The organism is Catenulispora sp. MAP12-49 (genome assembly GCF_041262705.1).
Taxonomy (GTDB): Bacteria; Actinomycetota; Actinomycetes; order Streptomycetales; family Catenulisporaceae; genus Catenulispora.
Genome location: NZ_JBGCCP010000050.1, coordinates 1 through 57,671, shown reverse-complemented (window position 1 = coordinate 57,671; position 57,671 = coordinate 1). Strand labels below are relative to the sequence as shown.

Sequence of the window (57,671 nt, the reverse complement as noted above, 5' to 3'; positions counted from 1 at the left end):
TTTCTGCGCACTGCCCCGCTGACCGAGGCCGTCGCCACCCTTGAGCGTACCTTGGAAGGTGCCGACCGGGCCGGTGTCACGCAGGCGGCGGCGTCAGCCGGAATCACCGCCGAACTGCTGGCCGCTGCCGTGATCGTGCGGGCGCGGCTGGGCCGCATCAACGACCTCGTGCATGCCGCCGGGATCGTGCTCGCGCTGCCGAGCCTGCTTGAGGACGGCGAGCGGATCATCACTCGGCCTTCGCTGGCTGCAGGAAACGACCCGACACGGCCCTACGATCTGCACACCGATCTGCGCGCCGCCGAGTTTAAGTTCTCCCAGTGGAAGGGCGCTGACTCGATGCGCAAACGGCAGACGTTCAAGGACTTCGTGCTGCTTGCCGCCTCCGATGCCCCACGCGCCGAGCTGCTGGTCATCGGACCCGGGCCGGGACATTTCCTTCGCTCGTGCACCTCAACCGCATCGTGGGGGCTCGATCGAGCCAAGGGCGCGCGGGCCGTGTTCGAAGACAAGTTCGGCACGCTGGACACCACAATCGCGCAGTTCACCGCAACCCACGGCGCCCACGTCACCATCACCGACATATGCACGCTGCTGCCCGGTCAAGTCGCGGCGCTACTTCTCCGGTGACGACAGCTGTCAATCACGCTCCGGTGACCTGCGTCTTTGACTGGGACATCGCGGCTGCACCCGGTCCGCGAAGAGCCGTCCAGGACCTCGCGGCTCAGGAGCAGAGGCGGTTCGCGCCAAGACGGATCAACGAATCCTCACCGCACGCTCGAGGGCCCGAGCACGCCTCGCGGGACGATGGGTGTCCCGCCACAGAGCGCAAGCCGCATGGCCGGACACACAGCGTAAGGTAATGATGTGCCTGCTCATCCCAAGAAGCATCACTTCGTGCCCCAGTTCCTTTTGGAACGGTTCAGCGGGCCGGGCGGCAAGCTGCTCGTTCACAAGTACATGGCCGATCGCCAATTCACCTCGAACGTCACCGACGTCGGGCACCGCAACCATGGCCACACGTTGTATTGGCCTGGCAAGGAGCCCGACCACGTCTCTCTGGAATCCGCGATGGCGTCGATCGAGGGAGAAGCCGCGACGGCGATCAGCGAACTATCAGTGAGTCGGCGCCGTGAGGTGCCCGCTGAACTTCGTGAGCCGCTTGCATGGCTGATGGCCTTGCAGTACCAGCGCAGCCGTTTCCTTATGCACATGATCGGCAACGAGGTGGCAGCGACAGATTCCAGCGACGGATGGTCCGCCGAGCAGCTCCAGACGAGCTTCCTCTCCCTCATCAGGATGCATGTACTCAGTCCATGGAACATCCGCAACGATCCGTATGAGCGCCCGAAGGATCGATGGAATCCAGTGGTCGCTTTTCTGCTCGCCGGCGATTCCTATTGGTCGTGCTATCGACCTCGACGAGAGGGGCTACTCATCGGCGATAGTGTCCCTTGCTTCTCTGGCGTCACCGCCGACCCTCCACCAGGAGTTCCTCCTGGCTTCCTCGACCACGGGGTCGGGGCGCCGCTTCACTACTTCCGGCGAGTAACGGCGCCGCTGGGCGACGACTTGGCCCTGGTTATCTCTCGGCATTCGCCACAGATGGAACGACTGGATGCTGCAGCCGTGAACCGATACACGGTTTTCAACAGCCGCGAGTTCGTTGCACACTCTCCGAATTGGGTCCAGGAGCACCCAAAGCTTGCCGCGGATCTCGAGAACTGCCTGAGAATTCAGCGGCTCATAGCTCCTGCCTTCCTGCAGGGTTATGGCGGGTGATCCGCCCTCAGCCGCCGCTGATGAATCCACTTCCGAGTGGACCGCAAACGATGCTCGCCGCCAATATCAATAGCTGTGTTCGCTGCCGTAGATCTCCTCACGGTACCCCGGAGTAATCCGCTCGGGGTCGATGTCGTCTCGATGCGCAATGAGGAAGCGGGTCATGGCCGGTCTGTATGGGTGGGCGATGAGGAACTGGCCGTACTCGTGCTCCAGTTCTGCCCAGTGCTGCCACAGTAGGCCCTGGCCACGCTCGTATGGGTGGAGCCACGCCTATGCCAACACCAGGCGGTCACCTTGATCAGCCCAATACTTCGAGCTGAATCCTGCGGCGCCGGCGACGATACTTCCGCAGGCCGCGAACCGCTGGCTTGTCAGTAGCGCCGCCTGGCACGACGGCTCGTCCGCCTGGAATTGCACGGAGTTGTAGTGGCTCTCGCGTTTGAAGCACTGGGCGTACGTCTCGGCGATACGTCGCAGCGGCAGCTTGACGGCAGGGATGATGCCGTGACGCGGGTAGCCCGCGGACTCGGGAAGGTAGTGCATCTGGATCAAGCTGCGGTCTCGCAGGAACGCCTTCTCCTGCTTCTCATAGTCCTCAAGAGGCACTCACTAATCATCGCCGCATCGGAGACCGCAGCGCTGGCTCCCAACGCCGCATCCGTGTACTGGCCGCATCCATAAGCCGCAGATGTTCCCCTGATCGCGCCCTCCCTGAACAGCCATCATCCGGAAGGTGCCGCCTCCAGCCCGTCCAGTACGGCAGACCGTGTCGCCAATAGACGGGCAGGCGCGAAACGCGTCGCCCGTGGAGAATAACGGCCGATGCTTGGTTGGTAGCCTGCACACCTCCCACCTCATGGAGAACGACTCCACCTTGGACCCCGATTGAACTCGAATGCCAGGTCATGTACACGGTCAGTAGCGCTCTGTATCGTATCCGTGTGCTGATTGCCTCCAACCCAGACGGCGACCGGATACTGGCTACTCGTGATCTTGAGTCGGGCTCGTATCAGTGCCCGATGTGTCAGAGCGATGTGGTTCTGAAGCGCGGCCGGAAGGTGGCCGCCCACTTCGCTCACCTGCCGAACGCAACATGCCGGTTCGCGGAGGCGGAGAGTTGGCGGCATCTCCTTGCGAAGCAGGTTCTGCTGGAGGAGTTCACCGTCCGCGGTTGGCGTGCCCAGCTCGAGGTCGCGAATGTCAAGGCCGGCCGGCGTGTAGATGTAGGGGTTGAGGTGCGGGCCGCGGATGGCACCGCCGTTTATGTTGCCGTCGAGGTCCAGGACTCTCCGATATCGGTCGAGATGATGAGGGCGCGGATGCGCGCAGATCGCCGGATCGGCTATCAGGCTACGGCGTGGCTGTTCACCAGCCATCGAGCGGTCGCGTTGACCATCGCACACGGTGGCGACCTTGAGACGCGGGTGCCGAACGAGATGCTCTACGTGGCAAACCGCTACGGCCTCGATGTCCCGATAATCGATCCCGAGCAGCGTCGCATCTTCCGGGCGCGGCTGTCGCGGGTAACACGGCCTGGCGAGTATCGCGAGTGGTACACACCGGAGGGCGACCATGAGTCGGTGGACTACCCGGATCGCGTCCTGCGGAATACCCGCAAGGTCCCTGCAGTCGTCGAAGGCGGCTTCAACATCAGTCTGCACCCTGGAAAGTTCGGCGACCTGTGGGCGGTGGAGTTCTGCCAGTGACAGAGGTGCAACAAGCACCGACGCCGCGACGGCCCAATGCTCTGCTACGACACACTGACGATCCCGAGCCGACTGAGCCACCGCCCCGTAGACATCCATGTTCCGTCCGAAGCGGGCCAGATCACGGGGGTACCCTGGCTTCGGGCCAGTTCCAACACGTCGCCTTCCGGACGGCTCGGCACGAGGATCGCCTGGGCCGGTTTGTCCAGGAAGCGCGTGTAGTCCAACAGTTGGCCAAGCGCCATCCGAACACTGTCCCGCGAAGCGCTTGATTTCGCCTCCACCAGGAGGTTCAGGCCACCAATCCATACATCGGTGTAGAGCGGGCTGCAGTCCGCGGTGTGCCTGATCTCGAACCTCCAGACAGGGAAGCCTTGCTTGATGACAAACCGGGAGAACAGCTTCTCCAGCAGGGCTTCGGGTCGAAGCCCCAGCTCATCCATCGCCACTCCTGCGGGCTCGGTCAGCAATGTGTGACGCTCAACCGTCACGAGCCGCACCTTGAGGTGGTCGCCGATGCAGCGCCACTGATCCGGGGAATGGGTTGCCGCGTTGACTGGTTTGAGAACGAAGTCGGTGGTTCGACCCCCTGACGGCGCTACTTCGTCGACGACGTCATCCAAGATGAAGGCGTCAACGTATCGGAGGGGCGCGCCCCAGGTGATGTACTCCATCACATGCAGCGGGCGCCCGTGCTCCCAGGCCGACAGCACGACGCTGTTCACCCGGTCCGCACGCCCAGAACGTGCTGCTCCAAAATCCGCCTGCGCGGCGGTGTACCGGTACATTCCGTTCCTGTCCCACCGCGCGTCCGCGTTGAACAGAACTATGTGGGAGCTGTTCTTCGACGGGGCGATACCGCTGTGAAGGGGTAGGCGATAGCGCTCGACCAGCTGGGATCTCTCGTAGAAGTCACCGCGCGACAAGAGCCACGCTTCAGGGTTCCCGTGCACGCTCGCCCCCAAGCCCGGAACTACAGCAACTCCACCAGACTACTGATCTCCTCTGACGCGTTCCGCGACCTGCGCCTCGCGAGGTCAGCTACCTGGTCGGCACCATTGAGAGGCCGGGTCGCCCAGGGGAGCCTCACCCCTGGGCGACCCGACCCTTCAATGCATCGACGCCGAGAAACGCGACGAACCCGAGAACAATCTGCCGTTCGCCGATCTCGACGCCGGACACCTTCGGCTCCAGGCTCGTCGCAACCGCTAGGACAACCAGAACCGCCGGCACAACGACGTCCGTCCGCAACGACCCACGCCAACGCCCCACCTGACGTTCCGTTCGGTCGCTACCAACCGGGCCGTGCCACGGTTACGCACCGTCTTCGGCAGTATATTGAGAGCGTCGGCAAGTGCCCACGCGCTTTTCACGTCGCAGCCTCGATGCCACAAGCCCCTGAGGCCTCCATGGAAGAGTCGATTCTGGAGTCAGGGTCGTCCCGTCGCACTACAGCTCGTCAATGCCCATCGGCTGCGGCAGACGTCGTTGTCCGAGTGGCCCAACCTGAAGATCACGGTACGCGGTGACTCGCGAGCATAGGAGGGGTGGTGGCTTTCACTGCGCTACACGATGAACGTGGAACATTGGACGCGACTCTGGCTGATCTGGGTTGCGGCTGGGACTGGAGGGCAGTCCATCGATCTCGGCCACGCGAGGTGTTATCGTGCCGGCATTGCGGGCACCGGCTGCATGCGAAGGTCTCCCCGAATGGTCTGCGCTTCTTCGCCCACGACGCTGGCGCGAACTGCGTGATCGGAGAGTCGCTGTCCCACCATCTGCTTAAACTCGAACTGGCCTTGTCAGTGCGGGCCGTAGGCTGGACGGCGCAGTTCGAGGTCCCGGCCGCCGACGGAAGCTGGCGGGCTGACGTCCTGGCTACCTCGCCGGATGGTTTGCTGCGTATGGCCTGGGAGGCCCAGCTATCGCAAATCACCCGCAGCGAGATAGCCGAGCGAACATCCCGGTTCGCCCGCGACCGAGTTCACGTCTGCTGGGTTAGCGCTGGTCGTCGCAGCAGCCCGTGGTGGTTCGGTACCGTCCCCTCGCTCCGGGTCGAGGCCGGTTCTGCCGGGGCTGAATGGACTGTCGTCGACGGCCTCGTCGCGTTCGTCGATGGAAGCTGGGTTCCCCGATCGGCGAGCCTTACGGAGTTCGTGGGGTGGGTTCTGGCCCGGCGTGTGCGCGTCTACGCGCCCACGTCCGATGCCGTCGTTTGGACGGCACCGGGATACATCGCGGCAGAACGCGCGGCTCTTGAGGATGCCCACCGCAGCCTGGCCGAGATCGAAGCCAAGCAGCTCGAGGATGAAGCCAGGTTCCGAATCAAAAGGCTCGCGCTGCGGGACGGTGGCACTGCCGAAGCGCTGCAACAGGCCGTCGAGGTGGAGGGCCGGGCCAGGGCGGCCCGCGTTGCCGCCCGTCCGCCCAGCGACCCCAAGCGGCTCAGCGGTACTGCCAAGGCCATCGACCATATGCTTGCGGCTCACAATGTCGCCGTGACTCCCGGCTGGAGTATCGGCGAGACGCACTGGGCCGAAGGCGTTCCACTTGTCGATGACAACGGCGTGCCGGTCGCGGTGTTCAACCCGCACCGTTCCAAGCTCTGTGAGGAGGCGGGTCTGGTGCTGTCTGAGCTGCTTCTGCTGTTCCCCGACTGGCAGTCGCTGGAGGGTTTCCGTCAATACCCCGGGCCCCGCACAATCTTGATGCATCAGCGAGTCGAGGTCGTCGGCACGAGCCCGGAGGCGTAGGCCGGCCGTGGCTGCCAGCACCGTAGTCTGTCCGCCAGCCTAGGAAAGCGACAACCGAGTGAGCGGCATCTTCGATCCTCAACCGCAGATGGCCAAGTACTGGGACAACCCTGCAGCGCTGTTCTACGACCCCCGCAAGAGGATCGTCCTGATAGGGATCACTTCAGGGACAATATCGACCGCTACCCTCCGGAGTCGCCACAACAGGCCCTCGCGTTCACGATGGCGGCAAAAGATGCGGCAGAACGACGTGTTCAGCGGAACTACAAAACCGCCATCCCCAGTATCATCGCGGCGAAATCCAGCTCCTGTTGCCCTTGTCGCTCGACGGATCAGGTCAAGCGCAACTGCCCTGGTAGTCAAGCGACACGTGAACGAGACGACAGGAGAACTCGTCGAACACACCGGCGAGACCCCATTGCCGTTGCGGACCGCCATGAACAACACCCGGCTGCTTGCCCGCACCGATCGAGACTGGCTCAACCCAATAGTCAGTGCCGATGCCGAAAGCAGGCCGCTGCACGTCCATAGGCGGGCGGTCGGCAAGACCAAAGAGAGCGATATTCTCCCAATCTGACCTGATGCCGGCCATGGCCAAGCCACTGCAGCCCGGTCACATAGGCTGGCTCAAGGCTTATCGCTTCCAGTCGCTTTGCTTGTTCGAGCGCGAGTTCTTCGGATCAGCAAGGATCTCCGCAATGATGGTGCCGCCACTGCCCGGCACCCAGCCACCCGGCGCAATAGGACTTGCTAGCCGTTCGGTACGGTCTGCGCACTTGCGACACATCGTCTGCCCCGGCAGCGCGCGCTTATCACACTTGGCGCACTTCGTCGGCTTGGCAGCCGACTTCTTGGACTTCTTGGCAGCAACCTTTACAACCGCACGCCCGGTGAAGCGCTTAATGCAGGGCCCGCATTTCTGCTTGCCTTTCATCGCCGTCCGCCCGCACTTGACGCACTTCGGGGATATCACGACAAACGCCCGGCGGCTTGGAGGTCCACGACGTGATGATAACGATCGCCGGGCACGTGTGGTAGAGCCATGACTCACGCCCTTCTCGCGTCCGATCATAGAGATGCTCATGACATGCTCTTCCGCAAGTTCGCGGATCAGTGGACGTGGAATCGCATGGGTTGCTGCAGCAGACCCCCGGCGCTGTCCAGGTCGGCAAGGCGCTCAGCAACGACGGCTGCGCCGAGGGCGGGTGGGAGCGCAGCGGAGAACTTGAGCCCCTTGACAGCGCGGGCATCGACATCGGGAAGGACAAGCCGGTCCGCGGCATCGGCGGTCGCCTCCCGCCACATCGCGGGGGTGAGGTCTTCGCGCAGCCGAACCCATGCGTCGGTGGGCCGCTGGACCGGGTCGGCGATGCTGGACAAGGTGGCGGCCAATGTAGCGTTGGCTCGGTATCCGCCCCAGGTCCACCAGCGCACGTCGGTCCCGACGCGAGTGATCAGCGTCCCGCCGGGGTGGACTGAGTCGGATGCATCGGCCTCGCGGAGTTCGGATAAGCAGGCGGTCGCGCGGCGAGTGAGTCGAACTGGCGGCTCCGCGCCGAGCATGACCTCACGCATCGCCTGGGTGAGGGTGAAGGAGAGTCCGGCGATGCCTCCGCTGGACCACTTCGCGATGCCACCGCCGTCGGCGGTCTCGACGAAGACGCGATGGCGTGTCCAGTCGATGTGGGTGACCTGCCAGCTACGGCCAGCCAGGAGTAGGCGGCGTGGGCCGGGGTTTTCTTCCGTGAGGATTGTGGGGTCGATGCGGCCGATCTCTGCGCGGCCGACGAGGACAGTGAATTGCGGCGGAGCGGTGAATGCCGCGGTAAGGCCCATGAAGTGCCGACGGCCGAAGTGCCGCTCGGCTTCGGGTCCGATGAAGAGCATCCCCCCGTCCTGGTCGAGGAAGCCGTTGTCGACCAGGTAGCGCAGGATCGGCTCGGCAGAGCGGTCGAAGGGGGCCAGTCCGTTCCACTGGTCGGCCCAGAGCTGGTCACCGACCTTGTGGTTCTGCAAGCACAGGGCAAGAAGTTGCTGGGCGACGAGGTGCCGTGGGTTGGGCGGTGCCTGGACCGGTTCGACCCACCGGCGGCTCCACAGTAGTAGCAGGCCCGCCGCCTGTAGCAGCGACACGGCGGATGTAGTGAGCAGGAGGCAGTTGCGCACGCTGTCGACGCGTCGGCCGGTGCGGCCGATCCGTTGAAGGAAGGAGGCAATGGTGGCCGGTGAGTCGATCTGGATGACCCGGTCCAGGTCGCCAACGTCGATCCCGAGCTCGAGGGTGGAGGTAGAGACAATAACGCAGTCGCGTGCCTCGGCGAATGCCTGCTCGGACCGGCTGCGCTCCTCCAGGGACAGGGACGCGTGAGACAGGAACGTGGTGATTTCGCGCTGCCTCAGCGCGGCGCCCAGTTGTTCGACCTGGCGTCGGGATTCGCAGAAGACCAGGCGTTTCTCGCCGCGGTGAAGCGCGGCGATGACCTTGGCCGCGTTGTCCAAGGAGCCGACGTAGTCGAGCTCAACGTCCCCCGGGGGTGGCCCAACACCGGCGGTCGGGGCCGTGGGAGCCTCCGGTGCCACAATGCGGGCTGGACGTGTACTCGCGCCAGAGCCCTGCAGCCAGGTGAGCAGGTGTTCCGGATTGCCGACCGTGGCTGACAGTCCAATCCGCTGGATCGGCCGCCCGGTGATCCGGGACAGTCGCTCCAGGACTGCCAGCAAGTGCCAGCCGCGGTCGTCGCCAGCGAAGGCGTGGACCTCGTCAACGACAACGGCGCGGACGGTGCCGAGCAGGTGGCCGTGATCCGTGGTGAGGCCAATCAGCATGGCTTCCAGCGACTCTGGGGTGGTGAGAAGGATGTCCGGCGGGTTGGTACGGATCCTGCGGCGCTGGGCCTCCCCGGTGTCGCCGTGCCAGAGCTCCGCGCGACGGCCGAGCCACTGCGCGTAGGTGTCGACCCGGTGGATGAGGTTGTTGAGCAGCGCTTTGAGCGGGCACAGGTAGAGCACCGAGACGCCGGTCCAGCGCTGCCGTTCCATGGCGGTCAGCAGCGGAAAACAGGCAGCCTCGGTCTTCCCGCCGGCTGTGGGGGCGAGTAGTACGGCGTCGTCTCCATCCAGCAGCGGCTGGATCGCGGCGCGTTGCAGGGGGCGTAGTTCGGGCCAGCCGAGGGTGTTGACGATGTGGTGCAGCAAGACCGGATGGAGCAGGTCGTCGGTCGCAGATGGTGCTGTCACGGGCTTTCCTGCCCTGTCGCCGGCGCCACGTCGGTGTCCAAGTCGAGGTCGATGTCGTCCGCGCCGACTGCTGAGTTCCGCTCGACGTCTGTAAGTTCATTCGTCGAGATGGTCAGTCGGTAGTCCCGACGGGGATCGAAATCGTGGAACTGGTCGACACGGTCCATGACATCGCCGACAAGCTTCTTAAGGTACAGCCGCGGGGCGACCCCGACTTTGCCGCCAAGTGAGCCGGTAACGGCCTGAGCAAGGTCCGAGATGTAGTTGTCATCGACAAGGGCCTTGATACGCTCGGGATCGCCGGCTCCGGCCGCGTACAGGTCGCGAATCGTACGGCCTAGTTCGCCGAGACTGTCGAGGGTGAAGCCGGGAAGTCGCAGCTGCACCGCGCGCGGGTTGTCGAAGCGCGCGTCGGTGCCGAAGTCGGTGGCCAGCCGCTGGGCCAGAGGCGCCAGGCGTTGGACGCCCTGCTGTCCGTCATAGAAGGCGGGTGTGCCGGTGATTATGAGGTACAGACCGGGGAAGCGCCCGGAGTGGACTTCGTCGATCAGCTGTCGCAGCGCGTTCAGCGCCTTGTCGCGGGCGTCAGATCGCACCCGCTGCAAGGTCTCCACCTCGTCGAGCACGACGAACAGGCCGGGGTGGCCGCCGTCGCGCAGCACTGTGAGCAGCCCTTGCAGGAATCCGAGTGCTCCGAAGTGGTCCAGGTCGCCTCGAACGCCGGCAGCACGTTTCGCCGCTGCGGCAACGTGCGGCTGGCCTCCCAGCCAGGCGAGGATTGCCGCGGCTGTCTTCTCATCGCCCGCGTCCAGTGCAGCGCGGTAGCCGCGCAGGGCTGCGGAGAAACTCGGCGCGTGGCGCGAGACCTCAGCCAGGCGCAGCACGAGGAGCTCCTCGACGGCCCCTGTAAGGTCCACGTCCGAGACGCCGGCGGCGAGGGCGTCCTCCTCCAGCGCGTAGAACCAGGCGTCGACCACCGGGCGCAGCGCGCTGGGGGGAAAGCTGGCGGTCGTCAGGCGCTCAGTGAGTCGGCGATAGACGGTTTCCAGCCGGTGCAAAGGCGTCTCGGTCTCAGACACCTGAATCTCTGCCACTGCGAAGTTGCGGCGCTTCGCCTGCTCTCCCAGCCACCGGGTGAAGAAGGTCTTGCCGGAACCGTACTCGCCGCGCACCGCCTTGAACACCGAAGCCCCTGCGGCGACGGCTTCGAGCTCGCTGTCCACTGCCGCCTGGAACCGGCCCAGCCCGACGGCCAGCTGGTCCAGGCCGGCCTCGGGCACGGCGCCGCGGCGCAGGGCGTCGACAATGCCGCGACGTCGCACCGCGCTTACCGACGGCGCGGCAGGGGGCGTGGTGTCCGTTCCAGTCACCGGTTCAGTTTCCCATTCGTTGATCTTCGCCGCTCGGTCCGTCCTGCCCTCCAAGCTGGCGTGAGCTACGGCAGCTCGAACTGCTCGCGCAGGAGCTGTTTGCTCAGCCGCAGCGTGCGGCCGTCAGGAAGGGTCTCCAGCACCTGGATTCCGTCGAAGTTGAGTAGCTGGCGCAGGACGGCCGCGAAACCGTCGGCGCGACTGACCGGGTATCCGATGCGCTGCGCCAGCGCCGTCGCTGGCAGCGTCCCGCCTGCGTCTAGGAGTGCCTGCACCGCGTTCGCGACCTTGTCCTTGGGGGGCTTGCGTGCCAGAAGTTCCAGTTGGGCCTCGAAGACAGCCGAAGCGAGCAGTGCCGCGAGTAGACCGTTTCCGGAGGCGGGGGCGACCGGTGTCGACGTCACGGCCGCGTCGTTGACCGTCTCAGCGGCGGCAGCTGTGGGTAGCACGTCGAACAGGGCATCGACTCCAGCCGGTTCCTTGGTTGACTGTGCCTGAGCCTTCGACGGCCGCGAAGGCTTCTTGTGCGCGTCATTGCCGGGCGTGGCGACCGGCGCGGCGCCCGCAAGGGCCGCGTCCCCGGCCAGCGACCACCACGCCGGGCGCTGATCGCCAAGCTCACGCCAGCCTTTGGGCGGCTCAGCCCCAAACGGCAGGAACGCCAGAACCGGAATGGTGAACTCGGCCAGCGCCGCGCCCCCGTGATAGCCAGCCTTGAGCGCGGTGTATCTGGAATCGGCGTCCCACAGTGCCACGATCGAGGCACCGGCCTGGGGCCACACCACCCGGGATCCTGTCAGCTCGATCTCGGTGTCGGCGATGTGGCCGCCCGGCAGGCGGTGGCGGGCCGAGCCGGGGTCTGCGGCCTCGACTTTGACGCCGTGGCGGTCCACGACGTGTCCGTGGTCGCTGGTGATCAGCACGGCCATGCCCTGTAGAGCGGCCATCCGCAGGAGATCCCGGAGCTTGCCGATCTCGTCGATGCGCCAGGTGCCGTCTCCGAGCTTCTGTTCCTTGGCGAGCCGGTCGTCGATGGTGTTCAGCACGACCGCCACATGCGTTCGGTCATCGGCAAGCGCTTCGGTCAGGGCCGGGCCGAACGTGTCACCTGGTGTGTCCGCGCGCAAGTCGTCCTTGTGGAAGACGATCGCTGGCTCGCCGCCCCAGAACCGGTGCCCGGGGAAGAGCCGCTTCTCGTCGCTCTGATCCCCCTTCATCAGCACTCCTGCGAACAGTGAGGTTCGCGAGACGGCGGTCAGAGTCGGCAGTGCAGCAGCCATTGCGCGACGCCGCGGCCGATGGTCGGTGTCCTTGGCCGGCACCGGGTCGTACTCGGCCCAGGAGTGGCGCAGCTCGTCAGCAAGCTCGGTGGCGATGGCCGCGCTCAACCCGTCCAGGATGAGCAACAGAACGCGCCGTCCGGCGCTGCCCTTGACGACCGGCTCCACGACCCGCCGCAGGAACGTCTCGACGGTCAGCATGGAGCCTGGGTCGGTGCCTGCGGCTGTCCACGTGGCGAGCGTGCTGGCGAAGGAGCGGTCGATTCCGCGGCGGCGCTCGCGCACCTGGGCGCCGAGGCTGTCGTAGGCGGCTTTCAGGACGGGGTCGGGGTCGCCCCCGGCCTCGATGTGCTCAAGCGCCCGGTCTACCCAGGCGATGTCGGTGACGTGCCGCTCTATTGCCCCGGCCACGGTGTCAGAGGCTGTCGACGGGTCTCCGGCCAGCCATTGGGTAAGGCGTTGGGCCATCCGGGCCCGCTCGATTCGCGCACGAGCGTGCGGGTCGGCGGCGAGCGCGTGTTCTCGCAGCGCTTGGACGGATGCCGCGATCCTCGTGACGTCCCCGGTTGCCAGGGTGCGGCCTACGGTGGTGAAGCGGGCTTCCATGCCTGCGGCCAGCAGTGGGCTGGCCTCGGTAGCTCGCTCGGCGCCGAACTGTCGGGCCAAGATCGCGGCGCGGTCCAGGACGGTTCCGGTGATCCGGCGTGCCTCGCGTGCGGTGTCTGTGTCGTCCAGGCTGCTGCGGCCGGCGACAAGCTGGGCGGCAACGTACTCTTCGCAGGCGCGTCCGAACGCCGAAATCAGGGCGTCGAGCTGTTCGCCGGCCGCTGGCGGTTTCTCACCAAACCACTGCTCGGCCCTGCCGCGAGCCCGGTAGGTCTCGGCGTCGGCTTCGGCATGCTGCCACAGCGCCGCGCAGACCAGGCCGAACGCCGCGGCTTCCGCTCCGTGCTCGGCCTGGACCAGCGCGAGCAGCCCGCGTCCGGCCAGGCCCGCCTGATCGTCTTCGCTGAGGAAGGAGATCAGCCCGGCTCGTTCCGGGCCGCGAAGCTCCAGCAGCCGTTCCGGGCCGCCAGCGGCGAGTGACCAGTGCAGCAGCAGGTGCATGTCGAGACGGTCGTTCGCTGGGGCACCGGTGGTGGCGCGATCCTCGTCGAATCGGCCCACTCGCAGTCGCCGCAGCGCCAACGCGGTGAGCGCGCCACGCCTCGATAGAAGGCCGCCGGCCAGCGCCGGCCAGCCGCCTGGCGGGGTGGCGTCGAGCAGTGCCTCAGCGGCCCAGTTCGCGTCTTTCAAACGTGGGTCGAGCTGCGCGGCGCCGAAGGCTTCGCGGACCACGTCCCAACTGTCGACGATCTCGATGCGCTGCTTATGCGCGCGTGCCAGAATCGCCGGGTCGAGCTCGGTCTGTTCCCGGTCCGTCAGCACGACCAGCACCGCGGGTCCCGGCGTCTGATCGACTAAGTGCCCGAGAACGAGTTCGTGCACTGCCAACGGCGAGGGCGCTGCGGCGATTCGAGCACGCAGTCCGTCGCCCCAAGCAGGTTCGGTCGGGCCGTCCCACTGGGTTGTCGACCGCAGCAGCACCGCGCGCCGCTTCCCGGCGCCGCGCAGGGAATCCGCAAGTGATGACTGCGAGGTCAGATATTGGGTGACGGTGGCGGTGTTGAGGCGCACCGCGCCCGGACCTGCGGGCGTGCCTGCGCTCGTGTCGTTGATTGACGTGGTCATCAGTCCAAGACCCGCCACGTGATCTCGACGGTCGCACCCGGCTCCAGGGCTGCGAGGTCGGCCAGCTCGTCTTGCAGTTCGGCCACCGCGCGGGCCACTGTTGTCCGCCCACCACCGGACCTGCGGACGGCACCGGCGGTCGCGCCCACGCCCGAGGTTGGGCTCGTGGCAGCTGGGGTGCCAGTCACCGGCGGAACGCTGCTCGGCGTGGCCAGGTCCACGTCGGCAGGACCAGGTGTGAAACCGCCAGTCGCGGGCGGCGGGGCGGCAGCGGCCTGGCTGCGCTTGATCAGCGCGAGCACCTGCCGTGTGGTCTGCCCCAGGGCCTCTCGCAGGTCGCCGGTGCGCTGGTCGACTCGGGCGATATTCCGCAATGAGTCCAGCAGCGCCTGCCCCTCGGCCCCCTGGCCAGCGGCAAGTTCCAACGTGGCCCAGGACTCTGCTGCGAGCGCCTGTGCCACGGCGTGTGCCTGCTTGATCGAGGTCCCGAAGCGATCGGGGCTCACCGCGCCGAGGTCAAAGGTAGCGAGCGCCTCGACGGTCTTCCTAGCGCCGGCCGCGCCCTGCCCCACGGTGCCGGTGAGAGCCCTGAGCAGGTCAACGGAGCGGCGGGCGATCGCGAGCCGGCCGGCTTCATCGGTCTCGTCCAGGCCCAGGAAGTCCGCGTGCTCCTCCAGCCGGCGCACAAGGTCGGCGGCTGGGTCCAGGTAGGTGCGGGCCTCGTCGGCGATCTGGCGGGCGAACTGGTTGACGATGCGGCCGCGAAGGAGGATCGGCGCCTTGGTCCCGAAGATGGTCTCGAACCGCTGACGGGCCGTCTCCCACGCGGCCTCGGCGGGCAGTGGCTGGGTTCGCAGCGCGTCGTGATCCTTGATCTGCGACAGTTCCGGGGCGGGGTCCAGCGCTGTGCCGCCGCGCACCCAGACTCGGTCGTCCATCTCTGCGAAGGCTGCGACGACGAGTTTGGTCAGGAAGTCGTCCAGGCCGCGGGGCTCGGGCAGGTCGATCCAGTCTGTGAGGGTGATCAGGCTGAGATCGCCGGTCATGCCCTGGCTTTTGGCCAGTCGTCGGAAGTCATCGGCCCAGCGTGTGGACAGCTCGAAATACGCTTCCTTCTGCTGCCCGAGGCCCAGCGGGCCCGCGAGCCTCAGCATCAGCTTGCGGTCCGCTGCGGGTACCTCCACCCGTCGATCGCGCGATTCGGCGGCGGCTCGCACGTGGGTGAAGACCTTGCGGGCATCAGCCGCCTTGACGGCGGTGCCGGTGGCGTCCGGATCGAGGTTCGGATGAGCGGGGAATTGGTGTGCCAGGAGTCTGCCGGCGACGTGGCGGATCCCGTCGTGCAGTGATTGCCCGATCGACAGAGCGAGGCCGTCGACGTCGGGCAACGGCTCCAGATGGTCCTCGAAGCCCATCTCCACATCAGAGGGCTGTTTCTGGGCCAGCCCGTAGGCCTGTTTGAAGGCCGTCTTGACCTGTCGAAGCAGTGATTCGCGCTGTGTCTGGAGCAGGCCCTTGGCCCGGACGCGGTTGTCAGCGTTGAGATGCACCGCGTAGTGGGTGGCGAACCGGGCGTCGTCAGCAAGTGCCTTGTCGATGATGACGAGCTTGCGGAAATCAGCCAGGCGCTGAGCGGACAGGTGCGCCGGTAGCCAGGCCAGAGTTCGCGACCGCTCGCCCTGCTGTCGTTCCCGCAGTCGCCGGATCCGGTTGGCGTCGTCGACGGGCCCGTAGTCGCCGTTGTCGAAGGGCAGGTCAATGACGATCCGCCAGCGGCCGTCGATCTGCGGTGCCATCTCGTGGTCGGGCAGCTCATCCTCATCTGCAATGCTGCCGACGACCACCTCCACGGTGCGGGTCGAGCCTCGCCAGGTGAACGTGAGCTCGTCGAGGCCTGGTCCGGGCTCGAGGCCCAGTTCCTCGGTCAAGAGGCGCTTGGCCAGCGCGACGCGGTTGCCGGGGTTGTCGTTGACGGCGGCGTTAGCGACAACGGAATCCACGTCCACGCCGGACAACTCCAGCCGGACACCGGGGTTGGCGTCGGTCCCGGTCTCCTTGATCTCCGGGTAGCGGCTCGCCCACTCGGCGACCTTGTTCTTGATGATGCCGACCTCGCTGCCCGGGATGGGTGCCATCACCGATCCGTGGTTGAGTGCGGCAAGGCGGCGAAGTGTGAGGTCCGCCAGGGCCGGCACGCTGGGCGCGAGTGCGGACAGGAGCAGTGTGCACACGAGGCGGTTGTCGCCGATGAACAGCTTGCAGCGGGCGGCGAGCTTGGGATCTGTGATGGTCTCTGGCCGGTGAGCGTATTGCTCGATGTCGTCCTCTGTGACGTCGTAGGACGTGCGCAGGTAGGGACGCAGTTTGATCTTGTAGAGCTTGTCGGCGGCCTCGAAAACCACCTTGAGGCTGTCCACGAACGGCTTGTCGCCGCCCTGGGCGATCACCGGGTAGAGATCGCCGACAGGGATCAGGTTGCCGAGGCGGATCTCGTCCCGGTGGTCGGCCAGGAGCTGGCCCATCAGCTTGAGACCGGTGCGGGAGCGCTGCAACGCCGAGGAGATGTGGACCAGGGTGTCCATGAATGCCGGCGAGAAGGGGTAGGTCAGCCGGAACGATTCCTCGTCCGCGCCGGTCATCCCCTTGTCCGAGCCCAGCAACGTGTCCCACACTTGCGGGCCGAGCTTCTTTGTCTGTGCGAACGCGGCGTCAATCAGCTTGTCCGCCTCAGCGTCCTTGGGCTTGAGCAACCGGGCGTGGGCGACCTGCGGAAGGTTGCGGTCCTCCAGCGTAATCTTGTCGAAGCGGCCAGAAGCCAAGTTGAGCGTGTCCTGGATCGAAGACTCAGCCGCGCCGGACACCTCCTCGCCGACCAACTCACGCAGGTCCCGCTGGCGGGCAATGAACGACACGATCGGGATGGCGCGGCGGGCGTCGCCGCCTTCCACAAAGTTCGTAATCTTGCTGGCTTCGCGGGCCACGAATTTCTGGTCGTGGATCAGAGTCGCGAGCCACAGGATCAGCTCGTCCATGAAGAGGATCAGCCCGTCGTAGCCGAGCGAACTGGCGTGCTCGGCGATCACGGACAGGCCGGCGTCCAGGGAGATGAAGCCGTGCTCATCCTCGGCGGCATTCTTCGCAAAACCTGGCAGCAGGTTCATGCTGGCATCATTGACGAGCTTGGCACGCAGTTCGCTCGCGGTGGTCGGGTGCACGAGGTTGAGCTTGACCGTCGGGTCGTGGTTCTCCTCCGCATCGAGAGCGGTGTCCGTGAGGGCAGCGGTCCACGTGAAGCCCTCCCCCCACTCGTCTTCTTCCTCCCCTGCACCATCGGTCCCCCCGCGCAGACCGCGAAGGACCGCTTCGTCGCCCATGTTCGCGCGCATGGCGCGGATGTCGGCGAACAGTGAGTCCGTACGGTAGACCTGCGGGGTTGGCGCCGATGGATGCAGCTTTTTGACGTGGGAGACATAGCCGCCGAGCACCCGCTGCTCTAGAGCCTTGGCCCCCAGCATGTGGTACGGCACCAGCAGGAACTTCTTCCCATCCGCCGCGAGCCACGCGTGGCGAGTGAGGACCGGGTCAAACTCTCCCCGGGCCCGTGCCGCTGGATTTCCGCTAAGCAGCGCGTAGAGCACCGCCATGAAGTGCGACTTACCCGAACCAAACGAGCCATGGAGGTAGGCCGCCTTGGAACTGTGGCCGTCCAAGGCGGACTTGATCAGATCCAGGGCCTCGTCGAAGTTCTCCAGCAGACGCTCAGTGACCACGTAGTCCTTGAGCGCGCGCTCCGCGCCGGCAGGGGTCGTCGCCTCGGCCAGGCTCAGGACGAAGTCCGAGGTGGAGATGGACGGCTTGATGTCAATGACATCCCGGAGCAGTGGCTGCTGTGCCATCGCGGTTCACGCTCTCCTTGCAGGCCGGGTGAGACGGGGTGGACTGGGTTACTTCGCAGCAGCTGCACCGGTGCGACGGCCGCGCGCGGCGGCCGGTCGCCAGGCACGCAAGTCGTCGTCGGTAAGGCCGTGCTCGCCTTGGATCTGCTGGCGGTAGCCGGCGAAGAAATCGGCCGCCGAGCCGCCGTATAGCGGGTCGAACTCGTTGTGCCACTGATTCAGCCAAGGCTGGATCTCCAGCAAACCAGCAAGGAAGGGAATAATCGCCTCGGTCGACAAGGCAGAGTTGGTGAAGTATGTAGCCAAGGCCTGGGCCTGCTCGCGGTGGTCCCACCCTGCCCAGCCGTAGAGGGCTGGGGTGGCGGTGGTTGTGTGAGCGTAGGAGACAAAACGCTCCTTGGGCACGTCGAGCTTGCCGCGCGCCTGCCAGTAGGACGGGCGGAGGAAGTCTGCCGAGGTGTATTTCGGCGGGAGCGGGATGCGTTCACGGATCTTCCGCTTAGCCTGCTCGTCCGAGGCGGCCTCCTCCTGGCGTTGCAGATCCCAGACCTCTTCCCAGTCCTGGCGCTTTTTCAAGCCGGACGGCTTATACCGGAGAGCTGCAAGGAAGGGGACATGCTCGTCGGAAATCAGCTCCCCGACAATGGCAGCGAGCTGTTTACGGGGCGCGTAGAGCGCAGCAACCGAGACAAAGTCTTCGTCGCTGGAGAGTTCGGCAGTTAGTTGAGCGAGCGAGACTAGGGTGGGCCGATCGCTGTCGTCAAACCAACGCCCCCGATTCTCGATCCGATCTAGCAACCAAGAACGCAGGGCGCTGCCTTGAAGAGAGTCCCAGCCCTCGGCCGCCCAGCGTCGCTTGTACTCAGGGCGTTCAATCATGCCAATAGCTCGAGACGATTCAATGGCATCAATGCGCTTCTGGACGACCTCGCGATACGAGGCAGGCCAGCGCGTGGGAATTTCAGTGATTGACACGGACCCGTGACGGTGAAACCACTCGCCAGATGCCTGTCCGGCACTAACTCGACGCGCAAGAACGATCTCAAACGCGCGCTCACCGAGGACAAGATCAGGAATTTGGGTCTCAGGGACTCCGAGTTCATCCTCGACTAGACCGTAAAGGGAGTAGACCTGCCAGTCCAGCTCCTCTTGAAGCGCGATCATCCGTCCGTAGTTGGATTCCCACTCAGAACGCGCCTTACGCAGTCGAGCGGCTGTGGGGATATCCGTTTCGCAGAGGGCGGACGGACTGGACATCGTGAGCTGCTGCGCCAAGGAGTCAAGAGCAGCTACGAGGGAAGACGGGCGCTCGCTCGGAAGTGGAAATTCTTCCAGCTTCGTACCGGTGAACTCATAGAACTCCTCCCACTTCTCACCGCGCAGTCCTTCGTTGACACCGCCATTGCCCTTACCATGGCTCACCATCTTGAGCCAAAAACAAGCTGTCGAGCTGTTAAGTAGGCCGAGCAGCCCCAGGTGCTCTTCTTCGTTCGCCTCCTCCGCAAGTTTAATCACACGTGCGGTCTGCTTGAAAACATTTCCACCACGGTCGAGAACGAAGTGGTTGTGTGTCGCAACGAACGCAAAAGTAATCGTAAGCGGGGTTCGAAGCTTGGCGGGATAGAGCTCCTGCCATTCATACCAAGTAAGGCCTCGCGCAAGCATAGGCGTGCCAAATCGTCGACGCCTAGAAATTGTTGACCAGTATGGCCGCAGGTATCTCTCTGTAGCTGGGATTTGACCAATCGAGACTACATTGAAGTTGGAGTCATAAATCCATACAGAATCCAAAGCGGCGCGCGCTTGATAGTCACGAACCACGTCGCCAGTGACCATAGGGCGAACATGTTCAATCTTATTCCTGGCCGCGCTCCCATTCTGACTCAACAGATAGAGGTCATCCTCACCCGTGACAGAGGCGATTCCAGATTCAGTGGTGATCTCTTTAAGAGTCGACACCGCCTGCGTAGCCAGTTGTTCAACCATCTCCAGGCCGCCGTCCACAAGGATCCACGGCTGCTTGCCAAAGTAGCGTTCACGCGGAAGGTCATCCACCGAAACCCACTGACTAACAGAGCCAGGCCTGTCAATCTGTTCCAAGATGGCGCGCCAAACCAGACCGTCTTCGCCCCTCTCCGGTGCAGTCGGCTCCCCCTGCACGCTTCGAACGGTTCGAATAGTCGATGATCGGGCACTTCCTTGACGACGCGTCCCAACAAGGACCACCGTCGGGGTGCCATGCCCGGGAATATAGGCACCCGAGGAGTCGATCACCTCGGTCAATTCGACTTGGTGCCCAAAGTAAGACTCGATCAGCCGGGTCCCAAACTCGCGCTTCATGAAGGAATTGGCAGTAATCTGTCCGACAATCCCGTAGCCCAGCCCATCCGCATCCCCGAGCTTGGAGAGCTCAAAGAATCGCTGCGCAAATGGCACAGAAAGCGCGTACTTACCTGCACACGAATCGTACAAATCCCGGTAAAGCTGATTGAGTGTCGGGTCCTTCACCGTAATGTACGGCGGGTTCCCCACTACCACGTGGTACCGGCCTGGCTCCAGGATCCTCGGGTACTCATGCACGTCCTCCGTCGCGTAGGAGAACTCCGCCAGCGGATCGTCGCTGTCTTCGCCGAACAGACTTTCCTGCACGTGCCTGGCCTTGATGAGCGAGTCACCGACAGCTAGCTGGATCGGCCATTCATACCTCGCCGCATCCGCCATGGTCCTCGTTCCGCTCGCGGCCATCGCCGCGACCAACAGTCGGAAGCGTGCAATAGCTACCGCGAACGGGTTTAGGTCGACGCCATGTACGGACTCCAGCGCCTCGCGTACACGTTCATGGATGTCCATTCCCGGACGTCCGTCCGCCCACAGCCTCACGAGTCGACGGAAGGCGCCCAGCACAAAGTGGCCGGAACCGCAGGTCGGGTCGATCATCTTTAGATCCTCGTACCCGAACTCGCGGACCGCCGGTTCCATTGCGCGGTCGAGAATGAACTCCTCCACGAACTCCGGAGTCTGTAGCAGCGCGTACGTCTTCCGAGCCGCTTCGGAAAGATCCTGATACAGATCACCGAGGAACCGGGTGTCCCATCCTTTCGTGCCGTCAGTGTTCAGAGAGTCCTCGAAGTCGTGAACAAGCGCACCCGTCTCGTTCCGCTCACGCCAGAACTCAACGAGCGCACGCGCCCCGTCATGGCTCATCGGAATCTGGAATAGGGGGTTGTGCCGGCGATCGAACAGCAGCCGCCCCGCCTGCCCAGCCCCCAGTTCAGCGAACGCCCGCTCCAGCCAGCCTCGGTAGGTCGGGTTCGGGTCCTCGTCCAGATATCCCTCGTACCTGGTCTGCATCAGCTCGCGCCGGTCGTCTTCGCTCGCCGCGACATACGGTTCGGGGATCAGCCCGTTGTCTTCGCAGAACCGCAGGAAAACCGTGCCCAGGACCCACGCCACCGCGACCTGAGTGACGCGTTCCTCGAGCCATGAGTTCCATGTCGCTGCTGTGCGGCCAAGTTTCCGCGCGTGATCGTACTCGACGCGCAGCTTCACCCCCACATCAGGTACAGCCTTCACCTGCTTGGCGAGGTCCGCTTCGACCCCCTTGACCTGCTGCTTCAGGTCGCTTAGTAGAGCCTTGGGGTCGATCACTTGCCCGCTCCCTCACTTGCCATTGCGTCGGTCTCGACCTGCAGATGCGTCTCGCGCACCCACGCGTCGGAAAGTTCGATCCATTCTCCAAGTGCGGCCTGGAACGGTACGGCGACCGTGCCGAGCCGTGGTTCGCGGGCCGGGTCGCTCTGAGGGACCACGAGCCAAAGCCCTCGCTTGCCCTGGCGCGCCGCATCGGCGAGCCGGTTCAGCTCGCCCATTCCGTCGTAGCGTGCGAACACGCCAGCATCTGTAAGTAGCACCGGGCCGACTGCCTCTTGCTTTGCCAGCAGCTCACGCAGCTGCGGCTCGACCGTGCCCCACGCCGTGCGCGCGTACTCCGCAAACTTCGTTGCCGCCTTCGTACCCGGCTCGGCTACGTCCGCGCGCAGGAGAGTCTCCCAGGTCGGTTTGGTTCCATCAGGCACCAAGTCGTGCATCGCTGCCAAGAAGAGCTCGGTTGCCGAGACTGCTTCGGCGGCAATCGCGCCTGCCAAAGCGCCACCGACCGTCCCAGGCTCGCCCGCCAGCCTGCGCACCGCTTGGTGGCTCAGTCCCAGGCGGACCGTCAGAACACGGAATCCGTCGCGCCACCACGACGCCGTCAGCCGCTCGTCGGCTTCTGCTGCAGCTGCGCGCTGCGGGTCGTCATCGTATCGAGTGGCACCACGAGAATTCGTCGTGTGCTTCCATGACTGCGATGTGAGGTAGCTGGAACCCGCGTCCATCTTGGTCGGTAGGTAGCGAAGAGACTTGGTGTCCTCGCGAGTGGCCAGCGTGAGATCAAAACCAGCATCGCGCAAGGCTTTCGTCAACGGGCCGCCGGTGGGCAGCTCGTGACTGTGCATGCCGTCGGCTGCGCGAAGGACAATTTCTGGGAATCGAGCACGAACCCGCTCGTGGATGTCCTCACTGGTCAAGCCTGGCTGGCGCTGCTCCGGCACGCCAGGAATCAGCCGAGCCAGGCCGGCCTGCGTCAACCGCAACGCACGCACTAGCGACAGGTCACGCGGGTAGATCTCGAGGCGGGGAGTGGCTGCAGCGTTCAGTGAGGCCGCAGCCGCGAGATCCACCATGCGCCGCTCGTCCCACTCGATCGCCCCAGCCGGTGGTGTGATCGCCCCAAGCTCACTAAGAACGGTCGTAGCCATCGGCAAGGTATCCAACTTCGCGAGCCGGTCCGCGGCACGGCCGAGCCGTTGGGCATAGTCGAGTAGACCAGGTGCCGACGGCGTGTCGGGCGCGTCGTCGCCGTGGACCTCCAGGGCCAACAGGCCCGCGCCGATCGCCTCGTCCAGCGCCTGACGATTCGGCACATGGCGAAACTCACCCTCTTCTGGGACGAGTTGTTCGACCTCCACTGCGGCCCGCACAGCGGCGAGCGCCAGCGCACGGCGTTGCTCACGTCCATGCAGTCGAGTGCCGCGACGGACTGCAAGCGCGTCGGCAATCTCGGCTGCGGAGGCGATCCGGCCGAGACCGGACAGCAACTCCAGGATCTCCTCTCGCAACGCTTGCACCGCAGGGTGTTTCTTCCAGCGCTTGCGCTCCTCCTTGAGCATCTGGGGAATCCGGCCATGGGACAGCCCGAGCACGTCCGCGACATCCTTCTGTCGGGGCCAAACTCCGATCGCGGGAAGCTCGCCCTGCTCGTTCGGCAGCCGCAGCAACAGTCGCACCATTTCGACTTTGCTACGGTTCGTACCGTTGTTGTTAAGTTCCGGGACGAATACCGTCGCGAGGGTATCCAGGCTGACCGAACGCAGGTTGCGCGGCGACAAGCCCGAGCCCGGAACTCCGGCAAGCATGCCGACCAATGCTGACTCGACGGCAGTCAGCTGGTCCAGCTCTTCCTTAGCCTCACGGCGGCCGCGCGCGTCCAGCGGGGAGATCAGCATGTCGCGCAGCCGTTCGCCCCATTCACGCTGGCGGCGCTGGACTTCGTTGCGGGTCTTGGCGCCTAGCCCTGGGGCATTGACGAGAGTTCGCTGACTGTAGTCGAGCAGCTCGCCGACCGTCGTGATACCAAGCCCATACAAAAAGGACTCGGCGGCCGGGGTGAGCCCGGCGGCGGACAGGTGTGTGTCCCGGGTGGCCTCGGCGGCCAGACGCTCGCGCTGTTGGTCGGCGGTCTCCGGTTCGGCATCAGCAATGGTTGCCGACGTGCCTGCTGGGCCCTTCGGATGGATGCTAGGCGTTTTGGACGAGGAGCGGTGGCTGGATGGGGCGGCCTGTGAGGCATCGAGGAAGATCTTCTTCCAGGCATCCCTCATTGGCTTCAGCTCGGGGAAGCGCTGCGCGGCGTCGCGGTGCAGGGCTTTGCGGAAGAAGGCGACCAGCCCGTCACGTACCGCCGGGTCGAACGCGTCTGCTGCGATCGTCGGGTGTGGCCAGTCCTTCGGGTCGGTCTGCCGGGGCGCCAGCGAACCGTCACCCCACTTGGGCATCTCGACCGAGGCCATCTGGTGCAGGGTCACGGCAAGCGCATAGCGCTCGGCGTACGAGTCATACACGGAGCGGGTGAGTGAACCGATGAACGGGTCGAGGTAGCCGTCAGTACCCGCGTCGATCTCCTTCGCCGGGTAGCCGGCCAGAGAGAAATCGAGCAACACCAGTTCGCGAGTGCGGTTGGGCCGGACTCGGATGGCGATGTTGTCCGGCTTGATGTCGCGGTGCCAGACGCCTTCGCCTTCCAGGAAGTCCACTGCGCCGAACAGGTAGTCGCCGTAGGCCTCCAGCTGGTCGACTTGGAGTCGACCGCCCTCGCGCAGTTGGCGTGCCACGGTCTCTTCACGTCGGCGATTCCGTCCACCCGACGTGGGCTGATCGCCGTTTTCCTCGCGCTCGTCACCCACATATTCCAGGGCGAGGACGGTGCGGCCACCGATGCGTAGCGGCTCCGGTTCGATCAGGCGGATGATCCGTGAGTCGGGGCGGAGTCGCCCCATCACCTCGGCCTCGCGGGCGAGCACCTCACCGCGGCTGTCGGACAGGGCGACTTTCAGGACGGCCAGCTCGCGTGGCTTCCTGCCAGCCTGGTTGGCGCCCGGCGCGGAGGCGGTCACGGTCAGATCCCGAACGAGGAATGCACGGCTTGTCGAACCGGTGCCTAGCCGACGGCGGACTTCCCAGCGGCCCGCGAGTATGTCGCCCGCGGCGGCGTCCAATGGATCCTTCTCGGGTACTGCGGAACTCTCGTCGGTGCTGATCGCGCTATCAGCCGTGCTCGTCCTGGGAGCTGTAAGTCCGTCTTCGACGCACTCCAGCATCTCCAGGAACTCATCCACCGAGGAGAGCCGCTGCGCGGGTCGGTATGCGGTGGCAGCCTGGACCACGTCGTCGATGTCCTCGGACAGGCCGTCGACGACGGCGCTGGGGCGCAGGCCTTCGCCGGCCTCCAGGCGGGCGAGTAGTTCTGCCTGGCTCGCTGCTGGAGGCTTGCCGGTGGCCAGGAGATAGGTGAGTACGCCGAGTCCGTACACGTCCATCGAGACCGGGTCGGCGTTCAGCGCCGTGAGCTCGGGCGCGAGATATGGATCGGAACCTTCCGCCAAGTGCATGGCTGAGAAGGCGGTCGGCGCGAACCGCCCAGTGTCGCCCTGTGAGCCGGCTGTCTGGTTGCTGGCGCTGCGTTGGGTGGCGATCTGCCAGTCGGAGATCTGCAGGTGCGGGGCGAGCCATGCGGCCTCATCTCCCACGGCCTGTCCTCGTGCGCCCCTGCTGCGAGGGACGACGAGCACGGAGCGGGCTGCTAGGGCGCGATGGTGGATACGGCTGGAGTGCGCTGATCGCATCGTCTCGGCGAGCTGGCGGACCAGCGCCATTCGGCCGATGATGTCCAGCTTGTCGCCGTACTGAACCAGATAGTCATCCAGCTTCAACGTCTGCGGGTGGTAGTCGAAGATCAGTGCGGGGCCGGCCGAGTGTCCCGAGCCGTCGTACTGCTTCAGATGCACGGCGCCTGGATGCCTAAAACGCCGCAGCACCGCGGCCTCCCGGCGTGCGGCGCTGTCCACCGACTGGCGCACGGATGCGTCCGATCCGCGCTCGCGCAGGTAAACCCGCACGCGAGCGATCTCGGGCAGCTCCTCGTGCCGGGCCAGATAGTCCGCCCAGGTGGGTCCGGAGTCGAACGACCGGCGCTGAAGCAGATAAGGCCCAACCTTGTACTCGGCATCGCTGCGACGGATTCCCACCTGCTCGAGCGCAGCCTTGATCGCGCGGGAGTCAGGACCAGTGATCCGACGTCGCTGGTCGCTCGGCGGCCGTTTCAGCATCTCCACGAGTTGAGTGATCGTGTAGACACCATTTTGGTCATGCGCTGGGAGGCGGACACGTAGCGTGCCGTCGGTAAAGCACACCGCTTCGGCGACCCACACCCGCTTACCGTTCTGACCGAGCAGTCCGGCCAGTTCCTTGGCCTTCTTATTGACTAGGTGCAGTGGATTACCATGCGGTCGGCGTAGACCGCCGGGCGTGGTCTGAACCCACGTGCCGTTCTCGGCGGTGACTGAGCCATGCCAGTCTTTGAGCTCGACCATGCACACACCGCCGGGAGCGATGACCAGGAGATCTACCTCGCGTACGTGCCCGGTGTTCGCAGTGAAGGTGAAGTTCGACCAGGCCCACCACGGGTCCGCATCCGGCAGCTGCTCTCGGATGGCCTCCAAACCGCGGCGTTCATGGTCGAACTCGGACTCGGTGACCGTCGTCCACCGACCTTCCCGCATGCGCACACTCCGCTTCCCGATCCCGACACCTGTTTTCGCCCTGAAGTCTCACTCGACAGGTGCTTCCCTGCGGCTGTTCGCCTGGTCAGATTCTAGAGGCGGGGGGCGACAGATGAGACCAGCATGAGCAGGAAGGGCCATGCGTAACCTGTTCTAAACGCTCGTCCGGAAGTAACGAAGAGCAACGTAGTCACCGCTGACCGCAAACGGTTTCGCTGCGCACCTTCATAGCCAGTCTTGCCATTGACGGATAGTGCGCTGCCCTCGCCTGGGTCGAACGCGCAGCGACGACTGACCTGGCTGGGCTCGCACAGCCGCAGGACCAGTTCGGCGGAGTGCTCGGTCGCTGGGGCAGCGTGCCAAGAGACGAGAGCGACCGGCCAGGATGCTCCCGGTCCACGGGCCCTGTTCGGCGTAGAGAGCAGTTCCGGTGCGGGCGACTCCGATAGACCGGCCCAACCAGATACGGGACATGAGGCGCATCCGGCTCTCAGCCTCCTGCCGGCGCCGGATGGCCGTGGTTGGCCTGCATCATTGGACCAACTAAACCTGCCCTGCGCTCGATGAACAGCGTGATCGTGCTACGAGCGCGAAGTGAGGCTGAGCGCCGCAACTGCTGTAGTGGTCTCCGCGCGACCATCGAATCCCGCCTCGCGAAGGTGCCGGGCAGCGCGGACATGTTCGACCGGGACGGGCTCGTCGATTTCGATCAGCCCGGAACTGGCGTAGCTCTCCAACCGGATGACCTCGCCAGCGAGCATCGACAGGACCCGATCGACCGGAATCGGGCCTGCCAGGTAGTCAGCGAAGCTCACCAACTCCGAGGTGAGTCGAACATCCTTGTCAGGCCACCTGCGCCGCGCGGTGGCCAGGGTTCGGCGCTCGGCGTAGGGCTTTTGGACGACGAGGAACGCCCGCGGGTCCTCGCCGAGATCTCGCAGCAGTTCAGCAGACAGCCAGAAGTTCTCGCTGGTGTTCGACGCAAGCCGCTCGATGGCCAGAGCGTGGTCCGGGACACCAGAGTCGATGATGACCTCGGCAATGGCGTCGGCTTCTGTCGTCGCTGCGCTCCCGTCCGGCACATGTAGAGCCCCTCCGGACACCAACACTCGTTTGGCCACGCCGTCGCGGTACAACTCCGCCGCCCGGCGGGCGACACCTAGATCGTGGCCGCCGAAGACGAGGATCCAATCGGCCGGCCGGACGCTCTGCCCGAGCCGCAGGTAGTCCCACAGCGTGCTGGCGATCTCCAGGTCCGCGGGTTGAGGGTTCATTGCTGCTCCGCCGGGTTCGCTTCGGTAATGAGCTTGATATGGCTGTGCTGGTGGACGCCGAATCCGGGATGTGAGCGCTCCGGACTGTCCCGCTCCAGCGCGTACAGCAGCCTTTTGCCGTCTTGGTAGAAGTCTTCCACGATGCCGCCTCATCATCCGGAAACACCGGAACCACGGTGTGTTCCGCCGGCATCGGCGTGGCGGTCGAGAACAACGACACCGCGTGCACCGCGCCGGGAGCACTCGCCCGCAACGCCTTGGTGAGCACAGCGAGCTTGTCCACGACGTAGTGCAGACTCCCGTTCATCAGCACCAAGTCGAAGGACGACTCGTCCAGCACAGCATCCGTCATCGATTCGTTCCGCACGCGGATGTCGACTCGCTCGCTACGCGCGAAGCTTTCAATCTTCTCGCACGCAATGGGGCTCAGCTCGATCGCATCGACCTGCCAGCCGAGCTTCGCCAGGCGGATGACATCCGCGCCCTCTCCCGCCCCCAAATCCAGGACCCGGCCCGGCCCTCGCCGGCGGGCGTACTGCAGGATCGCAGCATGATAGGCAGTGTGCTGAGCGGGCTCGATACTGTATCGGTTGTCCCCGCGCCACCAATACCGCCAATGGGCCTGGTAGTTGTGATCGAAGAACTCACGAACCGCCGCCTCATCGGCGACCAGGTCCGGCATGACCCCCACCTCACCACTCCTTCGCGCCGTCGAAGCTGGCCTCGCACTGAGCCTCGTACCGCTCGAACCACACGCCATCCACATCGCGTCGGAGGTCGAGCAGCGGGGCCTGCTCCGCGGCGGTCCGCGTCAGGTAATGCTGGACGATCAGTCGGCCGTCCCTGGCTGCGACGTCGATCCCCGTCACGCCAACTGGCAAGATCTGATCGACCACCTGCAGTGAGATGCGCCTGCGGGCGGCGGCGGTCAGGCGCGTTTCGAAAGCGCTCTTGAGCAGGTCGAGGTTCTGGGTGATCTTCGCGCGCCTGATTTGCGGATCTACTCCGGCCATCTGCGCGCTCGGTGCGAGCGCGGACCCGTTCGGGTCCATTGCCAACAGGCGCACAGTCCCGCCGGCGGAGGTTAGATCCAGCAGCGCGGTAAGCGCCGTCACGGCTCCTTCGAGATTGATTCCGATGATCAGCACGCTGCGCCGGGCGTGTCGTGCGAGCAGATCCATCCGCTCGAATGCGCCACGCGTGCGAAGCACGCGGTCAACGGGCATCGGCCCGGCAACGTACCGAGACAGGTCGCCAAGTGCCTTCTCGATGCGATAGAGCCTACCGGTGCGTTCGATCAACGCATCGACGCCGAGAAACGCGACGAACCCGAGAACGATCTGCCGTTCGCTGATCTCGACGCCGAACACCTTCGGCTCCAGGCTCGTCACGACCGCCAGGACGACCAGAACGGCCGGCACAACGACGTCCGTCCGCGACGACCCACGCCAACGCCCCACCTGACGTCCCCCTTCGGTCGCTACCAACCGGGCCGTGCCGCGGTTACGCACCGTCTTCGGCAGTATATTGAGAGTGTCGGGAAGCGCCCACGCGCTTTTCACGTCGCAGGCTCAGTGCCACAAGCCACTGAGCCCTCCACGAAAGGGTCCCTTCCGGGGTCGAGGTCGACACGTCGCGCTTCTGGGAAGGGAACACGGGGTCAACATCAGTTTGACTCCGCCGAGGAAAGCCGCAGGTCGAGCACTTGCGAGTGGATAGGACATCGTTCCTTAATCTCGCGTGCCTGCGAACTCAGCTCGGAGCGCAGAGAGCCGATCGAGCCCAGCGTCTTGTGTGCGGTGCGTCGCCGTCGGTCTTCGGGATCCCATTCGGGGCACAGGTACCAGCCCACCAGGTACAGGCCGGCCGCGTCCGGGTGAGCGGCCAGGTAGCGCTCGGTGAGCTGTGACCGCATTGCCGTGAGGGTTTCGCGGTTCCAGCCGCCCTTCACCTCGATGATCACGGTCGCGGTGTTCTCGTGGCGGCCTGTCGCCGTGGCCTGGACGACGATGTCCGCGGCCTCGCTCTGAGCCGATTCACGCAGTCGGCGGACCTGCACCTCGCGGTTGACCACGATGCCACTGTCGGCCAGGCTGTGCCGCAGCCAGCGGGCGATCTCGTCGGAGAGTTTCGCCTCGTTCTTCGGCTTGAACGTTGCCCGCCCGGTCCCGGTCTGGTCCCACAGGGAGGAAACCAGCGGGATGTCACCGTGCAGTTCGGCATGGAATGCCTCGAGCGCCTCGACGACCACGCTGAGGAGCTGGGCGGAACTGTCGACGATGCGGTGGCGCGGGTCTGCTGCGAGCTGCTCCAGGCAGGTCAGCGACCATCCTTGCTCGTCGCGCTCCGGAATCGGGCGAGCGTCGGCGTCCATCTCCAGGAGCCAGTCGTAGAGCTCGTCAGCTTCTGTCAGCTCCCATATCGTCCAGGGCACGGGCTGCCCTCGTCGACGAGCGATCAGACCGGGCAATTGCCGAAGAAGATCCTTGTCGTGGCGCTCTTGCTCCCCATCCTTGCCGGGGCCTGCGGAGCAGAGGCGGTCGAGGTGCTGGTGCAGCCGGTCGAGTAGCTCGGGGGCCTGCATGGCGACGGCGGTGGGCCAGTCGGTGTAGTTGCTGTCGTGGTTATTGAGGTGGCGTAGTGCAATCCGAGTGAGTGGTTCTGAGCGCATAAGGGCCTCGATGGCGGTCATGCAGGTGTCTTCTGAGTAGAGCATGGCCTGGGCGACCAGCCCGCGGCGTCCGAGCGGGCAGGATTCATCAGCAAGGATCGACCTGGCCGCCGTGGCTGCGGCGGCCGTCCCCATGGCCAACAGCGGCTTGAGCAGCGCGCGGACGCACTCGGGCGAGGCGTCGTCAAGCCGGTCAGTAAGGGCGCGGATCAGATCCGGCTGCCAGGCAGCCTGAAGCAACTCGATTGCGATCGGGTCCCCGTAGCGCGGGGCCAGGACGGAGATCTCGTCCACGATCACTGAGGCTGCTTCCGTCGGCCCAATTCTGCTGATCAGCGCGGCGATGACGCGCCGAGGCATGTCAAGGTCGCCTTCGGTGTAGCAGTCCTCGCAGTAGTACAGCATGATCCGCAGCCATTCGGAGGCGACGGCTGAGGGCACGAGGGCCGCCATTTCGGGGCGGGCTCCGAAACACACCATCCATGCTCCCCCGCCAGCCATCACGTGGTAGTCGATGTGCCAGAAGAACCTCGCCTCGTCGGGATCATCAAAGGCTTCCGCGATCACAACCCGCGCGCCTGTGGGGAGCGTGAAGATGACCTCCTGCGCCAGATCAACCACCCGCGTCCGGAGGTCGTGGGGTACACGCCGGAGCGTGGTACCCACAGGGTCGTCCGGCACCTTGATGACGTTGTCGCAATGACGCGGCAGCGCCTTGTGTACCGCGTCCCACCGCTTGAGAAGCGGCTGATCGGCATCCAGCGCAGCAGCCAGAACGCTCGCGGAGAACGTGAACTCGGTATCGGCCTCAGGCGGAAAGGATGCCTTCGGCGACCGGCCCTCCGACACTGGCCCCGGTCTCGTGTCCCCGGGGTCGCGCCCGCGATCATCGAGTCGTACCTGGCACCACCTCTGCAGCCAGGCGGTGACCTCGGGAAGGCGTTCGCCGGCCGCCCACAGCGCGGCGAACATCTCCTGATCGTCCATATCGGCGTCCGTTACGAGCCATAGACTCCAGCGGCGTCGCCGCTCGGGCGGTTCGCTGGCGATGAACTCCGACTCTGTCGGGAATCTTGGGCCGCAAGGTCATTTTCCTTGGCGCCACCAGATCGGGCGAGGTAGGTCGTGGTGGTCGAGGTACTGCTGGAAGGCTGTGGGCGCCCGAGGCCGGTAGTCGGAGTCGGCGGGTTCTTGCTGGCTGAGCCGTTCGATGTTGACCGCGATCGCGGTCAGGACGTGCTGGACGTGCGACTTGGCCTGGCCGCGGTAGCGGCAGTGGCGGGCTCGGTGGCCGACGGCGAACTCTGCGACGGTGCCCTCGGCGCCGGAGCGCCTGGCGTAGAGCCTGCGCCAGGCGGAGTCCTGCTGGTCGTCGCGGTTGCGTTCTTGGAGCTCGTGGATCCGGCGGGGCAGGAAGTTGATGGTCCGGGCCTCGCCGCTGGTGCATTTGGCCTTCTCCGGGCAGGGGCCGCACTGGCGCTTGCCGAATCGGACGACGGTGTAGGGGGCCATCGACGGGATCTCGTTCCAGTTGCCGCTGACCTTGCCGTTCGGGCAGGTGACCTCGTGCCGGTCGAAGTCGATGATGAAGTTCTCCTTGGCGAACCCGTCGTTGGCCTTGGCCTGTTTGGAGTTGTTGTTGTGGATCGGCCCCACCAGCGCGATCTTGTAGTTCCGGTCGGCGTCCGCCAGCCCAGCGCCGGAGGCGTAGCCGCCGTCCACCAGGTGCTCGGCCGGGAGAAGGCGGCGCTTCTTGAGCCGGCCGTGGATGCCGGGCAGAGCCTGGCTGTCGGCCTCCGACACCCAGGTGGCCACGTCGGTGACGACGTTGACCCGGTCCTCGTCGCAGGTCTCGGTGACGTGGACTCCCGCGTTGCAATAGGTAACCCGGGGTCGGGTCCTCCTGGGTGGTCGGGATCGAGTGTCTGATGATGATGCCCGCCGGGCCGATGCGGATTTCCTTGACCACGGCTCGAAGGACGCGCTGGCGTTCGGCGACCGAGGCGGTCCGCGCGGCTTCGTGAAGCCGGGCCAGGAAGCTCTCCAGGTTTTCGGCGAGCTTGAGGTAGGCCTGCTGGTCGATGAGCTGGGCGGCCAGGGCCTGCAGTTGGTTGTTCAGGTTTTGCCGTCGGGCGCGCAGGGCCGGCACCCGCTCGCGCAGCTCCTCCAGGGTGATTAGTTGTTCCTGGTAGGCGGTCACCAGGCGACTGATCGTCCCTTCGACTCCTGTGATCTGCTGGTGCAGTCGCTGTCGGCCGGCGTTCAGCGGGTCGGTGGCGCGCATCTGTTCCAGACGGCGCTCCAATTCCTGTCGGACCAGCGCCGGGTCTGCCAGCAGTGCCACGACCTTCTCCCAGACCAGGGTGTCGAGGTCGTCGGCTCGCAGCGGCCGGCTGGAGCAGACTTTCACGCCGCCGGGCAGCTCCCAGCCGTTGGTCCCCGGGCAGCGGTAATAGTGGTACTTCCTCGGGCCGGGGCCTTGTGAGGTCCGGTTGTAGGCATAGCCGCAGATGTCGCACACCAGCAGCCCGGTCAGCAGCGCCGGGTCCTTGGTGTTGCGTGGGGAGAACTTCGCGTTCTCGGCCAGACGCCGTTCGACCATGGCGAAGACCTCTTCGCTGACCAGTGCGGGAACCGGGATCTCTATCCACTCCGGGCGGGGCCGGGCCGTGGTTGCCGTCTTACCCGACGCCGAGCGTCCCTGCTGCCGCGAGGTCCGGTTGGCCCGCAGCGGGTCGGTGGCGGTCTGGGTCTTACCGAACGCGGCCCGACCGGCGTAGGCGGGATTACGCAGCATACGTCCCAAGGTGCCGGCGTCCCAGTTCGGGTTGCCGGACGGCGAGGGAATCTGGTCGTGGGACAGTTCTTTGGCCAGTGCCTGCATCGAGACTCCCCCCGTCGCGTAACGGGCGAAGATCCGGGCCACCACCGTGGCCTCCGGCTCGGCCACGGCGTAGGCCGCCTCGCCGTGCTCAGCTTTGGACAGGTACCGGTAGCCATACGGCGCACGGCCCAGGACGCTGGCCGCCCCGGCCCGGGCCCGGTGCACTTTGCCGCGGCGGGTGCGCTCGGCGATCAGGGCCCGCTCATACTCGGCGATCATGCCTTGGAACTGGACCATCAACGCCTGCTCGGGGGTGGCGACCACGGGGTTGTGGATGAAGACCACCACGGTGCCGCACCGGGTGAACTCCTCGACCAGCAACACCTGGTGGGCGTAGTTGCGGGCCAGCCGGTCCGGGGACAGGCACAGCACCTGCTCGACAATCCGCTGGGCGCTCAAGTCCCGCAGCCGTTCCAACCCCGGCCGCACTAAAGTAGCCCCTGACCAGCCATCGTCGATGAAGACCCATTCCTCGGGGATCTCCCAGCCCTGCTCGATCGCGTATTCATGCAGAGCGGCGACCTGGCTGTCGATCGTCTCGTTCTGCTTCTGCCGGGTCGAGGACACCCGGGCATACAACGCCGTGTGGATCATGGCCGTCACCTCGCTGGCCTCGTCGGATGGCGCGTCCCCGGTCGGGGACGAGAACCTGGTAGGCGGTGGTGAGTTCCACCGCGCCCAGACGATCGAAGACGAACTCGACCGTGACCTCGAGGTGGTCCATCGATGCTCCATGCCGGCGGCGGACTCACCGCACGCGGCCGGATTCCGGTGGGACATCGTCAAGGCCACCACCTGCACTTCGACCGTAGCGCGAGATACCTCAGACGTCTGCGACCCTCGGCGACCGGGTTCTGAGATCAGCCGTCACACCCGCGATGACCTGGAACTCGAAGTTACCCATTGCGTTGTAGGCGTCTGGAGGAGGTAGCCGGTCCAGCGGGTGTCGCCGCGACGCACCCAGCGAGCCTCGGTCTCATACGGCGACTGGATCCGGATCCGGGACGGCGGCAGGCCGTCGCGCTCAGTGCGGGGCCGGAACCTGCCACGCGCGTCGGTCAGGAAGTGCTGGATCAGCAGTCGGCGCAGCACGTCCGCTTGCGGCGGCACCTGCTTGCCGAAGCGGCCGTAGACCCGTTCCAGCAGCACCTGGGCGTCGGCGCCGACCTGGGTGAGCCGGGCCACCGGATGGCTGGGCTGGCTGCACATCCGTACCTGACGGCCGTAGCGTTGACTCCAGTCGGCCGTCACCAGCTCGTCCAGAATCTGCGGCGCGGCCGTGGCCACGTGCTCCAGCAGCGCCCGCACCGCCTCGGTCACCAGCTCCAGCCGAGTGAGCTCCCGTCCTGCGGACAGCACCCGGGTGGAGTCGGTGCGCTGCCGCCCGCGCGCCTTGACCAGGCCGGCTTCCTTCAACCGGGCCAGCATCAGGTCGAGCAGCCGGTCGGCACGGCCGTCCTCGGCCAGACGATCACGAAAGTCGCTCAGCACGCTGTGATGGAACCCGGAATCCTCCAGCTCCAGCCCCAGCGCGTATTTGTAGTCAATCCGACACCGCACCGCCTCGGCGGCCTGCCGATCCGACAGGTTGTCCAGGAACTGCAACACGCACACGGTGGCCAGCTGCGCCGGAGACCAGGCAGGCCGCCCGTCGCGGGGATACCAGCCGACGAAGTCCTCATCCGACCACAAGCCCTCGAGCCCATCCCGCACCCACATCGCGGTGGTCCCCTTCGGGTTGGCCGCCCGAGCCACCCGCACGGTCAACTCCGGAACCTCGGCACCCGAACGAGGACGAACCGACATCTGCACCACCCTGGGATCCGACAACCTGTCATGCCATGAAGATCCGGACGATAGCAGTGCATTGATTCATTCGGGAGACCGTCACCGAGCAAGATCCCCGACAGAGTCCTTCCATGAAGGTGATCCAACTCAGCACCCTGTCTCCGGCTGAGAAGCGCCTGTGGAGCGCGTTCGGCACCGGCGGTCTCGTCGATCTCCGATCGACACCCGACGACGGGCCCAAGACGCGGCCTCCTGGGGGCCCGAACGCGAGGTCCGAGCCGAGGTGATCGTCGCGCTGCTCACCGGGGCTGGACAGACACGGGGCGGCGGCATCCCGGGTGTTCGGCTGGCCGGAGCCAGGATCGTCGGCGGCTTGATGCTGGCGAACGCGGTCGTCGAGCACCCGGTCGACTTCGAGCGGTGCGATTTCGACACCGGCGTCGCCGTCCCCGAGGCCACGACACGAAGCATCCGCATGCGAGGCTGCTATCTGCCGTACCTGGAGGCCGCCCGCCTGCACCTGCGCGGTGAACTACTCTTCCAGGGTTGCCGCCTGGACTGGATGAGCCTGTACGCCGCACGCGTGGACGAGGTCGAAATCAGCGGCACCACCTTGACCAGGCCCGGCGACATCGCCTTCAACGGCGACCTGCTCACCGTCGCGGCCGCGATGTACGCCCACGAAATGCAGGTCGAGGGACAGTTCCGGCTGCCGGGCGCCCGTGTCGGCGGATACCTGGAGTTGGACGGGAGCTCGATCTCCCACGACGGCACGCAAGCAGCCGTGTTCGCGCCCGGCCTGCGAGTGGAGACCGGGCTGTTCGCGCACCGCGGCACCTACCTCGCGACTAAGCCCCCGTTCACCGTCGAAGGCGGGGTCAACCTGGACGCGGCGGAGATCAGAGGCGGTCTGTGGATGCCCGACGCTCGGGTGACAGGCGGCATCCGGCTCAGCGCGGCCAGAATCATCGGCCCCGTGGACCTGTCGGCAGCAATCCTGGAGTCACTGTCGACGGAGGCGCTTCTGGCCGACCACACACACGTCGACGGCGCAGTGCTGTGCCATGACGGCTTCCACGCCCAAGGCACGCTGAGCTTCCTGGGCGCGCAGATCACAGGACGTTTCAGCCTCGGCGCCACATCCGAGGGCGCCGCTCCCAGCATCCTGAACGGCACGGTGGACCTGCGCCAGGCCCGGATCGGAACCCTCTGCGACGACCAGGCGTCCTGGCCGCCCCGCCTCCGCCTCGACGGCCTCGTCTACGACGAGCTCACGCCACAGCTGGACGCGCGCCGACGCCTGTCGTGGCTGGCCCGCGGCGAGTTCCAGTCCCAACCGTTCGAACAGCTCGCGACCCGCTTCCGCGCCGTCGGACGTGACGCGGACGCCCGCCGCGTCCTGCTGGCCCGCCAACGGCACCGCCGGAGCGCGCAAGGCCCGGCGGCCACACTCTGGGGCCTGGCCCAGGGCGCCACCGTCGGGTACGGCTACCGGCCCTGGCTCGCCGGATTCTGGCTCCTGGGGCTTCTGGCAGCCGGCACATCGTACTTCGCCGGTCACCGTCCTCAGCCGACCAGCCGTGCGGGCAGCCCGCACTTCAACGCGCTCGCCTACACGCTCGACCTCCTGGTACCGGTCGTCAGCCTCGGCCAGTCGAATGCGTGGGACCCGATGGGAACCGGGCAAGTCGTTGCCTATGCACTCATCCTGAGCGGCTGGACGTTGGCTACCGCGCTCATTGCGGGAGTCACCCGCGGTCTTGCCCGAAGCTGAATGCAGGACCCCCATTCTCATACTGTCCGGGACTCGGAGCTAGCGGTGACGTCGCGGGGCCCTGAGGGAAGCGAAAAGCCGATGGAACACGCGTCGCGAAGAAAAGGTGGGAACTTGGGTATCCATGCAGGTCAAAGTGATTAGAGGCGAAGGATTCATGGGGAACCTACAGACCTTTTTGTGTCACTTGTTGCTTTCTTGCGGATATACACCTGTATTCTCCTACCGGCGATGCTGATTGTCAGTCTCAGCGGAGGCTGAGCCTAACCATGGCCTGCGGCGTACAGCGTGAGCAAGGCCGCCGCACGTCCCACCGATGTCATCATGGGCGGCATGGCCTATGACAAAGCGGTCGCAGAGAGCGGAAACACCCGTGTCCTGGGCGCGCCATGGCAGTGCTGGAAATCGAACGGCGGGAGCGAGGCCCTCACCCGTTACCTCCCCGAAGCCGTTGTGTCTCGATATCTGGATCGCGGCTGCGGCCTGACGGCTGACCAGCAGCGGACGCACTTGGCCATTCACGAGGCCGGGCATACCTTCGCCATGCATGCCGTTGGCATGGCGTACGGCAAGATCGTGATCAACTCTTCGGCGGAACTCCTGGAAGGCAGAACGGACCTTCACAGGCTTGCGCATGCCGAATGGCGCGAACTACCGCGCACAGCACGCGAGGTCGCGTTGTTGGCACTAGGCGGATGGGTTGCTGCCGAGACATGGCTGGAGCTCACGACTGTTAATGGCCGGAGGCTCCGGGAGGATCCGCTGAATGTATGCCACGCCCAAATCACCGCTGCGGATGACCACTACGACCTGATGTGCTTCCCTACTCCCCGACCTACCGCGTACCTGTACGGGAACGTGCAGGAACCGGGGGACTGGGAGGGTGACGTGATCGCTATCGAGGCCGTGAGGGGAAATCTGATCAAGATGTTCCTTAGCCGCTGGCCCCAGCTGATCGAGCTGGCCGAGAAAGCGTCGAGGGAAGGGGGCGCCACGACGGATATCATCGCCAAGACACTCGGGGATCCAGGTTGGGCCATTTAGGCCGGGAGGTGGAGCCACTTTTCGCCGCGACATCGCACGGACGATGAGGGACCCGTCAGCCAGTAGTTCTCATGTTTCACGAACCTGTGTCTAGTTGACCAAAGCCTCTGCGATCTTCCGAATGATCTGCGTAGCCTCCTCATGAACGGCGTCGTCTTGAAGCCACAGGAAGATCAGGTGGTTGACGACCTCCTCTTCCTTGATGCCTAGCGATCCAGCGAGCTTCGCGAACCAGTATTGATGCGGGTGGAACCTGAGCGCGTCGAGGGCCACGGTGACGTCGTCCGAGTTGAGGGCGGCCCGCTCGGCGAGTCGGTCCGGGTTGGCGCGCACAGCGGCAAGGATCGCCTCGTCGGGCTCATTGCCTGGAAGGTAAGCCAAAGTTATGCCGTTGTGATCGATGTTCGCGGTGCGCTGGTCACCGTCGAGGACGACACAAACGCCGAGCCTTGACGATCTCTGCATTATCCGTGCGGTGGCGAGGGCTTGGTCCTTGCCACCGCTGTCGATGACGTCTACGCGGTGAGCCAGATGACTGTCGATACGGGCGAGAAAGGCTTGTATAATCCGACGTGCCAGGTCGTCTTCTACGAGCACGATTCCTGCCAGTCCTGGAGCATGGCCGAGCATACGCAGCGCAGATGCCGGGCTCGACGGGCTGACGATCTGCGCGCCCTCTAATCCCGGTGCCAGGACCCGGATCATACTCGCTGGCGTACGGGCGATCATCGCTGCTGAGTGGGTGGCGACGATCGTCTGAGCCTTGTTCGCCAGCGTCAGCCGCGCGATCTCATCAAGGAACGGCCGATGGCCGGCTGGCGATAGGAACGCCTCGGGCTCGTCGATGAGGATGATCTGCTCGGGACCAGCCGTGCGAAGCGACCAGAGAACGTAGTGAACCCACAGTTCCCCGGAACTCATTTGAGTGCTGGTGACGGCCCGACCGTCGACTATTGCCTTGACATGGGGTACCCAATAGTAGTCGTCGTCGAGGCTCGGTTCTGTGTTGAGCTCGCGCCAGTCGAAGGACTCATAGCGTCGGCCGAGGATATCACGCAGATATTCGAGCTCTTCGTGCCGAAGCGGATCCAGCCGACGCGAGGGAAGCCGGTCGGCTGATTCGAAGTTCTGGAAGAGCACCGAGTACTCGGAGAACATCAAAGACGGTTCGACGTAGCGAGTCCATGGCGCCTGCTCGCCAAGCTCGCTGAGTGGTGCTTCGGCGAAAGCATCTGGCCTCACTTCGCCGAGATCGACGGTCCATTTATGCGGGGTCTCGTCGTTGAGGTAGGTGGCTGTGAACCGCCCGTCGATCACGCCTTCGTTGGAACGACTACGGCTGAAGAACGGTGGTCCCATAGGGAAGCCGTAGCCGCGCGGCAACAGTGCCGCGATGCTGCGAAGCAGGTAGGACTTGCCGACCCCGTGCGTTCCGGTCACGACGGTCAGCTGCCCGAAGCGAATATCCTGGCGTGCGAGCACGGGGGACCGCTCGATCGTGACATCCGTAATGCCGTTGCTGGGGTCTTGTTTGAGGCGTTCCCATACCCGGACGCGGCGATCCATGCCGCTGGCCACATTCACCCCAACTTCCACTGCTCTGCCGTCCGTGCCACCAAGTCATCCCGAGTTTCGCAGAGCCCTCATCATTCGTCGACCGGTTTGAGAGACCCGGCGTGACACTAGAGAACGTGGACTACGCGCTTGAAGGCGCGGAAGTCCCCACGATCGCGTTGCAGTTCTGGCGGCGACACTTTCATCTCCGAACCGGTGACCGTTCGATGGGCCCGGTGGAGCCATGGTCGATGCCGCTGGACCTGGCCGCGCTACTGTGGATCGACCACGCATTCCCCTTCCAGATGGCTGTTCGGCCGAATCCGAATGCACGGCACCCGATCCCGGACTTCGACCAGACAACGGGCTAGCCATAGATTGACAGTTCCGACAGTCCCGGTGACCCAGGCCCAGTCGTCCAACACAGACGGGGTTTACCCGCCCAACAGTCTGGCTGTCCCATCCAGGAGTCCACCACCTCACCGACGGCCATACTGAGGTCAAACGCCTCAGTACCGTTCTCATCGACAGGCATCCTGGCTTCGTGTTCAACCTCGTTGGGTCGCCACGACGGGTCGCCGACGATCACCGTCCGGACCGCGGCGGGGTCGATGACAAGCGCCTCGACGCCAGACTCGCAGGGGATACGCCATTCACGTTCGTGTAGCCAATCTGATGGCCGGTCCGGATTCGAGTCGAGTCGGACGGCCCAAGTCTGTAGTCGAGGGCTAAGCCCTCTGACCTCGGCCTCATATTGCGATCGAAAATGCCAGACCGGGGCGCCGCCCTGGTCGAACACCCACTGCCGGTCCAGAACCAGACCCCAGGGTTGGAATCCCTGCTCGCCAATGAGGTACTCCAGGCCAGCGAACGTGCTCTCGGTGAAGCAGACAGCGGGCAGCCCGCCAGAATACGTCACGGACGGCCATAGCTCACCGGTTGTGAGGATGCTGTCCAGCCTCTCTTTCGGACTGAGTTCCCGGATGGACTGCGCCACCATCGCTGACTCCCTAGCGCGCCCCGTGAAGTGCGTCAACGAGTCCGACAGATCAGGATGTTCGGCTGGTCTGAGTTGCCAGGTCGCCATGAAAGGTGATCTCCCCTAAGGACCGCCGTGGCCTGCTACCTGCTCGGCTGAACAGGCGACTGCCCGTACCCTGATGCGCGTAGCTGCCAGCGCGAATCCGGTCGGGGCCTCCCGAAAGAATACGACCGGTTTCGAATACTTGCACTCCACCAGCTTATTGATTGTTGTAGGTTCTCGTGTTGGGTTGCGCCTTCTCACTGATTCTGCGCCCACCTTGCGCATGCGCAAGGTCGGTGAGAATCGCATCGCCGATGGGGTCGTCGGCGGGTCACTCGTTGGTGTCTGATGGCTGGGCTGCTGGGGTGACCGCTGACGTGTGCCTGCGCCTGTTGATCGTGGGACGGCGTGATGGTCGTCGTATGAGCCTGGTGCGCAGTGGGTCGCGGGCGAGCGCGGAGCGTTCACTCGATACCGTGGTTCTGACAGAGGAGACCTTGTGGCCCTTTCCGCGCATGTGACCATTGCGTCCGGCGAACTCCCCGCGCTCCAAGCGGCCATGCGCGACGCGCAGACGGCCGCCGCTGACTACTACGGGCAGACCGCCCGCAACAACAGCATCGACGATCTCGGTACGCCCGTGCGTAGGTTCCTCGTCGCCGCTCAGACCGTCAACGATCTGCTGACGAACAGCGTGAGTGACTCTGTGACATACGGCAGCATCACGAGCTCAGGTAGCCACCCCGGCACGGGTGTCATCCGAGGCGTGAAGTACGTGCGGAACGTTGCCCAGCACCTCGCCCACGTGATTCGCCCCAGGGATGAGCACGTGCTTATCGGGGGCATTCTCGGTCTGCGAATCTACACGTTCTGGGATGAAGTACCTGCCACAGTGCATGCCCAACTGCGTCCGAGCACGCAACAACTCAAAGCGGACTACGATGCACTGTTGCTGGGTAAGAATGTCACCGACACGATGCTCGATACTCTGAGCTTCTTCTCCGACGTCGCCCCCGATATCTCTCACCGGGACCAGCGGGGTGAGTGGACCGGATTCCCACTGATGAGCCAACCCGGCGTGAGCGATCGTCTCCACCCTGAGGAACCCTCCGACGAGAAAGCCGCGCGCGCATGGCTGGACGAGCGCCGGCCCAACGGCGACGTGCGAGTCATCTGTGGCCAGCTCACTGTAGGTGGGACTCGGTACGTCCTTGGCCACACGTTTGTAGGAAGACTCTCCTACGCGCCGTTCGTTGAGACTGCGGAGCAGCTTGGTCGCGATGTAGCAGCCGGGTACCCGTACGTCGTGGGTGATGTCTTGGCGAACACGGTGGACCGCACAGAGGACATTCAGCACGTGGTTCAGGGCGCGGTGTTCGAAAGCCGTGATGACATCGCGACGTGGACGACGCCTGTTCCGAGCAGTGGCTGGGATGAGGACTGGACTGACGAGAGGACGGCAAGCTACTGGCGCGGACCGATGGAGGTGGAGCTAGGAGAAGGCATCCCCAGGAGTTTGTCGTACCTCATACGTCGGGCGCGACGCTTGAATGCCGTCGTGCCGTACTCGCCGTAGTCGCCGCAGACTCGGCCCTACCGGGTCTGCTCGATGTGGCCTTCGAATTGGTGTCGGGCCGCTGTAGGTCACGCGCGTCTCTAGCACCGTCCCCTCGCTCGAAGCAGACCGCGAGATGCTGCTTGTGGCCGAAGAAAACGAAAGATCAATGAGAAGGAGCGGGCGAAAAGTCGACGAGAAATTCGCCATTCGCCCAGTTCGCATCAAGATCGAACGAAAAGGATCTTGAGATCCTACAATTGTAGGTTCCCGCTGAATCTTTCGCTTTCCCACAGGGCTTGCGCCCGAGTTGGGCCTACGCAAGATCGGTGGGAATGCTGCAAACGCGCCGATCGTAGGCACGGCCGCCGACGTCGGTCGCGCGCCGGCCGTGGCCCCGGTGTGGCGGCTTGTCGGCGTGGCCGGGCATAGTGCCGCCCATGCTTCCTGGACTTGCGGACATCGACTGGTCGTCCATGCACCACGCCTCCGGCACCGCCGAGGAGGTGCCGAAGCTGTTGGAGCAGTTGGCCTCGCCCGACGCCGACGTGCGGGACAGGGCCCTGAGCCGCTTTTGCAGCGCGGTACATCACCAAGGCGACGTAACGAGCTGCACCGTGGCTACCCTCCCGTTCCTACTCGATTTGGCTAGCGACATCGCGACCCCTGACCGGCCCGCGATCGTCGCGCTGCTGGTCAGCATTGCTGAGGCGTCGTCTACAGCTATAGCGAGAACTACGTCGACTACGACGGTGTCACACTGTCAAACCGCGACTTCGGTGCCGATCTGCTGCGCGAGCACGCTCCGACCCTCGGCCGAAACCCGCTCCGGCGCGAGGAAAGCAACAGGACTATGCGACGCGGGTGCCGACAACTTGCTGGGAATCAAAACGGCAATGCAGGCACAGGCCTGAAGAGCAACGGCTGCAACGGGAACCTAGAAAATTGACGAGTAGCACACACTCAAACCAAAGCTCAGCAGTCCCAAGTCACAAACAGCGCAACCAATGAGCCAAGCCCTTGAAGATTGCGACCCCGGCAGCAGACGCGAGCCCTCGAAGGGCGTTATGCAAGATCAGTTTCTTGTACTTCTTCGCCTGGCCTGGCCGCCTTCGGCTTAACGCCCGCATTTCCGGGAGATCCGCCATGTTCTTGTCCTCAGATACCACGACCGCTCCTCGTCGCTAAACGCGTCAGCGTGATGCAGATGACGCTTACGCTCCATCGCCAACGAGCTTAGGCATTCGGCAGGTCCAGAGAAGCCACTTTGCTGCCGCATAGCCAGCGGATCCGGTGTAACCTCCGCGAGAGCCATCAGATCTGGTGTAACTTCCGCAGGACGCACCTAGCGAGGTGTATTTTCCAAGGGTGGAGTTCACTGAACCAGGCACCATTGACGATCTTGTAGAGGACGCAGCCAGGGCTGGCTACTCTGTCACTCCAAGACTTGTGCACGACTGGGTCTCGAAAGGGCTGCTAGACCGTCCGAAACGCCGCCGTACAGGGCGGACCGGTTCCGAAAAGGGGCTGTACGACGATTTCCAACGGTCACTCTTCCTGGCGGAGCTGAAAACGCGGTCCGCACAGCCCAGAATCTCTGAAATCGCACAGCTCCCACTGATGACGTGGATGTTCGACGGCCACTTGGTTCCCACACGGCAGGCGCTCCGCGCAATCCTTACCTACGTCGGAGACCCTAGAGGTAGCAAGCAGCAAGCGCTTCAACAAGCGCGACGCCTAATCGAACCGCTAAGCGATCCGCGGCTAGGAACCACCCGCAACCGGCGAGAGCTGCTTTACGCGGTACGCGACACGTTTTATGTTGGCCATTGCAACCGAGATCTTCTCCTAGCCAAGGCAGCGCCGCTATTTGAGCCAAGGGACCTCTATCTGGAGGTTTCTTACTCGCGCGGCAGGTCGTTCTGGGATTCGGCCGAAGGCTACTTGTTCGAGCTTGAGTGCCGCGTCGCTGCAGGCCGATTCGTCGCAAGTGGATCGTTAACCACAGAGATCATGGAAAACGCCCGGGGAAACTGGAGAATCATCCTGGGCCATCTCACCGAGGCCGAGCTTGTGCCTTTAGCAGTAAGTGGCTTGATGAATATGCTGGGCATGTTTGCCCTAGACTCCACGATTATCGGACGCGAGCCGAAGTCGCCACTCTCCTGGCCACGAAGCAAACGCCCCGCCGACGCAACGAAGGATCGCGACCAGCTGGGTGAAGGGAAGGAAAAAGCAGTCCTGAACCTCATGGCCGCGCGAATGTGGGGCGGCCATTTTGCATAGCTGAGCGGTCAGGATACATGGACGTAGCCGCCCGCGCTCAGACAACTTACCGGAAAGCGCCAAGGTGAAGCAGTTAACCGGTCGGAACTGGCCCCGGAGTGCATCCGCAGCGATCACAGCGGAAACAGCCACGATTGCTCTTCTTACCCCTATTCGTCGGTCGCCGTTAGGTCATGTGGGCGGTGCCACAGTGCCCTAAGGCGGTTTCCAAGGCCAGTGAAAGCTTGGTCGAGTTCGTCCTGCAGGTGCGTCGGTCTGCCCAGTTGACCAATATCCAGGGCTTGGATCAGGTAACTGCGCAGGGAGGTGTCGCGATAACGAGAGGAGGCCCAGCCCTCGAGCACGTCGGGGAACGTCGCCCCGCGCTTTTCACTCAGTGCTTCGCAATTCTCGAGATCCTCCAAATCGATCAAGGCGAAGTCAGCGATCGTCCTGGTGTCCTGGAGCAGGTTTTCGGCGGCAAGGCACTCTTTGACGTAGCGACGGGTCACTGGGTTGATCGGGAACTGCCCGCCGCGCACCGCGACTGGGACGACCCGTCTCGCCGGCGCGGTCAATGGCGAGTTCAACGGCTGGGGGTCACGCGCTAGGTTTTTTGCCGAGACATCCAGCTGCCGGGCCTTCTTGATGAAGATCCGTTCCACGTCGCGCTTGAACGCGGCGATGTCGCCTCCTTCACGAGTGGGGACGCTGGCTTCGGCACTGACCACCTCGGCCAAGACAACGACCCGGCCGAAGTCGATGCCAGTGTCGACGTTCCTGGTGCCAGGAAATGCATCCTGCAATGTTTCCTCGGTGAAAAACGTGTCGCCACCGCCAATCAAGGCCGGTGCGAGTCGCCGGATCTGGTCTTCGACCCTGCGCTCAATCATCTGCCCGTAGATCTGAGTCCAGCGCACGCGTTCCGTGTCGCCGTGAACCGCCTTTTCGTGATCGTGGACGAGCCAGTACAAGCCGCGTGTGATCCGCTCGACCAGGTACTGCTCATCGAGCACAACCACGTCGTTACCGATGCGGACCATCGGGCGGTCCTGGATCGGCAGCATCTGCCAGCTGCGGGTACAGCCGGACAACTGGTCGCCCAGCCCGTCGAGCGTCCAGGCGAACCTCGATAGAAATGTCTCGATCGTCGCGCGATCGATGGGGATGTTGGTGAAGGCGTTGACGCGGACTGGGCCGTCTGGCTTTCGTGAGATCGCATGAGCGTAGTAGGCGAAGCCGAGGGCCGTCAGGTCGCCGAAGCCGATCCCTGCGGCTTCTTCCAGCATCTCCGGCGGAGATTTCCGCATCGGGATCCCAGTGACGCGGGTCCCGTAGTCGTTCCACAGCGACCAGGTACGGGCTAGTGCAGATCCGGGATCCCCGACCGCGTTGAAGTAATTGTTAGCGACCATCTCCATCGCCAGGGTCGCCGGCATACCGGCGAATCGCTCCTGATCGGAGTCGCGCTCGCGCCCCATCTCTCCGGCCGCCAAGTGGACCAATACCACGGCGGCCGTCTCGACATCGATGTGGCGTACCACGGTGTCGATGTCGTCGGTCGCAGGTGCCTGCGTGTGGTTTGTGACTAGTACGTCCCGCAAGGCCCTCAGTACACCTTGCCGCGAGAGGAAGGACCTTGGCTGCCCATCGAAGGTTCCATCCATAGCTGCGGAGACGAAGGCCGCCATCTGAGGACTGATCCGGGAAAGGAACTTCTCGAAGTGATGCTTCATGTGCTCGTCGTTGAACATGGCGTGGTTCAGCGCCGCCAGCACGCAGATGAGCTCTTCGCGCTGGTGCTGGCGCACAATGGCCACACGCCACTGCTGGGGATTCCACGTGGCTGCGGCTTCTGTCGGAATGCCGATTGCGGCCGCGGCCGGATCGAGGTAGTCCCTCGCGGTTAGGTAGACCTTCATCAGGTCTTCGGGCCACTCGGAGTCGGCCGGCACAGGAACAAGCCCAAGCAACGGCGCGGCCCAGGATCCATCGGGAACGATCAAGCCGCTTCCCGACGGCTGGGCGGTCGCCGGCGATGCCACCGCAGGCACGAATAGGCCATGGCGCTGGGTCATCTGGCGGTCTCCGGGGTCGTGAGCTCAACGGTCGCTCCCACAGTGGCCTGGTTCGAGGCGCCGCGTCGCATCCGGTAGTAGAAGCTCGGCACGCGCGGCCCGGTGCGGCGCAACAGGAATGCCGAGTCCTGGATACGGCGGGTCTCGGCGACTGGCAGGGTCGCCGGGTCACCCCCGTACTTCTCCCACAGGTCGTGGATGTCGTTCTCGGACTGCTCGCGGGCAACCGAGTGCAGGCGGTGCTCATGAGCGAGCTCAGAGGTGTCCAGAAACGCCGGCGCGCAGGGCAGAAAGATCTTGATCAAGTAGTCGGCCAGTGACAGGTCTTTGATGATTGCAACTGCGAGGCCGGCGGTAAACCAGGCCAGACCGGCGGCCAGGATGGCGTTGCTGTAGGAGCGGTGGTCGCTGCGACTCCAGACCATGCTCTGCCGCTGGCACAGCAGCACATCTGCAGGCCACGGGGTGTCGCCGAGGTCGATGCTGTACCAGTCGAGGTAGCGGTCGTGTTCGGAGATGTGCTGGGCGGCCCGAACGATGTCGTCCGGGGATGGCGGGCGGCCGGCGAGAGCCTGGTTCCACGGCAGGTAGAACAGTTTGGTGTCGTAGAGTTCGTGTGCGCGCACCGCGTCGCCGCGGGCGTGCTGCTCGAGTCGGGTCAGCACGGTGCGACCGATGACGAGCCATCCGGCGCTGACGGCCGCGAGGATGTCGGTGTAGGAGGGCACGAACACGGCGAGCACCGGGGCGACGGAGGCCAGCGCGAGCGTGCCCGTCGCGCGCAGGCGCCGCCACCGCTGCGCCGCGTTGTACAGGTGGCTGTAGGCGCAGAGTCTGCGCAGGTGGTCGGGTTCGTTCTGCCGGGTGCTGATGTCAGCACCCTGGCCCGGCGACACCGGGTAGCCCTGGCCGGTCATGACTTCGCGAACAGCGGGCCAAAAAGCCGCTGCCACTCGGCCAGAGCCTCGCCCGTCCGACCGGCGCCGTCGTGCTGGATAGCCCGGGTGCAGGCGGCCTCGGCTGCCTTCAGCGCCCGGCGGGCCGCGGCCATCTTGGCGGGGTCGGTATCCAGAACGTCGGAGACGTCCGGGCCAAGGCTGGCCGGATCGGGCCAGCCTTCGTCGATGCGGTCGGCGGCCGTGGCGAAGAACTCCCGCAATTCATGCGGGTGACGGCCGGTCCACGGGCCGGAAAAGATGTCCAGAGCCATGACCTCCAGCAGGAAACCAGGCTCGACCGGCGAGCCGTTCACTTGGTTCCACTTCTTGATCATCTTGATGAGCGGCTTCCACTGCTCGTCGAAGTCCTTGTTCGCCTGGGTCGCCAGCTCGGCGTGGATCCGCGGGTTGGTGGGGATCCAGCGCCCCAGCACGTCGTCGGGGATTAGGTAGTTGTCACCGTCGGCGAACGCAGGCACCACGTCGAAGGAGATGACCTCGCCTTCCAGGTCGCCGACTATGTCGACGCCGAAGTCGACGCGCACCGCACGCCGGTCGCTGACCACACGGCCCGGGTAGTAGGGCTCGAGGATCCGCACCACCTCCTTCAGGATCGCGCCAGGGTCGCGGTTCAGAAAGTTCGTGTCCCGCAACACCACCATGATGTCGATATCGCGCAGCGGCTTGGTCTTGGTGTGGCGCCGATAGGACCCTGCCAGGAAGTCCTCGACGATGTCGAGCTCGCGGGCCAGTTGTTCGCGGATGCGCTGCTGGCGGGAGCTGGCGGTGCTGTTCTCGGTGGGCGTGGTCTCCAAGCGCGTGCGGAACTTGCCGAAGGCGTCGTCGACAGTGGTCATTTGCTGGTCCTGGTGTAGTAGGAGAGCGCGGCACCGATCACGCCGCCGGTGATCGCGGTGCCGGCGGTGCGCCGGGTGAGGTGGTCGGTGGACCGGAACTGGGTGCCATCCCATCCGGGCACGGCGGGCCGGCCGGGCTTGGTACTGGCGATAAAGGTGTACCGGCACTGCGCGGGGTAGACGCCGTTCTTGCGGACGACGTAGTCGATCATGTCGGGGTCCAGCCACAGGTCGCCGTCGGAGTCGGCGCCGTAGTCATAGTCGATCGTGAAGTCGAACCGTCCCACCAGGCTTGTGGCTGAACGCTCGCGCGGATCGAAGACCTCCAGGACCAGGCCGGTCAGGTGCTTCGATTGGAGCCAGGTGGTCACCCCCGCCTCAAGCACCTCCCACTGGTCCACCAGGTGCACAAGGTCCAGTCCGCTCGCCCGGATGATCTGCTTCAGGCTGCGAATCATGTTGGCAGCGACGTGTGTGGTGGCGTATGTGGTCGTGTTGACCCGGACGCTGGTAGTCACGCTTAGCGGAGCTCCTCGAGGTTGACAATCAGGGAGCCCTGGGCGGGCTCCATGAACTTGCCGGTCTCGACCGGCGTGGTGAGGTCCCGCAGTGAGATCCAGGGGTGCCTGCTCAGAGCGCGGCGGAAGTCGTCGATGTCGTCAACCCCGCACGGCACGGACATCGTCCACTCCCGGCCAGTCAGCGACGGCACAGTCAGGGGCGTCTCGCTTTCCAGCGCCTCCGGGACGTCGGGGCCATGGACCGTGTAGATACGGATCTGCGGGCCTGTGGCGGGGCGCACGACGATCGGGGCGTCGCGCGTGTACTCCTCCGAGATGATCGCCGAGCACGCGCCTGTGACCGCCGACAACGCAGACCGGGCGTCGCCCTGCTCCGGGGCGAGCAGGGCGATGATCGCGTGCCAGGTCTGGGTCGAAGTGCGGGCTGGCACGGATGCGATGCGGCGAGCTGTGACGCTCACTGCGCCTCCCTCATCGCCTGCAGCACGGCCAGCAGGTCCTCGCCGCTCACGTTGTCGGGGTTCCCCAACGCCTCCGGGCGCTGGGCGCACGCCGCAGCCACGGCCTTGCGCAGCCTGCGGCCGTCGATACCCTCCGACATCCGTGCGGCCGCGTCCAGAGTGCCCGAGTCGAGCAAGGGCTCGGCTCCGGGGAAGGCGGCTACGACCGCGGCAGCACTGTGCTCCAAGATCCGCCGCCGGATGTCGCGGTCTGGCAATGGCACGGTTACCACCGTGTCGGCCCGCGAGGTCAGAGCCGGATCGATGGCCTTCGGGAAGTTGCTGGTCGCGATGATCAGTACGTTGCTGTTCTGCCGGGCCAGCCGGTCAATCCCGACCAGGGCCGCGTCGACTGCGCGGTGGACGTCGATCGGATTGGCCTCCATCGACAGTGCAGAGCGGTCGGTAGCGAGCGTCTCGATCTCGTCGAGCAGCACTACGAGCGGCCCCTCGGCCGCGGCTTCGGCGAGGGTCTGGCCGAACAATTGCTCGACCGAGCGCTGGCTGCGCCCCAGCGCGGAGCCGGCCAGCGCATGCGGGTCGACCTCGATGAATCCCCACTCACCCAAACCGCCGATCGTGCGGGCCACCTTGTCCGCGAGGCCGTGGGCCGCGGTGGTCTTGCCCACACCCGGCGCACCCGTCAGCAGCACGACGCCGTGCAGCGGCATCGCCTCGAACGGCACCGCCCGGCGCAGGTGGAATTTCGACACCACCGTGCGCAGCAGATGCTCTTTGACGTCGGCCGGGAACTCGATGCTCGCCCACGCTTCGGCGAACTGCTGGTCCGGTAGGGCCCGGACGTCGGCGATACCCGGCAGCGCGACATCCGGCAGCATCCGACGCCGCACGGAAGAGAGAGGGTTGACCATGTGTTCACTTTCAGTGAGGGCCCGATCGCGGGCATGCCGGATAGCCCAGGTCGCCCGCATGCCGCGTCGGCCTTCACAGCGAAGCGTACGCGCAGTACCGTTCAAGGTACAACCGGTTTTGACCGAGGGGCGATCCGGATGGCGCTGTGCGATCGCGATACCGTTCGCTACTGGGCGGTATGACGAGGAAGGGAGATCGCGCCAGTGGATGAACCAGTTGACGTCTCCGCGCTGCAGTGGCTCGTCCAGCGCCACCGCGCCGACCGCGGCCTGAGTCTCCGCGCGGCGGCCGAGGCGTCCGGGGTGCCATTCAACACGCTGGCCAGAGTCGAAAAGGGCCACCTGCCCGATCTTGCCAACTTCCGACGGATCGTCGAGTGGCTCGGGCTGCCTCCGGAGCGGTTCTTCGAACCGCCGCGCATCCGCACCGAAAGCACGCCAGAGATCATCGCCTACTACCTTTCGCGCGACCCCAACCTTTCAGACGCCGCGGCGGACCGCATCGCCAGCTTGGTCCGCGAACTCTACGACACCATGGCCGAGCCCGAAAACGCGATCCAGGTCCATCTCCGTGCCGCTAGCACCTTCACCCCGCATGCGGCACGCGCGCTCGGGGACCTGCTGGAAACCATCCAAGCCAAACTCGAGTCAGGCTTTCACTCCCCTGCCATCGCTGAGGACAGGTAGCACCGTGCGACGAGGCTTCAAGACCGAGGCTGAGCGCCTAGCCGAGCGGCAGCGCGCCCAACTCGGGCTTCGACCCACCGACCCCCTCAAGATCATCGATCTTGCCAAGAGCCTCGGCGTCGAGGTCTACAGCGCCAGCGAACTGGTCGGGCGCGCAGCCTTAGAAAAACTCGAGGGCCTACAGCCGGGCGCCTTCTCCGCGGCGACGTTCCATCTGCCGGATGGCAGAACCGTCATGGTCTACAACCCGCTCAATGAGCCAGGCCGTACAAACAGCGATATTGCCCACGAGCTGGCCCACGTCCTCCTCGACCATCGACTTCGTGAACTCCAAAAGATCGGGGGACATACGTTCTTCGCGTGTGATCCTGAGCAGGAAGAGGAAGCAAACTGGCTGGCTGGTTGCCTGCTGCTGCCTCGTCCCCTACTGCTCCGAGAGGCATACTCAGGAGCCGATGCAGAGAAAATTGCCGAGCGATACCAGGTCAGCGCGCCCATGGCTCGCTTCCGCCTCAACGCCAGCGGCGTCACACTTCAAGTACGCCGGTCTTCACGATCGCGCGCTTAATCCGCACCCGCTTATACCAGTATTGAAGAGCAAGTAAATGTGGCGCAGGATTCCTCAACACCCTGCTGTAACCGCCGCCCGCTCTTGAGTGCCATCTCGAACGCAGTCTTCATGGCGCCGCAGGTACCGCTCGGAACACAGGGCGCGTCGATGAGCCCGACCACGATAGTGGTCTTCTCCGCGGCCCGCCGCTTGTCCTTGGCGGCTTTTCGTTCGGCCCGAAGTCTCCAGGGCCGTGGCTCAAAGGTCTGTAGATCGGTCTGAAGTGCCTGCTGGAGCCACGGTTGTCATTCGCGATCACCCAAGACCCGTGCTCAGGTCCGGGCACGGTGTCGCGCTCTCAGCGATACCTACAGCTGGCAATCTCATGCCGTGTCATAGCCGCCCGCGCTCCACACGATGCGGCGGAAGCTCGCCACGGACATCACCTGGCCGGTCGGCACCTCCAATGGAGTACCTACAGGGAAAAACACCCCTCCGCAACGACGACAGATGCAGCCATGGCTCCAGACACCCACCGCACGTGATTGGCCGCTACGGATTCGGCTGTTCCGACGGACACGGGCCACGACTGCCGCCAGGAATCCGATAAGCGGAAGGGAGAAGAAGGCAGGCACCATCCAGGCACCGAAGTCGTACGAGCCCTTTTGAAGCCCGTTCGAGCTTGCCGGAGCACCGTGTCGCGACACTGTCAATCCGAGCCACACACCGACCACGAGCACAGGCACGAAGAACAGCGCCGTCGCCAGAAAGCCACCTACGCGTCGAAGCGCTGGCGCCGGCGCGAGCGCACTGGCTAGAGCGGTAATGGTGGCGCCTTCGTGAATGCCGTAACCGTACGCAATGCGTCCCGCAGCGACTCCAATGGTCGCGGACGTGCCGCCGTACCAGCCCTGGCCTTCCTGGTAAGCGGCCGGTACACGTTGCACCTGCTCGACCTGGCCACAGCCCGGACAGCAAAGCTGTGACGGAATCGACTGCCCCACGGCCCCCATAGCTACCTCCTGCAACAATATCCGCAGGTCAGCGACCCGGACTGAGAACTCTATCTATTGGGTACGCGAATCCGAAAGCCTGTCCCCACGGCGACTGGAGCGGCGGAAAAGGGTGTGGGCGTGAACCTTGAGGGGGTTCACGCCCAGAGCTGACCGCCTACAGCCTCATGAGCGATCCCCGCTCAAGCGGCTCCCAACTATCCGGCGGCGCGCAACAGTGCGACCACCAAACCCTGACAGCTCCTGGTCTCGTCTCCGAGATAAGGCCGGTGAGGTAACAGCCGCACTTGGCCTTCCTCGTCGAGTGCCAGCGCCGGCCGATCCAGGACTCATCCGGAGTCTCGGCGTACCGGTCGTAGATGCGGATAGCGCGCATCAGTAGTCTCCTTCAATATGCGGTGGGAAGTTACTTGGTTTTGCCGGTCACATCGTTATGTCTCGGCCTCGTAGTCGGGGGTCGGGAGCTTGGCGTAGAGGTCGGCACACAGGGCGTCGAGTTTCTCGTAGAGCGCTGCTATGGCAGTCCACTCCGCTCGGCACTCCGCCGGGATGTCGTCGGCGGTCAGGCCCCAGTCGAGCGCTCCGCAGATTCCCCCCTCCCAGTCGATCTTGTCTCGCAGGTCCGCCGCTGTGTTCAAAGGGAAGATCGGCACTTTGTGTCCTCGTGGTTGTTGCGCGCCATGGCTGGCGCCTGTGGGTAGTCGGCCGGTAGGGAGGGGGTGGGCCTCGCCATGGCCACCGCGCCCACCACACAATCCGCTGCACCCGACGCGTCAGAACGTCGGAGCGGGCGCCAACGGCTCGGGCGCAAGGTGGAGGTCCGCCACTGACGTCCACTGGCGCGTCCGGATCCCTAAGAGGAGGTAAGCCCAATCATGACGACGCCCGGTCCGTAAGCCAGGCTTGGAGGTCCACGACGTCGTATCGACAGTGCCGTCCGACCTTGTGCCTTCGAGGCCCCGTACCTTTCCAGTTCATCTGGTAGAGGGTCTTCGCCGAGATGCGCAGTACGCCGGCCGCCTCGGCGTGGCTGAGGAGAGTCGCCACACGGCTGTTGGATGAAACGCTCACTTCGCGATCCGTTTCTTGTAGTGCGGTTGCTTCGGTTGTGATGCGCCCGCCCGAGCGCAAGCGCCTTGAGTTCGACCTCTGGCGCCGCACTCATCGCTCTGGGCTTCGGCATCGGGGTTCCGGCACGGGCTCGAGCACCCGCTCGCTGAGCCCAGGCATGCACATCAGCCGGGTTGTATCGCCTGTATCGGCCGACCTTGAATGACCTAGGGCCCGTGCGCTTGTAGTTCATGTGGTGGAGGGTCGCGGGAGACACGCCCAGGAACTGGGCGGTCTCTTCGTGAGTCCAGAGCCGCTGGATAGCAACCATGAAGGCTCCTGTGTAGATTAGACATATTTTAGAGTCGTTTTGGCGAGCTCTGGCGCTACTCTGACAGTGACTCTTGACTTGTGTCAACCAGGATGCATATCTTGTCGATATGACACAGGGATCAGATGCAACGCCATACCCATCCACGATGGCAATGAGCGTCAGCGACCTTGTCGCGAGCAGGATTCGGGACGCGCGGAAGCGTCGGGGGTGGTCAGCGGATCAGCTGGCTGAGCAGTGTGCACGTGCCGGCTTGCCCGTAACACGTTCGGTGCTCGCCAACATCGAGAGTGGACGCAAATCGGCCGACGGTACGCGCCGACGCGACGTCACGGTCGACGAGCTACTCGGCCTCGCAGCAGTCCTCAATGTCCCTCCGACCTATCTGCTCGGGCTTTCGCGGGAGACTGGCGCAAGCCAGGCAGTGGCGGTCACGTCCACAACGGTGATCACTGACCCCGACCTACTGACGCAGTGGATTCGGGGCGACCAGCCGTTGCCGAACGGGGATGCGCGGACGTACTTCTCGACAGCCCTGGAGAGCAGGGCAGTCGCAGACCCGTCCCGAGTCATAGACGAGCTCAGACGAGCAGTCCTTCAGGACCGCGCGAAGGAGCTAGCCGACCAGTTCCACGCCTCGGCACAAGCCGTCGCGGAGCAGGCACATGCACAGGTGAGCGCCGTGATCGCCGAGGTTGGCGGTGCGCTCGCGACTGGCGCGTCCGTGGAGGACGTCCTCGGCCTGCTCAGGAAGGCCAGCGAAGAGCTGAAGCACAACGATCATCCTGCCGAGAGCTGACATCTCGCGGCAACAGAGCGAAGACAGAAAGGCACAGCATGGCGCACGTAGCCACCTATGGTTCAGGACGGTCAAAAACGAAGACGGACGCCCCATCAAGGTAAAGACCGATCGATACGGCGGCACGGGGAAACGGTGGCTGGCTCGTTGGGTCGATAACAACGGCGACCCCAAGTCAAAGGCCTTCGAGAAGAAGATCGACGCCGAGAACCATGTGAAGGCGGTCGACACCGACCTCATACGGGGCGACTACTTCGACCCGGAAGCCGGGAAGATCCTGTTCTCGAACCTGGGCGAACGCTGGCTCTCCTCCCGTGTTGTCGATCCAGCGAGCCAGATCCGATACAGAAGTGTGTACCGCCTGCACGTTGAGCCGAAGTTCGGCAGGCGGCAGATCCGGGCGGCCAAGCCTTCGGAGATCCAGGCTTGGATTGGTGAGCTGTCGCAGAAGCACGGCGCCTCAACGGTCATCACGGCCTTCCAGATCCTGCAGGGGGTCTTGGACCTGGGTGTCGCAGACGAGGCCATCAAGAGGAACCCCGCCAAGTCTCCGATCGTCCAGGTGCCGAAGTGGATCGGGAAGAAGATCATCCCGTGGACTGACGAGACGCTCGACTTCATGATCGACAGCCATCCCGACCATCTTCGGGCGATACCCGTCATCGGCGGCGGCTGTGGGATGAGGCAGAAGAACGACAAGGAGCGCACCGTACCCCTGCCCGAATGGGTTTCGCAGACCTCGCGCATCCACATCGCCAAGTTCAAGCCTCGACCGCTCACGCTCCCGTGGGAGAAGCCCGACGGCAGACTTGTCACGCACAACGTTCTCTTCCGCTGGACGGACGACAAGGTTCTGCGTGCCCGGCTGTACAACGAGATGATCTGGCGGCCGGGCCTCGTTAAGGCGGGGATCGCGCCTGAGCCGAAGAAAGACAAGCGCGGTCGGAAGCGATACGCCAACAACCCGCAGGATGGCATGCACGCTCTCCGCCACTACTACGCGAGCGTGCTCCTAGCGGATGGCGTGTCCGTCCGGGAACTCGCCGAGTACCTCGGGCACTCGGATCCCGGATTCACGCTCCGCACGTACATCCACCTTCTGCCCGACTCCCATGAGCGGGCGAAGCGAGCCATCGACGGCCGGCGGTTGCGTCTCCGCAAAGTCTCTGACGCAACATAGACGCAACAGCCCGGGAAAAAGCCTCTCGTACTCCTGCGCAGACCGACCGTCGATCGACCCGAATAACGGCAAACTACAAGCTCAGACCACCAGCGAGCACCTGACGCGCCATCACAATGCGCTGCACCTGGTTGGTACCTTCGTAGATCTGCGTGATCTTCGCGTCCCGCATCATCCGCTCCAGCGGATAGTCCTTCGTGTAGCCGTACCCGCCGAGCAGCTGCACCGCGTCGACCGTGATCTCCATCGCCACGTCGCTGGCGAAGCACTTCGCCGCCGCGCCGAAGTACGTCAGGTCGCTGTCGCCGCGCTCGGACTTCGCCGCGGCGGTGTACGTCAGCTGGCGGGCCGCCGTCAGCTTCATCGCCATGTCGGCGAGCATGAACTGGATGCCCTGGAAGTCGGCGATCGGCTTGCCGAACTGCTTGCGCTCCTTGATGTAGTTCGACGCGTAGTCCAGCGCGCCCTGGGCGATGCCCAGGGCCTGGGCCGCGATGGTCACGCGGGTGTGGTCCAGGGTGCGCATCGCGGTGGCGAAGCCGGTGCCCTCGGCGCCGATCATGCGGTCGGCCGGGATGCGGACGTTGTCGAAGTAGACCTCGCGGGTCGGGGAGCCCTTGATGCCCAGCTTCTTCTCCGGGGCGCCGAAGGAGACGCCCTCGTCGCCCTTCTCCACCACGAAGGCCGAGATGCCCTTGGACCGGGCAGTGGGGTCGGTGACGGCCATCACCGTGTAGAACTCCGAGACGCCGGCGTTGGTGATCCAGCGCTTCACGCCGTTGAGGACGTAGTGATCCCCGTCACGGTCGGCGCGGGTCTTCATGCCCGCCGCGTCGGAGCCGGCGTCGGGCTCGGACAGGCAGTAGGAGAACATCCCGCTGCCGGCGGCCAGGGGGGTCAGGTACTTCTGCTTCAGTTCCTCGGAGCCGGACAGGATCACCGGCATCGAGCCCAGCTTGTTCACCGCGGGGATCAGGGAGGAGCTCGCGCATACGCGGGCCACCTCCTCGATCACGATGCAGGTGGCCAGGGCGTCGGCACCCTGGCCGCCGTACTGCTCGGCCACGTGGACGGCCGCGAGGTCCGAGGAGACCAGGGCGTCCAGGGCCTCCTGGGGGAAGCGGGCCTGCTCGTCGACGTCCGCGGCGAAGGGGGCGATCTTCTCCTCGCACAGCGAGCGGACCGCCTCACGCAGGAGGTCGTGCTCCTCGGAGACCTTGAACAGGTCGAAGTCGGCGGCCATGGCGCGCTCCTAGGGGTGAAGGTACTGGGTACCCTTGATTATCCACACCGGGTGCCACCGATACCCTGTGGTACGCACCACAAGTGCGGCATGAACCGCAACACCGGAACCGGAGGCATCGGTGATCGAACGAGTCGGAGTGGTCGGCGTCGGCCAGATGGGGTCGGGCATCGCGGAGGTCTGCGCACGCAGCGGGCTGGACGTGATCGTCGCCGACGAGAACGCCGAGGGCCTCAAGCGCGGGCGCGACCGCATCGCGGTGTCCCTCAAGCGCGCGGTCAAGGCCGGCAAGATGAGCGAGCAGGACGCCGAGGCCGCGCTGGGCCGGATCCGCTTCACCGAGGACCTGCAGGAGTTCGCCGACCGGCAGCTGGCGGTCGAGGCCGTGGTCGAGATCGAGGACGTCAAGACCGCCGTGCTGGCCAAGCTGGACCTGATCCTGCCCGAGGACGCCATCCTGGCCTCCAACACCTCCTCCATCCCGATCATGCGCCTGGGCACGGCCACGACCCGGCCGCACAACGTGGTCGGCGTCCACTTCTTCAACCCGGTCCCGGTGCTGAAGCTGGTCGAGGTCATCCCGTCGCTGGCCACCAGCGAGGACACCAAGGCCCGCGCCGTGGCCTTCGTCGAGCAGCTGGGCAAGCAGGGCGTGGTCGCCCAGGACCGCGCGGGCTTCGTGGTGAACTCCCTGCTCATCCCCTACCTGCTGGCCGCGATCCGGATGGCCGAGGGCGGCTTCGCCTCGGCCCAGGACATCGACTCGGGCATGGTCCTGGGCTGCGCCCACCCGATGGGCCCGCTGGCGCTGTCCGACCTGATCGGCCTGGACACCGTCAAGCTCGCCGCCGAGGCGATGTACGAGGAGTTCAAGGAGCCCCTGTACACCCCGCCGGCGCTGCTGCTGCGCATGGTCGAGGCCGGACGCCTGGGCCGCAAGGCCGGGCGCGGGTTCTACGAGTACCCGAGCGTCTAGCCGGACACAGCTCTAGATGATTGAGTCCGAAGGCTGGGCTGGTCGTGGGCCTGCGTGACGGCATGGCGAAGGGTGTCGTTGTCTGTGTGTGAATACCGACCTCGACA

At 64.9% G+C, this 57,671-nt stretch carries 43 protein-coding genes and 3 pseudogenes (1 of these 46 running past the window's edge); 16 read left to right on the top strand and 30 right to left on the bottom strand.

Features of this window, described 5'->3' with window-relative positions:
• Both ABIA35_RS45285 and ABIA35_RS45280 read left to right on the top strand, forming a co-directional pair.
• Positions 1 to 630 carry the 3' portion of a PE-PGRS family protein gene (locus tag ABIA35_RS45285; protein WP_370362118.1) on the top strand. 48 nt of this gene lie to the left of the window's left edge, so the window shows 630 of its 678 coding nt (coding positions 49–678); the start codon falls outside the window, past its left edge; its stop codon occupies positions 628 to 630.
• Positions 631 to 867: 237 nt separating this feature from the next.
• Complete coding sequence (locus ABIA35_RS45280) at positions 868 to 1,782, top strand: DUF4238 domain-containing protein (RefSeq protein WP_370362117.1); 915 nt, start codon at positions 868 to 870, stop codon at positions 1,780 to 1,782.
• A gap of 273 nt (positions 1,783 to 2,055) precedes the next feature.
• Here ABIA35_RS45280 and ABIA35_RS45275 read toward each other — a convergent pair whose 3' ends face one another.
• Positions 2,056 to 2,391: a hypothetical protein gene (locus ABIA35_RS45275; RefSeq protein ID WP_370362116.1), complete on the bottom strand. Its 336-nt coding sequence runs from the start codon at positions 2,389 to 2,391 to the stop codon at positions 2,056 to 2,058.
• 335 nt (positions 2,392 to 2,726) lie between these two features.
• Between ABIA35_RS45275 and ABIA35_RS45270 the strand changes: the two genes are divergently transcribed.
• On the top strand, positions 2,727 to 3,491 hold the full coding sequence (locus ABIA35_RS45270) for a competence protein CoiA (protein ID WP_370362115.1): 765 nt from the start codon (positions 2,727 to 2,729) through the stop codon (positions 3,489 to 3,491).
• A gap of 44 nt (positions 3,492 to 3,535) precedes the next feature.
• Here ABIA35_RS45270 and ABIA35_RS45265 read toward each other — a convergent pair whose 3' ends face one another.
• Positions 3,536 to 4,279: a hypothetical protein gene (locus ABIA35_RS45265; protein ID WP_370362114.1), complete on the bottom strand. Its 744-nt coding sequence runs from the start codon at positions 4,277 to 4,279 to the stop codon at positions 3,536 to 3,538.
• A gap of 798 nt (positions 4,280 to 5,077) precedes the next feature.
• On the opposite strand from ABIA35_RS45265, the gene ABIA35_RS45260 reads away from it, so the two are divergent.
• Both ABIA35_RS45260 and ABIA35_RS45255 read left to right on the top strand, forming a co-directional pair.
• The gene (locus tag ABIA35_RS45260) at positions 5,078 to 6,244 is read left to right on the top strand and encodes a competence protein CoiA family protein (RefSeq protein ID WP_370362113.1); all 1,167 of its coding nucleotides are present in this window, start codon (positions 5,078 to 5,080) and stop codon (positions 6,242 to 6,244) included.
• A gap of 370 nt (positions 6,245 to 6,614) precedes the next feature.
• The gene (locus tag ABIA35_RS45255; protein WP_370362112.1) at positions 6,615 to 6,821 is read left to right on the top strand and encodes a hypothetical protein; all 207 of its coding nucleotides are present in this window, start codon (positions 6,615 to 6,617) and stop codon (positions 6,819 to 6,821) included.
• Positions 6,822 to 6,878: 57 nt separating this feature from the next.
• Here ABIA35_RS45255 and ABIA35_RS45250 read toward each other — a convergent pair whose 3' ends face one another.
• The 13 genes and pseudogenes from ABIA35_RS45250 to ABIA35_RS45190 all read right to left on the bottom strand — a co-directional run bounded on the left by ABIA35_RS45250 (position 6,879) and on the right by ABIA35_RS45190 (position 31,896).
• Positions 6,879 to 7,178, bottom strand: a complete 300-nt coding sequence (locus tag ABIA35_RS45250) for a hypothetical protein (RefSeq protein ID WP_370362111.1) — start codon at positions 7,176 to 7,178, stop codon at positions 6,879 to 6,881.
• 176 nt (positions 7,179 to 7,354) lie between these two features.
• Positions 7,355 to 9,481: a DEAD/DEAH box helicase gene (locus ABIA35_RS45245; protein WP_370362110.1), complete on the bottom strand. Its 2,127-nt coding sequence runs from the start codon at positions 9,479 to 9,481 to the stop codon at positions 7,355 to 7,357.
• Positions 9,478 to 10,851, bottom strand: coding sequence for a BREX system ATP-binding protein BrxD (gene brxD / locus ABIA35_RS45240; protein ID WP_370362109.1), 1,374 nt, complete (start codon positions 10,849 to 10,851; stop codon positions 9,478 to 9,480). The genes ABIA35_RS45245 and brxD overlap by 4 nt, the downstream gene beginning before the upstream one ends.
• A 65-nt stretch (positions 10,852 to 10,916) precedes the next feature.
• On the bottom strand, positions 10,917 to 13,862 hold the full coding sequence (gene pglZ, locus ABIA35_RS45235; protein WP_370362108.1) for a BREX-2 system phosphatase PglZ: 2,946 nt from the start codon (positions 13,860 to 13,862) through the stop codon (positions 10,917 to 10,919).
• Positions 13,862 to 17,758 carry a phage resistance protein gene (locus ABIA35_RS45230; protein ID WP_370362107.1) on the bottom strand — a complete coding sequence of 1,299 codons (3,897 nt, stop codon included), beginning with the start codon at positions 17,756 to 17,758 and terminating at the stop codon, positions 13,862 to 13,864. Before ABIA35_RS45230 ends, pglZ begins: the two co-directional genes overlap by 1 nt.
• A 48-nt stretch (positions 17,759 to 17,806) precedes the next feature.
• Positions 17,807 to 21,406, bottom strand: a complete 3,600-nt coding sequence (gene pglX, locus ABIA35_RS45225; protein WP_370362106.1) for a BREX-2 system adenine-specific DNA-methyltransferase PglX — start codon at positions 21,404 to 21,406, stop codon at positions 17,807 to 17,809.
• Complete coding sequence (gene pglW / locus ABIA35_RS45220) at positions 21,403 to 26,136, bottom strand: BREX system serine/threonine kinase PglW (protein WP_370362105.1); 4,734 nt, start codon at positions 26,134 to 26,136, stop codon at positions 21,403 to 21,405. Before pglW ends, pglX begins: the two co-directional genes overlap by 4 nt.
• Positions 26,137 to 26,717: 581 nt before the next feature.
• Positions 26,718 to 27,410 carry a YdcF family protein gene (locus tag ABIA35_RS45215; protein ID WP_370362104.1) on the bottom strand — a complete coding sequence of 231 codons (693 nt, stop codon included), beginning with the start codon at positions 27,408 to 27,410 and terminating at the stop codon, positions 26,718 to 26,720.
• Positions 27,407 to 27,550: a hypothetical protein gene (locus ABIA35_RS45210; protein WP_370362103.1), complete on the bottom strand. Its 144-nt coding sequence runs from the start codon at positions 27,548 to 27,550 to the stop codon at positions 27,407 to 27,409. Before ABIA35_RS45210 ends, ABIA35_RS45215 begins: the two co-directional genes overlap by 4 nt.
• Positions 27,551 to 27,603: 53 nt before the next feature.
• A pseudogene (locus ABIA35_RS45205) lies at positions 27,604 to 28,092 on the bottom strand (class I SAM-dependent methyltransferase); the annotation flags it as partial.
• Positions 28,093 to 28,102: 10 nt separating this feature from the next.
• Positions 28,103 to 28,801: a DUF5919 domain-containing protein gene (locus ABIA35_RS45200; protein WP_370362102.1), complete on the bottom strand. Its 699-nt coding sequence runs from the start codon at positions 28,799 to 28,801 to the stop codon at positions 28,103 to 28,105.
• Positions 28,802 to 29,076: 275 nt separating this feature from the next.
• Complete coding sequence (locus ABIA35_RS45195) at positions 29,077 to 31,068, bottom strand: hypothetical protein (protein ID WP_370362101.1); 1,992 nt, start codon at positions 31,066 to 31,068, stop codon at positions 29,077 to 29,079.
• Between the two features lie 99 nt (positions 31,069 to 31,167).
• Positions 31,168 to 31,896 (bottom strand): transposase, encoded by a 729-nt coding sequence (locus tag ABIA35_RS45190; protein ID WP_370362100.1) that lies wholly within the window; start codon positions 31,894 to 31,896, stop codon positions 31,168 to 31,170.
• A gap of 106 nt (positions 31,897 to 32,002) precedes the next feature.
• Between ABIA35_RS45190 and ABIA35_RS45185 the strand changes: the two genes are divergently transcribed.
• Positions 32,003 to 32,260, top strand: a complete 258-nt coding sequence (locus tag ABIA35_RS45185; protein WP_370362099.1) for a hypothetical protein — start codon at positions 32,003 to 32,005, stop codon at positions 32,258 to 32,260.
• Positions 32,261 to 32,437: 177 nt separating this feature from the next.
• Here ABIA35_RS45185 and ABIA35_RS45180 read toward each other — a convergent pair.
• Positions 32,438 to 33,559, bottom strand: a pseudogene (locus tag ABIA35_RS45180) (recombinase family protein); the annotation flags it as partial.
• A 273-nt stretch (positions 33,560 to 33,832) separates the two neighbouring features.
• Positions 33,833 to 34,771 carry a transposase gene (locus tag ABIA35_RS45175; RefSeq protein WP_370362098.1) on the bottom strand — a complete coding sequence of 313 codons (939 nt, stop codon included), beginning with the start codon at positions 34,769 to 34,771 and terminating at the stop codon, positions 33,833 to 33,835.
• Between the two features lie 265 nt (positions 34,772 to 35,036).
• On the opposite strand from ABIA35_RS45175, the gene ABIA35_RS45170 reads away from it, so the two are divergent.
• A complete protein-coding gene (locus ABIA35_RS45170; protein ID WP_370362097.1) occupies positions 35,037 to 36,527 on the top strand; it encodes a hypothetical protein in 1,491 nt (496 codons plus the stop codon).
• Positions 36,528 to 36,815: 288 nt separating this feature from the next.
• Positions 36,816 to 37,571 carry a hypothetical protein gene (locus tag ABIA35_RS45165; RefSeq protein WP_370362096.1) on the top strand — a complete coding sequence of 252 codons (756 nt, stop codon included), beginning with the start codon at positions 36,816 to 36,818 and terminating at the stop codon, positions 37,569 to 37,571.
• A gap of 90 nt (positions 37,572 to 37,661) precedes the next feature.
• Here the strand turns inward: ABIA35_RS45165 and ABIA35_RS45160 are convergent, their stop codons facing one another.
• A complete protein-coding gene (locus ABIA35_RS45160) occupies positions 37,662 to 39,155 on the bottom strand; it encodes an ATP-dependent endonuclease (RefSeq protein ID WP_370362095.1) in 1,494 nt (497 codons plus the stop codon).
• 107 nt (positions 39,156 to 39,262) lie between these two features.
• Here ABIA35_RS45160 and ABIA35_RS45155 point away from each other — a divergent pair, with 107 nt between their 5' ends.
• Positions 39,263 to 39,496 (top strand): hypothetical protein, encoded by a 234-nt coding sequence (locus ABIA35_RS45155; protein ID WP_370362094.1) that lies wholly within the window; start codon positions 39,263 to 39,265, stop codon positions 39,494 to 39,496.
• Here ABIA35_RS45155 and ABIA35_RS45150 read toward each other — a convergent pair.
• Positions 39,493 to 40,125: a hypothetical protein gene (locus ABIA35_RS45150; RefSeq protein WP_370362093.1), complete on the bottom strand. Its 633-nt coding sequence runs from the start codon at positions 40,123 to 40,125 to the stop codon at positions 39,493 to 39,495. The two genes, ABIA35_RS45155 and ABIA35_RS45150, sit on opposite strands and share 4 nt — an antisense overlap.
• A gap of 523 nt (positions 40,126 to 40,648) precedes the next feature.
• Between ABIA35_RS45150 and ABIA35_RS45145 the strand changes: the two genes are divergently transcribed.
• On the top strand, positions 40,649 to 41,725 hold the full coding sequence (locus tag ABIA35_RS45145; RefSeq protein ID WP_370362092.1) for a hypothetical protein: 1,077 nt from the start codon (positions 40,649 to 40,651) through the stop codon (positions 41,723 to 41,725).
• A gap of 1,347 nt (positions 41,726 to 43,072) precedes the next feature.
• Complete coding sequence (locus ABIA35_RS45140; RefSeq protein ID WP_370362091.1) at positions 43,073 to 43,990, top strand: hypothetical protein; 918 nt, start codon at positions 43,073 to 43,075, stop codon at positions 43,988 to 43,990.
• Positions 43,991 to 44,139: 149 nt separating this feature from the next.
• Here the strand turns inward: ABIA35_RS45140 and ABIA35_RS45135 are convergent, their stop codons facing one another.
• Genes ABIA35_RS45135 through ABIA35_RS45110 form a run of 6 tightly spaced genes read right to left on the bottom strand, consistent with a single transcriptional unit; the run spans position 44,140 to position 49,735 of the window.
• A complete protein-coding gene (locus ABIA35_RS45135; protein ID WP_370362090.1) occupies positions 44,140 to 46,047 on the bottom strand; it encodes a hypothetical protein in 1,908 nt (635 codons plus the stop codon).
• Entirely contained in the window at positions 46,044 to 46,964 is a 921-nt protein-coding gene (locus tag ABIA35_RS45130; protein WP_370362089.1) for an S-4TM family putative pore-forming effector, read from the bottom strand. Before ABIA35_RS45130 ends, ABIA35_RS45135 begins: the two co-directional genes overlap by 4 nt.
• Entirely contained in the window at positions 46,961 to 47,842 is an 882-nt protein-coding gene (locus tag ABIA35_RS45125) for a CBASS oligonucleotide cyclase (RefSeq protein WP_370362088.1), read from the bottom strand. The genes ABIA35_RS45130 and ABIA35_RS45125 overlap by 4 nt, the downstream gene beginning before the upstream one ends.
• Complete coding sequence (locus tag ABIA35_RS45120; protein ID WP_370362087.1) at positions 47,839 to 48,360, bottom strand: HORMA domain containing protein; 522 nt, start codon at positions 48,358 to 48,360, stop codon at positions 47,839 to 47,841. The genes ABIA35_RS45125 and ABIA35_RS45120 overlap by 4 nt, the downstream gene beginning before the upstream one ends.
• A gap of 2 nt (positions 48,361 to 48,362) precedes the next feature.
• Positions 48,363 to 48,794: a hypothetical protein gene (locus ABIA35_RS45115; RefSeq protein WP_370362086.1), complete on the bottom strand. Its 432-nt coding sequence runs from the start codon at positions 48,792 to 48,794 to the stop codon at positions 48,363 to 48,365.
• Between the two features lie 26 nt (positions 48,795 to 48,820).
• A complete protein-coding gene (locus ABIA35_RS45110; RefSeq protein WP_370362085.1) occupies positions 48,821 to 49,735 on the bottom strand; it encodes an AAA family ATPase in 915 nt (304 codons plus the stop codon).
• A gap of 204 nt (positions 49,736 to 49,939) precedes the next feature.
• Here ABIA35_RS45110 and ABIA35_RS45105 point away from each other — a divergent pair, with 204 nt between their 5' ends.
• On the top strand, positions 49,940 to 50,422 hold the full coding sequence (locus ABIA35_RS45105) for a helix-turn-helix domain-containing protein (RefSeq protein ID WP_370362084.1): 483 nt from the start codon (positions 49,940 to 49,942) through the stop codon (positions 50,420 to 50,422).
• A 4-nt stretch (positions 50,423 to 50,426) separates the two neighbouring features.
• Entirely contained in the window at positions 50,427 to 50,990 is a 564-nt protein-coding gene (locus ABIA35_RS45100) for an ImmA/IrrE family metallo-endopeptidase (protein WP_370362083.1), read from the top strand.
• A 365-nt stretch (positions 50,991 to 51,355) separates the two neighbouring features.
• On the opposite strand, the gene ABIA35_RS45095 is transcribed toward ABIA35_RS45100, so the two are convergent.
• The 4 genes and pseudogenes from ABIA35_RS45095 to ABIA35_RS45080 all read right to left on the bottom strand — a co-directional run.
• Positions 51,356 to 51,985 carry a hypothetical protein gene (locus tag ABIA35_RS45095; protein WP_370362082.1) on the bottom strand — a complete coding sequence of 210 codons (630 nt, stop codon included), beginning with the start codon at positions 51,983 to 51,985 and terminating at the stop codon, positions 51,356 to 51,358.
• 431 nt (positions 51,986 to 52,416) lie between these two features.
• Positions 52,417 to 52,638 carry a hypothetical protein gene (locus tag ABIA35_RS45090; protein ID WP_370362081.1) on the bottom strand — a complete coding sequence of 74 codons (222 nt, stop codon included), beginning with the start codon at positions 52,636 to 52,638 and terminating at the stop codon, positions 52,417 to 52,419.
• A gap of 220 nt (positions 52,639 to 52,858) precedes the next feature.
• Positions 52,859 to 53,032 carry a helix-turn-helix transcriptional regulator gene (locus ABIA35_RS45085; RefSeq protein WP_370362121.1) on the bottom strand — a complete coding sequence of 58 codons (174 nt, stop codon included), beginning with the start codon at positions 53,030 to 53,032 and terminating at the stop codon, positions 52,859 to 52,861.
• Between the two features lie 178 nt (positions 53,033 to 53,210).
• Positions 53,211 to 53,366, bottom strand: a pseudogene (locus ABIA35_RS45080) (helix-turn-helix transcriptional regulator); the annotation flags it as partial.
• Between the two features lie 154 nt (positions 53,367 to 53,520).
• On the opposite strand from ABIA35_RS45080, the gene ABIA35_RS45075 reads away from it, so the two are divergent.
• Together ABIA35_RS45075 and ABIA35_RS45070 are read left to right on the top strand one after the other, a co-directional pair.
• On the top strand, positions 53,521 to 54,165 hold the full coding sequence (locus ABIA35_RS45075) for a helix-turn-helix domain-containing protein (protein ID WP_370362080.1): 645 nt from the start codon (positions 53,521 to 53,523) through the stop codon (positions 54,163 to 54,165).
• A 214-nt stretch (positions 54,166 to 54,379) separates the two neighbouring features.
• Positions 54,380 to 55,345 carry a tyrosine-type recombinase/integrase gene (locus ABIA35_RS45070; protein ID WP_370362079.1) on the top strand — a complete coding sequence of 322 codons (966 nt, stop codon included), beginning with the start codon at positions 54,380 to 54,382 and terminating at the stop codon, positions 55,343 to 55,345.
• 73 nt (positions 55,346 to 55,418) lie between these two features.
• On the opposite strand, the gene ABIA35_RS45065 is transcribed toward ABIA35_RS45070, so the two are convergent.
• The gene (locus ABIA35_RS45065) at positions 55,419 to 56,588 is read right to left on the bottom strand and encodes an acyl-CoA dehydrogenase family protein (RefSeq protein ID WP_370362078.1); all 1,170 of its coding nucleotides are present in this window, start codon (positions 56,586 to 56,588) and stop codon (positions 55,419 to 55,421) included.
• A 121-nt stretch (positions 56,589 to 56,709) separates the two neighbouring features.
• Here ABIA35_RS45065 and ABIA35_RS45060 point away from each other — a divergent pair, with 121 nt between their 5' ends.
• Positions 56,710 to 57,564 carry a 3-hydroxybutyryl-CoA dehydrogenase gene (locus tag ABIA35_RS45060; RefSeq protein WP_370362077.1) on the top strand — a complete coding sequence of 285 codons (855 nt, stop codon included), beginning with the start codon at positions 56,710 to 56,712 and terminating at the stop codon, positions 57,562 to 57,564.
• Positions 57,565 to 57,671 lie beyond the last annotated feature (107 nt).

What these genes read in the sequence shown, in the direction of transcription:
- ABIA35_RS45230 (WP_370362107.1), bottom strand. Translation starts at nt 17,758, where the DNA reads ATGGCACAGCAGCCACTGCTCCGGGATGTCATTGACATCAAGCCGTCC.
- ABIA35_RS45095 (WP_370362082.1), bottom strand. Translation starts at nt 51,985, where the DNA reads ATGGGGGCCGTGGGGCAGTCGATTCCGTCACAGCTTTGCTGTCCGGGC.
- ABIA35_RS45065 (WP_370362078.1), bottom strand. Translation starts at nt 56,588, where the DNA reads ATGGCCGCCGACTTCGACCTGTTCAAGGTCTCCGAGGAGCACGACCTC.
- ABIA35_RS45265 (WP_370362114.1), bottom strand. Translation starts at nt 4,279, where the DNA reads ATGTACCGGTACACCGCCGCGCAGGCGGATTTTGGAGCAGCACGTTCT.
- pglW (WP_370362105.1), bottom strand. Translation starts at nt 26,136, where the DNA reads ATGCGGGAAGGTCGGTGGACGACGGTCACCGAGTCCGAGTTCGACCAT.
- ABIA35_RS45125 (WP_370362088.1), bottom strand. Translation starts at nt 47,842, where the DNA reads ATGACCACTGTCGACGACGCCTTCGGCAAGTTCCGCACGCGCTTGGAG.
- ABIA35_RS45175 (WP_370362098.1), bottom strand. Translation starts at nt 34,771, where the DNA reads ATGTCGGTTCGTCCTCGTTCGGGTGCCGAGGTTCCGGAGTTGACCGTG.
- ABIA35_RS45075 (WP_370362080.1), top strand. Translation starts at nt 53,521, where the DNA reads ATGAGCGTCAGCGACCTTGTCGCGAGCAGGATTCGGGACGCGCGGAAG.
- ABIA35_RS45215 (WP_370362104.1), bottom strand. Translation starts at nt 27,410, where the DNA reads ATGAACCCTCAACCCGCGGACCTGGAGATCGCCAGCACGCTGTGGGAC.
- ABIA35_RS45110 (WP_370362085.1), bottom strand. Translation starts at nt 49,735, where the DNA reads ATGGTCAACCCTCTCTCTTCCGTGCGGCGTCGGATGCTGCCGGATGTC.
- ABIA35_RS45135 (WP_370362090.1), bottom strand. Translation starts at nt 46,047, where the DNA reads ATGACCCAGCGCCATGGCCTATTCGTGCCTGCGGTGGCATCGCCGGCG.
- ABIA35_RS45150 (WP_370362093.1), bottom strand. Translation starts at nt 40,125, where the DNA reads ATGGTGGCGCAGTCCATCCGGGAACTCAGTCCGAAAGAGAGGCTGGAC.
- ABIA35_RS45195 (WP_370362101.1), bottom strand. Translation starts at nt 31,068, where the DNA reads ATGGACGATCAGGAGATGTTCGCCGCGCTGTGGGCGGCCGGCGAACGC.
- ABIA35_RS45250 (WP_370362111.1), bottom strand. Translation starts at nt 7,178, where the DNA reads ATGAAAGGCAAGCAGAAATGCGGGCCCTGCATTAAGCGCTTCACCGGG.
- ABIA35_RS45130 (WP_370362089.1), bottom strand. Translation starts at nt 46,964, where the DNA reads ATGACCGGCCAGGGCTACCCGGTGTCGCCGGGCCAGGGTGCTGACATC.
- pglZ (WP_370362108.1), bottom strand. Translation starts at nt 13,862, where the DNA reads ATGACCACGTCAATCAACGACACGAGCGCAGGCACGCCCGCAGGTCCG.